The following is a 55,720-nucleotide window of genomic DNA, read 5'->3' as shown; positions in this document are numbered from 1 at the left end:
TTGCTCAGCACTCGCGCCATGCTGGCCCGTGGCTGGCAGCGCCTGTGGCTGACCGTGTTCGCCAGTATCACGCTGTTTCTGGGCCTGGCCGAGCTGGATTTCTACAAGGAATTCCACCAGCGCCTCAACAGCCTGGTGTTCCAGTACCTGCAGGAAGACCAGGCCACCGTGATGAGCATGCTCTGGAACGGTTTTCCGGTGGCGCGCTACCTGATCGCCTGGTTCGTCATCACCGCGCTGCTGTGGTGGATGTTCAGTCGCTTCGACCGCGCCAGTCGTGCCGAGGTAATTGCTGGCACTGGCGCGGCGCGCCCGAAGGTGGCCTGGTACTGGCGTGCATCGGTGTTCTTCCTGTGCCTGCTGATCGCGGTGATCGCGGCCCGCGGCCATTTGCGCCAGGGCCCGCCGCTGCGCTGGGGGGATGCCTATACCACCGAGTCGATGTTCGCCAACCAGCTGGGCCTGAACGGTACCCTGACCCTGTTTACCGCCGCCCAGGCCACCTTTGGCCCACACCGCGACAACACCTGGCAGTCGACCCTGGAGGACGAGCAGGCCCGGCAGATCACCCGCGACATGCTGCTGACCCCGGACGACCAGCTGGTCGATGCCGACAGCGCCGCCATCCGCCGCGTCTATACACCGCCAAGCGACAAGACCCTGCCGATCCGCAACGTGGTGGTGATCCTGATGGAGAGCTTCGCCGGGCATTCGGTTGGCGCCCTCGGCGCGCCCGGCAATATCACCCCGTATTTCGACAAGCTGAGCCAGGAAGGGCTGCTGTTCGACCGCTTCTTCTCCAACGGCACCCACACTCACCAGGGCATGTTCGCGACCATGGCGTGCTTTCCCAACCTGCCGGGCTTCGAGTACCTGATGCGCACGCCTGAAGGCGCGCACAAGTTCTCCGGCCTGCCGCAGCTGCTGGGCGCCCGTGGCTACGACAACCTGTACGTCTACAACGGCAATTTCCAGTGGGACAACCAGTCCGGCTTCTTCAGCAACCAGGGCATGACCAACTTCATTGGCCGTGAGGACTTCGTCGACCCGGTATTCATGGACCCGACCTGGGGTGTTTCCGATCAGGACATGTTCGACCGCGGCGCGCTGGAACTGAAGACCCATTACGGGCAGAAGTCGTTCTATGCGCTGCTGCAGAGCCTTTCCAACCACACCCCCTATGCGCTGCCGAAGGATCTGCCGGTGGAGCCGGTCATGATCAACGGCAAGGAAGACCTGCACCGCACCGCCATGCGTTACTCGGATTGGGCACTGGGGCAGTTCTTCGAGAAGGCGCGCAAGGAGCCGTATTTCAACCAGACGCTGTTCGTGGTCGTGGGCGACCATGGCTTTGGCGGTTTCGATCAGGTCACCGAGATGGACCTGCAGCGCTTCAACGTACCGCTGTTGCTGATCGCGCCGGGCATTCAGGACAAGTTCGGCAAGGTCAGCCATACCGTCGGCACCCAGGTGGACATCGTGCCGACCATCATGGGCCGCCTGGGTGGCGAGGTGCGTCATCAGTGCTGGGGGCGCGATCTGCTCAACCTGCCTGAGGGTGATGGTGGCATGGGCGTGATCAAGCCGTCAGGCGGCGACCAGACCGTGGCGATCGTCACTGCCGAGCACGTGCTGGTGCAACCCAAGGACTTCGAACCGCGGTTCTATCGTTATCGGCTAGGGGCGAAGCCGACTGCCACGCGGCTAGAAGGGCCCGTGGACGAGGCGCTGAAGAAGCGTATGGAAGGCTTCCTGCAAACCGCTACCAAGAGCTTGCTGGATAACACGGCAGGGGTAGTGGACGGCATGCCGGATAAACCGCAGCCCTGAAACGCAAAATAAAAAAACCGGCGCCAGGCGCCGGTTTTTTTATGGGTGGAGCGACTTAGCTGCAGCCTTCGACGTAGAACACCGCCGGCGGCACGCCAATGCGCCAGCGCGTTACCACGCCGTCGGGATCGGTTTCGAAGACCATCCGCGCTTCGCTATCGATATAGGGCGTGACGATAAAATCCGTGGCGCCTTCGACATACTTGTTGGGCTGTTCTTCGAAGCGGCCGGGGTAGGTGGCGCGAATCTGCTGGGCGCTGCTGCCCACCTGCAGGCCGCGCGGTGCCTTGCGCTCGCGGCTGTCGATGTCGTAACGCACGAACTGGCCGTTCTCGAGCATGAAGGAGATGCCGAAGCCCTTGGCCGGGCGTGGGTCCTGGAACAGCTGGCGGCAGCTGTCCGAGCCGCCGCCGTCACGCAACGAGCCCTTCCAGGCCGCGCGCACGGCTGTTTCGTCGCTGCCGAAGCGGGCACTGGCAAAGCCGGCGAAGGGGCTCAGATCCTCCTTTTCCTGCAGCTTGGGCGGGCTGCTCTGGGCGGCGGAGGCGGTTTTGGCGGGGGTATTGCTGGCGTCGCTGCAGGCGCTCAGCGCCAGAATACTGGTCATTACAACAGCGGAAATTGAAAGCGTACGGTTCGCCATGAAAATCCAACCTTCGTCTCGAATGGGAGCGGCCGCACCTGGGCGCGGCCGAATCGGTGAGGCATGAGACAGGTCGAATCAGGGCATTTGCATGCCGGGGTATCAGGCAAAAGTCCCGCTGCGTATGCAGGCCTTCTGTCGCAGTCTCATGCTGCGTGGCCTTTGGCCACATTTTCGCCAAAAAGATCCCGGCTTTTATCCAGATACTGATCGACCAGCCACTTGCCGTGGGCAATCGAGGCCTGCTGGGCCTTGGTCAGGTCATCGAGAAACGCGCTGTTGAGCGGCAGCGGCAGGCGCCGCGTGGTGCGCCCGTCCGCTGTGCTGATGCGGCAACCGCCTGCCCAGGGGGTCGGGATGCCCGGGTGTTCCATGACCTCGGCGCTGATGTAGTGATCGCGATAGGTGCATTGCAAGGTGCTCATGGGGGATACCTCGTATGTAGGGCCCGCGCAGGCAGCACGATGATCCTCGCGCCGCCGGCCGGGCGTGGCTGCATGTTTCGGTATAACACGGCGCGAACAGCTGGCGCGGCGGGCCGACGAGTTGCCAAATAAAGATAGTTTGATGACCTGGCGCGCGCGGCGGTCTATTCTCTGAGAGCGTGCTGCTGGAATCAGGCACGCTTCTTCATACCAGTTCCTGCTGGTGCCACAGTTGCTCGTACCAGGGCTCCGGCCCAAGCGTCATCACGGTGCGCCGTGTGTTGCATGTTGAGTCAGATAGCCGCTCGCGCGGCGTATCAATTTCCTCGTCCGATGGAGATCAACTATGAGCACGATTCTGCACGAAGATGTTGGTAGCGGCATTTTGCGTCGAATGAAGGAAGGCGGATTCGATTTCGCCAGCGTTCACCCCATCGAGTTCTATGCGATTTTCCCCGATCAGGCATGTGCCCTGAAGGCCACGCGCAATTTTCGCGGTGAAAGCCTGCACGCACTGGTTACCGAGCGTGATGAAGGTGACTGGTATCTGCAGGTCAGCAAGGTCATGCACGTCACGCCAGCCGGCATCGGCGATTTCTCGCAGGACCTGGAGTCGGTGGTGATCCCCCTGGGAGGTGAGCTCGACGGCTGGGGCGTTACCCAGCAGCTGAGCCGTGCCAGCCGCCAGGATTAGCCTGCGCGGGCGTTACAGGCCTTTCTCCCAAAGCGTCACCAGATCCCGAGGAGCCTGCTCCTCGGGAACGTTGAGCACCATCTCCTGGGTGCGCTGCGCACAGGTCTGCAGTTCGATGCGGTAGAAACGCTGGTCCCCTCGACCGGCCTGGTCACTGGCAATCGGCAGGCAGGCTTCGAGTAGCGAACAGACCTGGCCACGCTGCTGCGGGTCGCAGCGGGCGAAGTCGATTTCCCGTGGGCGGCTCAGCGCCGCAATCGCCGCAAAGCCGCCCTGGCGGGATATGCGAACCAGCGCCTCGTCAGTCAATGGCGGCAGCTTGTTCATGGCTGAACACCCTCTATCCCCACGTCGCGCCAGGCCTTGGCAACCGCATTGACCTCGGGCGAGCCCTGGCCGAAGCGCTGCGCGGCGCGGTCCACGCACAGGCGTGCAAAATCGACGAACTCGGCGTCGTTGGCCAGGCGTTCATCGCACAAGGTGTCATACCAGACAAGGCCGGCTTTCTCCCAGGCATTGCCGCCCAAGGCAATGGCGGCCAGATAGAAGGCGCGATTGGGAATGCCCGAGTTGATGTGCACGCCGCCGTTGTCCTCGCGGGTCTGCACGAAGTCGCGCATGTGCCCTGGTTGCGGGTCCTTGCCCAGCAGCGGGTCATCATAGGCGCTACCGGGCTCGGCCATGGAGCGCAGGCCCTTGCCATTGACGTAGTCGCTCAGCAGACCGGCGCCGATGATCCAGTCTGCCTGGGCGGCCGATTGCTGCAGCGCGTATTGCTTGGTGAGAATGCCGAAAACATCCGACAGCGACTCGTTCAGGGCACCGGCCTGGTTGGCGTAAACCAGCGCAGCCTCACTGTCGATGACGCCATGGGTCAGCTCGTGGGCGACCACGTCCAGGGCGATGGTGAAGCGGTTGAAGATCTCGCCATCACCGTCACCGAAGACCATCTGCTCGCCATTCCAGAAGGCATTCTCGTAGCGCTGGCCGTAATGCACGGTACCGATCAGCGGGATGCCGTTGCCGTCGATGGAATGGCGGCCGAGCACTTCCCAGAAGAACCGGTAGGTGGCGCCGAGTGCCTCATAGGCTTCGTCGACCGCTTCGTCGCCGGTAGCGGGCTGGCCCTCGGCGCGTACCAGCCGGCCGGGCAGCTGGGTCTGCTGCTCGGCATCATGGACGCTGCGTTCAGCTTGCCCGGGCGCCATAACCTGGCGAGCCTGCAGGCTGCTCAGACGCGGCTTGTCGTTGTTGCGCCGCAGCGTGCTGACGTGCTGCAGGGTATTGCGCGCGCAGTCGCGCTGGCGATCGGAGCCGTGGCCGATGATGCGGTCGAGGATGTAGGGCGGTATCAGGCTGCTGTTCATCGTGCGTTCCTTGTCCGGAGAAGCGTGGCGGCCAGGTCGATACCTGACCTCTCAAAGCTGGGAACGCAATGCGCCGGCAATGTTTCTGCCGCACGGAAATTTCTGGATAAAAGGGCACTGGCAGAAAAGTGCAATGCTTTGCCGCCTCGCCTGTCTGAGCTTTTACCGGGCATGCAGCCCTGCACGTTCGACTGCACCGAATGCAAGCAGATCGCGCAAGCGCCCTATGGGCGTCTGCCAATTGTGCTTCATGATGGTGCAATGCGGTTTCGTTAAAAAAATAAGTAATTGATATTAAAGGAATAATACCGATGGCTCGGCGCTTGCAGCGTACGGGCTGAACTGGGCTGCAAGGAGTAGAGCATGACCCGCACCTTTTACGACGAGATGCATCTGCCGGATGGCGCCTGCCGCCCCCATTACCAGGCCTTTTCTCGTTGGCTGCAGGGCACCCCCAAGGACCTGCTGGATCAGCGTCGCCGCGAGGCGGATCTTCTCTTTCACCGCGCCGGCATCACCTTCACCCTGTATGGCGACGCCCAGGGCACCGAGCGGCTGATTCCCTTCGACATCATCCCGCGCAGCATTCCGGCCAGTGAATGGCGCATGGTCGAGCGTGGCTGCATCCAGCGGGTGCAGGCGCTGAACCTGTTTCTTGCCGACCTCTATCATGACCAGCGCATCATCAAGGCCGGGCTGATACCTGCCGAGCAGGTGCTGGCCAACGAAGGCTACCAGCTCGCCATGCAGGGCCTCGATCTGCACCGCGACCTGTATGCACACATCGCCGGCGTCGATCTGGTGCGCGATGGCGACGGCACCTATTACGTACTCGAGGACAACCTGCGCACGCCCAGCGGGGTGAGCTACATGCTCGAAGACCGCAAGATGATGATGCGCCTGTTTCCCGAGCTGTTCGCCAATCAGCGCATCGCGCCTATCGATCATTACCCCAACCTGCTGCTCGATACCCTGAAGACCTCCAGCCCGCTCGACAACCCGACGGTGGTGGTGCTGACTCCCGGGCGCTTCAACAGCGCCTACTTCGAGCACGCGTTTCTGGCGCGAGAAATGGGCGTCGAACTGGTGGAGGGCGCCGATCTGTTCGTGCGTGACGACAAGCTGTTCATGCGCACCACCGCAGGCGCCAAGCAGGTCGACGTGGTGTATCGCCGGCTGGACGACGCCTTTCTCGACCCGCTGGCGTTCAACCCTGATTCCATGCTCGGCGTACCCGGGCTGCTGTCCACCTACCGTTCCGGCAACGTGGTGCTGGCCAACGCCATTGGCACCGGGGTGGCGGACGACAAGTCGATCTACCCCTACGTCGGCGAGATGATCCGCTTCTACCTGGCCGAAGAGCCGATTCTCAAGAACGTGCCGACCTGGCAATGCCGCAAGCCCAGCGAACTGTCCCACGTGCTGGCCAACCTCAAGGATCTGGTGGTCAAGGAAACCCAGGGTTCCGGTGGCTACGGCATGCTCGTCGGGCCGGCAGCCAGCAACGCCGAGATCGAGGCGTTCCGCCTGCGCCTGATTGCCAAGCCCGATGCCTACATCGCGCAGCCGACGCTGTGCCTGTCGACGTGCCCGACCTTCGTCGAGAACGGCATCGCGCCGCGGCATATCGACCTGCGGCCTTTCGTGCTGTCCGGCAAGGAAACTCGCATCGTGCCGGGCGGGCTGACCCGGGTGGCGCTGCGCGAGGGTTCGCTGGTGGTCAACTCGTCGCAGGGCGGCGGTACCAAGGACACCTGGGTGGTGGAGGACTGACTATGCTATCGAGAACTGCCTCCGATCTGTACTGGATGTCCCGCTATCTGGAGCGCGCGGAAAACCTGGCGCGCATGCTGGAGGTCAGCTATTCGCTGTCGCTGATGCCCCAGGACGGGCGCCGTGACGGCCTCGATGAACTGGCCATGCCGCTGCTGATTACCGGCACGCTGGAGGAGTACCAGCAGCGCCACGGTGCGTTGCATGCCGAGCGCATCCTGCATTTCTTCGCCCTGGACGCCCAGAACCCGGCGAGCATCTACAGCTGCCTGGGGGCTGCACGCAGTAACGCCCATGCCGTACGCGGGCGCATCACCGCGGACATGTGGGAGAACATCAACGCCACCTGGCTGGAAATCCGCAGCATCGCCGAGCAGGGGCTGGGCCGCTACGGCATCAGCCGCTTCTGTGAATGGGTCAAGGAGCGCTCCCACCTGTTTCGCGGCGCGACCTTCGGCACCATCGTGCGTGGCGAGGCCTACCGGTTCATCCGCCTGGGCACCTTTCTCGAGCGTGCCGACAACACCTTGCGCCTGCTCGACGCACGCTACGAGCTGCTCGGCGAGGATGTCGACGATCTCGACGGTCGACCGGCCCACAGCTACTACCAGTGGAGCGCCTTGCTACGGGCGCTGTCCTCGTTCGAGGCGTTCGCCGAGGTTTACCGTGGCTCGCCTGGCGCCCGCAAGGTCTCCGAGTTGTTGCTGCTGCGCCGCGAGGTGCCGCGTTCGTTGAGTGCCTGCATGGATGAGCTCTACCAGATGCTCGATGGCCTGCCTGGCGACAGTGGTCGCCCGGCCCAGCGCCTGGCTGCCGAGCTCAATGCGCGGCTACGTTACACCCATATCGATGAGGTGCTGGAAGAGGGGTTGCACGCCTGGCTGACCGATTTCATCGAGCAGATCCACCTACTTGGCGGCGCCATCCACACGTCCTATCTGGAGGTCGCATGAGACTGTCCATCCGTCACAACACCACCTATCACTACGATGATCAGGTGCGTGCCAGCATCCAGTACCTGCGCCTCACACCGCATGACAGCCCGCACCAGCAGATCCTCAGCTGGCAGTTGGATCTGCCACGCCCGGTTCGCGCGCAGCTCGACCCTTACGGCAATATTCTGCACGTGCTGACGCTGGACGAACCCCATGAATCGATCATCATCGGCGCCGAGGGGCAGGTCGAGATCGATGAATTCAGCGATGCCGAGCACGACAGCCTGTCGGCGCTGCCATTCCTGCGGTTCACCCGCCTGACCGAGGCGGATGCGGCGCTGCGCGACTTCGCCTGGAAACAATGCGCCCAGCGCCGAGATCGCACTGCGCTGATCGATCTGATGCACGGCCTCAACGATCACATTCGCTACCAGCCCGGTATCACCGCGGTGGAAACCAGCGCGGCGGAAGCCTTCGCCGGGCGCCAGGGGGTTTGTCAGGATCATGCCCACGCCTTCCTCGCCTGCGCGCGCAGCCTGGGTATCCCGGCGCGCTACGTGTCTGGCTATCTGGTTACCGACAGTCGGGATCACCTGGCCAGCCACGCCTGGGCCGAGGCCTGGCTGGATGACGGCTGGTACAGCTTTGACGTGACCAACTGCCTGTCCAGGCCCGAGCGCCATCTCAAATTGGCCATCGGCCTGGATTATCTGGACGCCTGCCCGGTACGCGGCATGCGCCGTGGCGGCGGCTGTGAGCGGCTGATGGCGAGGGTCGATGTCGAACCCTTGATCCAGGTGCAGGCGCAGTGAGGAGCGAGGGCGGTGGATGGTCCTTGCCTGATCGAGACGCCCATTCATCCCGGCATGGCTTGCGATCAGCGGGTGATCGCCCCTAGCATGGCCGTTTCGTCTGAAGGAAGAGGCCATGCTGGCCGAGTTGTTTGCTGTACTGGCGCCGGTGATCATCGTCTCCGGCATCGGCTATGCGTGGGCCCGTAGCGGCCAGCATTACCCCACCGAATTCATCGCTCGGCTGGTATTGACCATCGGTACGCCGAGCCTGGTGCTGGCGACCCTCAGCCGTGCCGATATCGATCCGCAGGCATTTACCAGCATGGCACTGGGCTGCGTACTGGTGACGGCCTGCATGGGGTTGTTCGGCGTGCTGTTCAGCCGCCTGTTCCGCCAGCAGTGGAAGGTGCTGGTGCCGGCGTTCCTGTTCCCCAATACCGGCAACATGGGCCTGCCCATCAGTCTGTATGCCTTTGGCGAGCATGGCCTGGCGCTGGCCGTGGCATTCTTCCTGACGCTGTCGATCATGCAGTTCAGCGTTGGTATCGCCTTGTCGGGCAATGCAGCGTCGATCAGGGATTTGTTACGCAATCCGATTCTGATCAGCCTGTTGCTGGCGTTGCCGATGATCTTCATGGATCTGCAACTGCCGCGCTGGCTGGCCAATACCGTCGGTTTGCTGGGTGGCATGACCATTCCGTTGATGCTGCTGACCCTGGGTGTTTCGCTGGCCAGCATTCGCCTGCATCACCTGGGGTCCGGGCTGGTGCTGGGCGCGCTGCGGATATTCTTGGGCGCGGCCGTTGGCTGGGGCATTGGTGCGGCGATGGGGCTGGAACCGCTGACCCACGCTGTGCTGGTGGTGCAGTCGGCCATGCCGGTGGCGGTGTTCAATTATCTGTTCGCGGTGCGTGCCAATCGCTCACCCGAACAGGTCGCGAGCCTGGTGATGTGCTCGACGCTGCTGGCGATCGTTTGGTTGCCGCTGATCCTGGCGTGGTGGATGCCACGGGTCAACTGATCGGCCTCAACCGACCATTCGGCTCAGATTGGGGAGAATCAGCAAGACGGCGGTGGCAAAGAGAATCAGCCCCGCCTGGCGGAATTTCGGTTTCTTGAACATGGCCGTTCGCCTTTTTGATTGTTGTGATGGGCCGTGCTTACCGCTTCGTCCCCAGTGCCTCGGCAAAACCCGACGGCATATGTATTGACTGTAGAGGGCGCGGCATAGTTTTTTAGATCGCTTGTTTCTAAAGGGGTGCAAAACAGTACCTGCAAGGATATGGAACCCTTTGCCACTTCTGCATAACCCCGGCGCCAGACGCTACACGGCCTGCGACGCATTACCGTTGACCAATGACCGCTCATCCGAACTTTTTTACGGCTCAAAAAAACCGGCCGCTTGGGCCGGTTTCGAGGGCTGCCGAGGTTTCGCACGCGGTTCGCGTTGAAACGCCAACAGACCCTGGGCTGGATCGATCAGTTGTCCAGCTGCTCGCGAATGACCTTGCCGCTCTTGCCATCCACGCGGAATTCGTAGAGGCGATTGTCCTGTTTGGTGCCTTCGCCTTCCCAGTAACCGGCGTCGTCTGCCTCGATCTTGTGGATCTGGGTGAAGCCAGCCTGCTTGGCGCTGCTCAGCGCTTGCTCGATGCTGATCCAGTCGGCGCCCGGGCGATCGGCCATGGCGAGGCCAGCGCTCATGGCGGCAGCGGCGGTAAGGGCAGTCAGGGTCTTCTTGAGCATCGTGGAACTCCTTTACTGTTTAGGAAGATCGCGCCCGTATTCAGGCACTTCCTGTTGGAGTCCGGCGCTTCGCTTCAGGTTCAGCTAAAACTGCCCCGGCCCGGTGCAACCGGCGCCGCGTCGCTCACCGTTGGCGCAGGCTGGGAGGTGTGCTGCATGCTCACCGCCAGCAAGGGCAGGGCAATCGCCAGGTAAAGGGCGATGGCGCCGAGCGCGCCGTTGCGTGCGTAGCGAATGGTTTGGCTGTGCATGAGGCTGCGCTCGTCAGTAGCCGGGAGGCCGATGACGCCATCATCGATGGGCTGGCGCGAGCGCTGAAGTAAATGTTGCGTATGACGGCTATCGAAACGGCTGATGACGAACAGCGGCATGCCTCTTGCGTTGCCGCAACAGCCAAGGCACGCTTTGACGGCTTCGTTATTTTTCAGGTACCGCCATGTTGCTGCAGATCTGCATTCTGGAAACCGACATCCTGCGCCCCGAGCTGGTCGACCAGTACCAGGGCTACGGCAAGATGTTCGAACGTCTCTTCGCTGGCCAGGCGATCGCTGCCAGCTTCCAGGTATTCAACGTGATGCAGGGCGATTATCCGCCCGCCGATGCCCGTTTCGATGCGTACCTGGTCACCGGCAGCAAGGCCGATTCGTTCGCCAATGATCCCTGGATCGAGACGCTCAAGGCCTACCTGCTGGAACGTTACCAGGCGGGCGACAAGCTGCTGGGCATCTGCTTTGGTCATCAATTGCTGGCGCTGCTGCTCGGCGGCAGGGCCGAGCGCGCCAGTGGCGGGTGGGGCGTGGGCATTCATCGCTATCAGCTGACCGAACAGCCTGACTGGATGACCCCGGCACTGGATGAACTGACGCTGTTGATCAGCCACCAGGATCAGGTTACCCGGCTGCCGGAAAATGCCACGCTGCTGGCCACCAGTCCGTTTTGTGCCCATGCGGCCTATCGCATCGGTGATCAGGTGCTGTGCTTCCAGGGCCACCCCGAGTTCGTGCCCGAGTATTCCCGGGCGTTGCTGGACATCCGCCAGCAGCACATTGGCGAGCCCACCTACCGGGCAGCGGTCGACACCCTGCATGAGGATCATCACGGCCGCACCGTGGGTGAGTGGATGCTGCGTTTCGTCGCCAATGGCAAGGCAGCTCAGCCGGCCTGACAGCCTTGAGAGCGGCACATAAAAAAACGGCCCCTGTGGGCCGTTTTTTCGTTTGCGCACGGCGCCCTGCGTGGGGGCGCCTGCTGATAGGCCTTACAGCGTTTCGGCTTGAGCCTCGGCCTGCGGGGCTGGCTCGCCCTGCGGCTGCTCCGGCTTGATCTCGACGAAGTTGAGCTGCAGACGCTCGCTGCTCCAGGCGCGGGTCTTGTTGGTCAGCTCCAGGTTGTTGTTCAGGGTCTGGCCGTAGGAGGGGATGATCTCCTTCAGCTTGGCCTGCCACTCTGGCGTGTTGATCTTGTCCTTGAAGGTGCGCTCCATCAGGTGGAGCATGATCGGCGCGGCAGTGGAGGCACCTGGCGAGGCGCCCAGCAGCGCGGCGATGGAACCATCTTCGGAGCTGACCACTTCGGTGCCGAACTGCAGGATGCCACCCTTCTCGGGATCCTTCTTGATGATCTGCACGCGCTGGCCGGCCTGGATCAGTTCCCAGTCCTTGTCCTGCGCTTCGGGGAAGTATTCACGCAGCGAGTGCATGCGGTCTTCCTGGCTGAGCATCAGCTGGCCGATCAGGTAGGTGCTGAGCGAGAAGTTGTCGATACCCGCATTGACCATCGGCGAGATGTTGTGGGTGGTGATGGTGCCGAACATGTCCAGCAGCGAGCCGTTCTTCAGGTACTTGGTGGAGAAGGTGGCGAATGGCCCGAACAGGATGACTTTTTCGCCATCGATCACGCGGGTATCCAGGTGCGGAACCGACATGGGTGGCGAGCCGACGGAAGCCATGCCGTAGACCTTGGCCTGGTGCCTGGCGGCGATTTCCGGGTTGCGGGTAACCAGGAACGAGCCACCAACCGGGAAGCCGGCGTAGCCTTCTGCTTCCGGAATGCCGGATTTCTGCAGCAGCTTGAGGGCGCCGCCGCCAGCACCGATGAACACGAACTTGGCATTCACGGTGCTCAGCTTGTCGCCATTGGCCAGGTCGGCCACGGTGACGTTCCAGGTGCCGTCGTCGGCACGGGTGATATCACGCACTTCGTGCTGTACATGGACGTTGAACACGTCCTTTTTCTGCGACAGGTTGTTCAGCAGCTGGTTGGTGATTTCACCGAAGTTGACATCGGTGCCGGTCTGCACCCGAGTCGCGGCGATTTTCTGGCCGGGCTCGCGGCCTTCCATCACCAGGGGAACCCACTCCTTGATCTGCTCAGGGTCGTTGGAGAACTCCATGTTGCGGAACAGCGAGCTGTGCTGCAGGGCGTCGTAGCGTTTCTTGAGGAATTCGGTGTTCTTGTCGCCCCACACGAAACTCATGTGTGATACGTCGTTGATGAACGACTTCGGATTGCTCAGCACGCCCTGTTCGACCTGATAGGCCCAGAACTGCTTGGAGATCTCGAACGACTCGTTGATCGCCACGGCCTTGCTGATGTCGATGGTGCCGTCAGCCTTTTCCGGGGTGTAGTTCAGTTCGGCAAGTGCCGAATGACCGGTGCCCGCGTTGTTCCAGGCGTTGGAGCTTTCGCTGGCGACCTGAGGCAGGCGCTCGTAGAGGTCGATTTTCCAGCTCGGCTCCAGCTCGTTGAGGTAGGTGCCGAGGCTCGCACTCATGATGCCCCCGCCGATCAGCAGGACGTCCACGGATTTTTCCGGTTCGGGTTGCTTGGCGCAGCCGAGCGCGCTCAAGCACAGTAGGGACAGCAGGAGTTTCTTCATTAGACAGACCATTCCAGTAATGTAATTGCGTGACCGCAAGACCGGCCTCGGTACCGCCCTGGGTGATAGAGCGGCAGCGCCTGTTGCATGCGGGCAGGTTTCGTTCTGCGAAACCGATCAGTCCCGGTGATTTTTTGAAACGCCGGGTATTTACCTTGATGTGCGTGGTTTCGTCGCAGGCTGCCTCGAAAGGCAAGATCCATGCCTACGCAACTATTAGCCGGCTAACTAGTGCGCTGCGTCAATATCACGCACGGCATCGTGCCTGCCGGTTGGCGAAATTCCGCCTTCCATACGCTGTCGGGGGAGGTTAAGTGGCGGATTCTCGCCTTAGCGGCTGATGGCGCCGCCTACGCCCTGACTACCACCCCCGGTTCCTGGCGTGGCAGGTGCTGTTGAGCCACCCTGCGTGCCGGGAGCGGGCTGGCTGCCATTTGCAGGCGTGCTACCCGAGGGTTGGCGCCTGGTGCCTGTGCCTGACTCGCCATTCTGCCGGGCAGGCGAGTTGAGGGTGCTGCGCGGCGTCTGCTGTTGCTGCTGTTGATCGGGGCTCGATTGGCCGGTGCCATTGCTGTCAGCCGGTGGCGTGCCGGTGCGCTCGCGAACCATCTCCTCGCCGATTCTGTCGCGTTGCTGCTGCAAGGTCATCCCGTCGTCATCCGCCTGTGCCCCAGCGCTGCAAAGGACGGCGAGCAGCAGCGCCGATTTGCCGAATATGTGCATGTCCGTCTCCTTGTCGTTGCCCTGTGATCAGGTGACTGCCCAGGGGCTGGCAACGTTCAGGGAATCTTCCCGTAGGGGGCTGGTGATCAGCTTGCAACCCTGGCTTACAAGCCCAGCGGCGAAAAACAGCGAAGGCGTCTACCCTGATAGCAGCTCGGCAGCCACCGGCTCTGCCACGCCGCGTGACGACGACGAGGAGGCGGCTGCCGACATTGCAGAATCGAACCCTGGGCTGTCTCTCGCCTCAGAGAGAGGGCTCCCACAATAAAGAGGTCGTTCCCATGATCTATGCCAAACCCGGTAGCGCAGGCGCCGTCGTTACCTTGAAAGCGCGCTACGGCAACTACATCGGCGGCGAGTTCGTCGCGCCGGTGGGTGGCCAGTACTTCACCAACACCAGCCCGGTGGATGCCTCGACCATCGGCGAATTCCCGCGCTCCGACGCCAAGGACATCGACAAGGCCCTGGATGCTGCCCACGCCGCCGCCGAGGCCTGGGGCAAGACGTCGGTGCAGGATCGCGCGCTGATCCTGTTGAAGATCGCCGACCGTATCGAAGCCAACCTCGAACTGCTCGCCGTGGCGGAAACCTGGGACAACGGCAAGGCTGTGCGCGAGACGCTCAACGCCGACGTGCCGCTGGCCGCCGACCACTTCCGTTACTTCGCCGGCTGCATCCGCGCCCAGGAAGGCACTGCCGCGGAGATCAACGAACACACCGCCTCCTATCACTTCCACGAGCCGCTGGGCGTGGTCGGGCAGATCATCCCGTGGAACTTCCCGCTGCTGATGGCCGCCTGGAAGCTGGCGCCGGCCCTGGCGGCCGGCAACTGCGTGGTGCTCAAACCCGCCGAGCAGACGCCGCTGTCGATCAGCGTATTCGCCGAACTGGTCGGCGACCTGCTGCCGCCGGGCGTGCTGAATATCGTCCAGGGCTTTGGCCGCGAAGCCGGCGAGGCCCTGGCCACCAGCACGCGCATCGCCAAGATCGCCTTCACCGGCTCCACCCCGGTCGGCTCGCACATCATGAAATGCGCCGCCGCCAACATCATCCCGAGCACCGTGGAGCTGGGCGGCAAGAGCCCGAACCTGTTCTTCGAAGACATCATGCAGGCCGAGCCGGCGTTTATCGAGAAGGCCGCCGAAGGCCTGGTGCTGGCCTTCTTCAACCAGGGCGAGGTGTGCACCTGCCCATCGCGGGCGTTGGTGCAGGAGTCGATCTTCGAGCCGTTCATGGTCGAGGTGATGAAGAAGGTCAAGTCGATCAAGCGCGGCAACCCGCTGGATACCGAGACCATGGTCGGCGCCCAGGCCTCGCAGCAGCAGTACGACAAGATCCTCAGCTACCTGGAAATCGCCCAGCAGGAAGGTGCCGAGCTGCTCGCCGGCGGCGCCACCGAGAAACTCGAAGGCGATCTGGCCGGCGGCTATTACATCCAGCCGACCCTGCTCAAGGGCACCAACAAGATGCGCGTGTTCCAGGAGGAGATCTTCGGCCCGGTGGTGGGCGTGACCACCTTCAAGGACGAAGCCGAAGCCCTGGCGATCGCCAACGACACCGAGTTCGGCCTGGGCGCCGGCGTGTGGACGCGCGACATCAACCGCGCCTACCGCATGGGCCGTGGCATCAAGGCCGGCCGCGTATGGACCAACTGCTACCACCTGTACCCGGCGCATGCTGCCTTTGGCGGCTACAAGAAGTCCGGGGTCGGGCGCGAAACCCACAAGATGATGCTCGACCACTATCAGCAGACCAAGAACCTGCTGATCAGCTACGACATCAATCCGCTGGGCTTCTTCTGACCGCGCTATGAGCCAATGAAAAACGCGGCTTCGGCCGCGTTTTTCATTTGTGCTCGGTCAGTTGCCGGCGCCGCGCTGCAGGGCGCTTTGCAGCGGCAGATCCCAGGGCGGTATCGGGCCGAAGCGATTCTTCAGGAATTCCAGCAGCAGGCGGCTGCGTGAATCGGTATCGCGCTGCAGGCGCAGCGCGTAGATGCCGCTGGGCTCCGGCGCCGGCAGGCCGTTGTCGCAGAACAGCGCCACCAGCTCGCTGCGCACCAGGTATTCGCTGACCAGCCAGGTCGGCAGGTGAGCCACGCCCAGGCCCGCCAGCACGCTGAACACCAGGGTTTCGGCATTGTTGGCGGTCATCCGCAGGCGGCGAGGGCGGTACACCGCGAGCTTGCCCTGGCTCTCGAAGCGCCAGGCATAGGCGGGTGCCAGGCCATCCCAATCCAGGCCGTCATGCTCCAGCAGCTCGGCAGGCGTGCGCGGCACGCCATGGCGCTCCAAGTAGGCAGGGCTGGCACACACCACGCGAATCATCGGTGACAGTGGCGTGGCCACCAGGCGCGTGTCGGCCAGGGGGCCAATGCGCAGCACCAGGTCCACTTCACCCAGGTGCGCGCCATGCAGGTCGATAAAACTGTCGATCAGCCGCAGTTGTACGTCCAGCCCCGGGTAGGCGGTGAGAAAGTCGGCAATCGCCGGCGCCAGGTGACGACGGCCGAACGGAGCGGGGGCGTCGATACGGATCAGTCCCTCCGGGGCGCTGCTCAACGACACCGCCTCGGCGCGTGCCAGGTGCAGTTCGGCGAGAATTCGCCTGGCCCGCTCGGCGAAGGCCAGCCCGGCCGGGGTGGCCCGCACCGCATGGGTACTGCGGCTGAACAGGCTGCAGTCGAGGGAGCGTTCCAGGGCGTCGATGCGCCGCGAAACAGCCGATGGCGTGAGCGGATGCAGGCGCGCAGCGGCGGAAAAGCTGCCGCTCTCCAGTACATCGAGAAACAGGCTGAGTTGATCGGTCAGGGCATCGGGGTTCATGCAGGGCTCGCTATGCGTTCGTCGCACAGCCATTATGCCGGGCTGTGCGTTACCCATCCAGCCAGCGACAGGTAGCATGCGCTCACCCTGTTTGCACGAGATGCACCATGGATCTGCTCGCGTTTGCCCTGAATATCCTGCTCGGCCTGGCCCTCGGTACCCTTGGTGGGCTGTTCGGAATTGGCGGCGGGCTGATCGCGATTCCGGCCCTGGGCGTGCTGTTCGGGCTGGATCAGCAGCTCGCCCAGGGCACTGCGCTGGTGATGGTGGTGCCCAACGTGCTGCTGGCGCTGTGGCGCTATCACCAGCGCAACCGCATCGATCTGCGCTACGCGCTGGCGCTGGCGCTCAGCAGCTTTGTGTTCGCGCTGCTTGGCGCGGGTTGGGCGGTCAACCTCGATCCGGAGGCGATGCGCCTGGCGTTCGTCGCGTTTCTGGTTGCCCTGGCCTTCTATAACTTGCTGCGCATGTGGCTGCGACCACCCACCGCGAGCGGCGAACTGCGCCACCCCTGGCCCTGGCTGGCGGTGCTGGGCAGTGGCGCAGGGATGCTCGGTGGTCTGTTCGGCGTGGGTGGCGCAGTGATCGCCACGCCCATCCTGACCAGCGTATTCGGCACCTCGCAGGTGGTGGCACAAGGCCTGTCACTGGCCTTGGCGGCGCCCAGTACCGGCGTGACCCTGGTGACCTATGCCATGCACGGCCACGTCAACTGGGCGCTGGCCTTGCCGCTGGCGATAGGTGGTTTGCTCAGCATCAGCTGGGGTGTGCGCCTGGCTCACGCGCTGCCCGAGCGCCTGTTACGCATGCTGTTCACCGCCTTTTTGCTGGCCTGTGCGGTAGCGCTCGGCCTCAAAGCCTGAAGCCTTCGATAATCTGCTCGGCCAGCACCTCGCTGGCCGGCGAACGGGTGCGCTCGTTGCGCAGCAGCATCACGCTGGCCATGGGCAGTTCCGGCATGCCCTCGGCGTCGCCGAGAATGCGCAGGTCGGCGGTGATCAGGCTGCGCAGCTGGGCGGTGATCGCCAGCCCGGCGCTGACCGCCGCCATGATCGCCGACAGGCTCGGGCTACTGTAGGCAATACGGTAGCTACGCGACTGCGCATCCAGTGCATTGCAGGCCCAGGTGCGGCAAAAACACTGGTTGTTGAACATCGCCAACGGCAGCGGATCGGCCTCATGCAGCTTGGCCGCCGACGCCTGGGCCCAGACCAGATGCTCCTGGCGCAGCAACTCGCCGATCTCCGAGCCGGGCTCGCGCGTGACGATGGTCAGATCCAGATCGCGGCGCTGCAGCAGAGCGAACGACGGTTCGCAGTGCAGTTCCACCTGCACCAGCGGGTAGGCCTGGGCGAAACGGATCAGGATGCCCTGCATGAAACGCATCACATAGTCATCCGGCGTGCCGATGCGCAGGGTGCCGACCATGTCGGGTTGGCACAGGATGTTCAGCGCCTCGGTGTGGAGTTGAAGAATGCGTCTGGCATAGCCCAGCAGTATTTCGCCCTCGGCGGTCAGGGTGAGCTGGCGGCCCTCGCGCTGAAACAGTGGCCGGCCGACCACATCTTCCTCGAGGCGCTTCATCTGCATGCTCACCGCCGACTGGGTGCGGTTGACCGCATCGGCGGCCCGGGTGAAGCCACCGTAATCGGCTATCGCGACAAAGGTGCGCAGCAGTTCGCTGTCGATGTTGGGGTACTGCGCCATTCATCAATCTCCGAGATGCATCGCATAAGAAACATTCGTTGGATTGATCTTATCCCCGGTCCGACACTGAATCCATCCCTTCAGGAGGAAGAAAAGATGGATCATCAGGTAGGTGTCGAACTGGCCGTGCAGCGGCAGCCCCGGCGTTTCATCGGTTGGTTCAAAAAGTGTGTGGCGCGGGTGCGCCGTTGGCGGCAGCTGGCGCATGAGCGTCAACTGCTGGCATCACTCAACGACGCCGCTTTGAAAGACCTGGGGCTGAATCGCAGTGAGGTGTTCAGCGAGGTCCAGCGGCCGTTCTGGGATGACCCGCTGCGCAAATAGGCGGCCCACGGTGGTTGGTCGATTCAGCGCGATGGGTTAGCGTATTTTCCCCCCCATCGTTGGTGCCGCCATGTCGACCATCATCAGCTTGTCTGCCGCCCAGGCACGACGTGCGGTACTTGCCGCTCAAGGGTTCGCGCAGCGCCCGCGATCAGGGGCGCCTGGCAGCCGTGCGGTCAATGGGGTGATCGAGCGGCTCGGCCTGCTGCAGATCGACTCGGTGAACGCGGTGGTGCGCGCCCATTACCTGCCGCTGTATTCCCGCCTCGGTCACTACGATCCGCAGTTGTTGCAGCAGGCCGCCTGGAGCCAGGGGCGGCAGCGCACGCTGTTCGAATACTGGGGCCACGAGGCCTCTCTGCTGCCGTTCGACTACTACCCGTTACTGCGCTGGCGCATGCAGCGAGCCAAGCAGGGGCGTGGCATCTACAAGGGGCTGGCAGCATTCGGGTGCGAGCAGCAGCCGCTGATTCGCGAGGTGCTGCAGGCGGTCACTGAGCGCGGTGCACTGGGCGCCGGCAGCCTGGCCGAGGAACGCCCGCGCAGCAGCCCCTGGTGGGGATGGACTGCGCAAAAGCAGGCGCTGGAATGGTTGTTCGCGGCTGGCGAAGTGACGGTCGCCGGGCGCCGCGGCTTTGAACGCTTGTACGATCTGCCGGAGCGGGTGCTACCGGCCTCCCTGCTGGCGCAGCAGCCTGACGAGGCCGATGCGCAGCGCTCGCTGGTGCTGCAGGCGGCCAGGGCGCTGGGGGTGGCGACCGAGCGAGACCTGCGCGATTACTTTCGTCTGCAGCCGGGCGACTGCCGCGCACGGTTGCAGGAGCTGCTCGAGGAGGGCGCGCTGAGCCCTGCCCACGTGCAGGGCTGGGCGCAGCCGGCGTATTGTGTTGCGCCCCTGAGGGTGCCGCGCCGGGTTGCTGCCTGCACGCTGCTGTCGCCATTCGACTCGCTGATCTGGGAGCGCTCACGCACCGAGCGGTTGTTCGATTTTCGCTATCGGCTGGAGATCTACACGCCACAGCACAAGCGGGTGTATGGCTATTACGTGCTGCCGTTTTTGTTCGGCGAGCGGATCGTCGCGCGGCTGGACGTACGCGCCGAGCGCAGCCAGGGATGCCTGGCGATCCATGCGGTGCACGAGGAATCCCCCGGATTGAACGAGGACGGCATCACGGCACTGGCCGGCGCGGTAAGGCGCCTGGCCGACTGGCTGGGCTTGAGTGCCATCCGCATCGCCTGTCAGCGTGGCGAAGGCGTACGGCTGGCGGCGCAGCTTGCGCACCGGTGTTAACAGGCCCTGGCCCAGCCGTCGTTGCAACCCCCATCGGCAATCGCTTGCGCTACAATGCGCGCCGAATTTTCTGCTCGAGAGTTGCTCATGTCCGCGTGTCAGACCCCAATCATCGTTGCCCTGGATTTCCCGACCCGGGAGGCGGCGCTTGCCCTGGCCGACCAGCTCGATCCCAGGTTGTGCCGAGTCAAGGTCGGCAAGGAGCTGTTCACCAGCTGTGCTTCTGACATCGTCGCCACCTTGCGTGACCGTGGCTTCGAGGTGTTTCTCGACCTGAAATTCCACGACATCCCCAATACCACGGCCATGGCCGTCAAGGCTGCTGCGGAGATGGGCGTGTGGATGGTCAACGTGCACTGCTCCGGCGGGCTGCGCATGATGAGCGCCTGCCGCGAGGTGCTGGATACCTTCAACGGCCAGGTACCGCTGCTGATCGGGGTGACCGTGCTGACCAGCATGGAACGCGAGGATCTGGCCGGTATCGGCCTGGATATCGAGCCCCAGGAGCAGGTATTGCGCCTGGCCGCCCTGGCGCAAAAGGCCGGCATGGACGGCCTGGTCTGTTCGGCACTCGAAGCGCCGGCCCTCAAGGCTGCGCAACCGGCGCTGCAACTGGTGACGCCAGGTATTCGCCCGGCCGGCAGCGCGCAGGATGATCAGCGGCGTATTCTCACCCCACGGCAGGCACTGGATGCCGGTTCCGATTACCTGGTGATCGGCCGGCCGATCAGCCAGGCCGCCGACCCGGCTGCTGCGCTGGCCCAGCTGGTCGCCGAGCTGGGCTGATCAGCCCGCCATTTTTCCGTGCGGCAGCCATGCTGCCGCACCCGTTGGATCGCAGGTAACGCCTCATGAATTCCGTGGAACATTCGCCGTTGGGCAAAAGCAGCGAGTACATCGCCACTTATTCGCCCGAACTGCTGTTTCCCATCCCCCGGGCCACCAAGTGGGCCGAGCTGGGCCTGAGCGCCGAGACGCTGCCCTATGGGGGGGTGGATTACTGGAACTGCTTCGAGCTGTCCTGGTTGCTACCGTCGGGCAAACCGGTGGTGGCCATCGGCGAGTTCGCGATTCCGGCCGACTCGCCGAATATCATCGAGTCCAAGTCGTTCAAGCTGTACCTGAACTCGCTTAACCAGTCGGTGTTCGCCACTGCGCAGGCGTTGCGCGAGGTGCTGGAGAAAGACCTCTCGGCTACCGCCGGCAAGCCGGTGACGGTGCGGGTGCGCAGCCTGGACGAAGCCGTTCGGGAGGGGCTGACGGCGTTGCCGGGGCGCTGCATAGATGACCTGGATATCAGCATCAGCAACTACGCCGCGCCCCAACCGGAGCTGCTGGCCTGCGACCCGACGCAAATCGTCGAGCAGTGCCTGCACAGCCATCTGCTCAAGTCCAACTGCCCGGTCACCGGCCAGCCGGATTGGGGCAGTGTGGTGGTCGAGTACCGCGGTGCGGCGCTGGATCCGGCGAGCCTGCTGGCCTATCTGGTGAGCTTCCGCCAGCACGCGGATTTCCACGAGCAGTGCGTGGAGCGCATCTTCCTGGATCTGCAAAAGCGCCTGCAGCCCGAGTACCTGACCGTGTACGCGCGCTATGTGCGCCGCGGCGGCCTGGATATCAATCCGTACCGCACCACGCTGGCCGAGGTGCCGGCGAACCGGCGTCTGGTTCGGCAATAAGCGTTTGCCACAGGTCATCTGCCAGGGTGGCGGTGCATAAAAAAACCAGCCGGATGGCTGGTTTTTTGTTTGTGGCGCCGGAATCAGATTCCCATGTTGGCCAGGCTCTGCATGATGTTGCGCAGGCTGCCGGCAAGGGTCGGGTGGCTCACCTCGAAGCGCTCCACCGCCAGGTTGACCCCATCGACCAGCGAGGCATCAGGGGTGGTCACCGGTTGCGCCGCCAGTTGCAGCTCGATGTCGCGGGCGAGCAGTTCGAGCGACTCGCGATCTTCTTCGTTTTCCGGCGGGTGTTCGACCAGTTGCTTGCGCAGCTCTTCCAGTTGCTGCTGCAGATGGTTCGCAGGCATGGGACTCTCCCTCTCTTGATAGGCAAGACAATTGACCGTGCGGCGCGACGAAAGGTCAGTACTTCGATTCAGCCTAGGCTCTGTACGAAAAGTACCTGCGCTCGATGATGCTTCGTTAAAAATCGGTTCGGCCTGCTCATTTACAGCTCGTAAACTCCGCGGCCTCACCGATTTTTGCCTCGCCTGACCTTCGCTCGGAGACTTTTCGTACAGAGCCTAGCTCAACAGGGAGGTCAGGGTTTCTCGCCTTTACTGCGACGAATCTGCAGGTGCTCGAGGCAGGCGGGCAGGTCGGTGAGCTGGTCGATCACCGAATGAGCGCCGAGCCGGTAGAGCGAAAGGGTGGCGTCAGCGCGCAAGCGCTCGCGTTGCCGCTCGTCGAGCAGCTGCCAGTCAGCCAGCGCGTGGCCGGCCAGTGAGCCGCAGGCGGCCAGACCCACGGTCCACAGGCCTGCATTGAGGCCTGCCTGCAAAAGGCGCGGCTCGCCGCTGACCAGCACGCAGCCCTCCAGGCGTTCGATCTGCAGCGCCGCCAGGGCCTGCCAGCAGGCATCCGGTGCCGGCCAGCTGCGCTGGGTGCAGGCCGGGGAGGCTGCCAGCCAGTCGGGCAGGTGGCTGGTCAGCTTGTCGGTCAGGCTTGGCGGCAATTCATCCAGCCAGGCGCAGGGCACCCCCTGCTCATGCAGGGTGCGCAAGGTACTCAGTGCACCCGGAGTCGGTTCGGCGCAGCTGTCCAGCTCCAGGCTGCCGATTGGCTGGCGCGCTGCGCTGCCGCCTTCACGCACCAGCGCCAGGTGCCGCTGACCGCTCAGGGAAGCGCTGCGGGCGCCGAAGTCCACCAGGCAGCCGGACAGGCCGAAGAGGATGGCCGTGAAGGGAGAGGTGGCGGCGCAGAACGCGGGCTGAGGCATGGGTGTCGTTCCCTGGCGATGATCGCGCCCACGATGGCAAGCCAATGTGACGATGGCGTGACACGCGTCCTTCCCCAGACATGCGGTAGCGTGAAGCGCGTCCCAGGCGCCACGGCGCGCTGCCTATTGCCGGCAGACGGCTTTATACTACGGCGCTGCCGCCGGACAGGCTGCGCCCATAGCCTAGGAGATAGACAATGCGTTTGATTGGACCCGATTGGATCGCGAGCCTTGGTCGGATGCTGGCCTGTGCCGGTCTGATGGCCCTGCCGCTGGCAGGCCAGGCGGCAACGGAAGACCCCTGGGAGTCATTCAACCGTCCCGTCTTTCGTTTCAACGATGCCGTCGATACCTACGCCCTCAAGCCAGTGGCCCAGGGGTATCGCAAGGTGACCCCGCAATTCGTCGAAACCGGCGTGCACAACGTATTCCGCAACATGTGGGAGGTCGGCAACCTGGTCAATAACCTGCTGCAGGGCAAGGTGCACGATGCGGGTGTGGATACCAGCCGGCTGCTGTTCAACACCACCCTGGGTGGCCTGGGTTTCTTCGACGTGGCCACCCGCATGGGCCTGCAGCGCAGCGACGAAGACTTCGGCCAGACCCTGGGCGCGTGGGGCGTGCAAAGCGGCCCGTACCTGGTGTTGCCGCTGCTTGGCCCGAGCTCGCTGCGTGACGCGCCGGCCAAGATCCCGGACAGCTTCCTGACCCCGTATCCCCATATCGATCATGTGCCGACGCGCAACGTCACCCGCGGCGTCAATATCGTCGATACCCGCGCCAGCCTGCTGGATGCCGAACGCATGGTCAGCGGCGACAAGTACATCTTCATCCGTAACGCCTACCTGCAGAACCGCGAGTTCCGCGTGCGCGATGGTGATGTGGAAGACGACTTCTAGAAAGGCAATAGGCCGCAGCCGCAAGGCCGCTGGCTTGAGACGGGCGTGATGGAGGCGGGCTCCATCACGTTACTGCTTGTTTCAGCTCATCGAGGTGACGGCAAGGCCTAGAACCTGCCGGCCATCGTCCAGGTCCGTGACCCTGACCACTTCCGCTTCGGTTTCCAGCCCCTTGAGCGAATCATGGCTCGACGGGATCAGCACGCTCACCCTGTCGCCGACCTTCGCCTGGCACTGCGCCTCGATCTGCATGCCGGTGCTCGACAGGTCCCGACACAGTGCTGGCACCGACTGGCCGCCGTGATTAAGCGTTACCTGGGTTTCCAGGCGCATGCGAATGTAATCGCGCTTTTCCGTGTAATCACGATCATTCTGGCTCATCAGGCTATCCTCATTGAAGGTCGGGGCTTTGTTGCGGTTCTTATAACCCTCGTCCATTTAAGGTGTAAAGCCGCTCGGCGGCAACGTCGCCTGTTGAATCACGTTGAGGATGGGAGTACCGTCTGCGCCTTGACGCGAACCGTGTACCCGCGCAGGTCGTTGGCTGCGTTTACGCTAACCATCCCCGGCGCAGTTTGCCTGGACACCCCATGCACAAAACCAGTGCCACATTGCTGCTGATCGATGACGACGAAGTCGTCCGCGCCAGCATTGCAGCCTACTTGGAAGACAGCGGCTTCAACATCCTGCTGGCCGGCAACGGCCTGCAAGGTCTCGAAGTGTTCGAGCGCGAACGACCTGACCTGGTCATTTGCGATCTGCGCATGCCGCAGGTCGACGGCCTCGAGCTGATCCGCCGCATCAATGCGCTGGAAGTCTCCGCGCCAATCATCGTGGTCTCCGGCGCCGGGGTGATGACCGATGTGGTCGAGGCGTTGCGCCTGGGGGCTGCCGACTACCTGATCAAGCCCCTCGAAGACCTGGCCGTGCTCGAGCATTCGGTGCATCGGGCGCTGGATCGTGTGCACCTGCGCCAGGAGAACGAGCGCTACCGCGAGAAGCTGGAAACCGCCAACCGCGAGCTGCAGGCCAGCCTGCATCTGTTGCAGGAGGACCAGAACGCCGGGCGCCAGGTGCAGATGAACATGCTGCCGGTCACCCCGTGGGAAGACGAGGGCCTGTCGTTCGCCCACCAGATCATCCCGTCGCTTTACCTCTCTGGTGACTTCGTCGACTACTTCCGGGTCGACGAACGCCGCGTGGCCTTCTACCTGGCGGACGTGTCCGGCCATGGCGCCTCGTCGGCCTTCGTCACCGTGCTGCTCAAGTTCATGACCACGCGCCTGCTCTACGAGTCGCGGCGCAACGGCATGCTGCCCGAATTCAAGCCCTCGGACGTGCTCAGCCATATCAACCGTGGCCTGATCAACTGCAAGCTGGGCAAGCACGTGACCATGCTCGGCGGGGTGATCGACGAAGAATCCAATCGGCTGACCTACAGCATCGGCGGCCACCTGCCGCTGCCGGTGATGTACACCGGTGGCCAGGCCTATTACCTGGAAGGCCGTGGCCTGCCGGTCGGCCTGTTCAAGGAGGCCGACTACAACAACCAGGAAATCGACCTGCCCGAATCGTTCAGCCTGACGCTGTTGTCCGACGGCATCCTCGACTTGCTGGATGGTGAAAACCTGCAGGAAAAAGAAGCCTTGCTGCCCAAGCTGGTCAGCCAGGCAGGTGGAACCCTGGATGGGTTGCGTAGCGTGTTTGGACTGGCCAATCTGGCGGAGATGCCGGATGATATCGCCTTGCTGGTGTTAAGCAGGAACCTTGCATGAATCCTGGGATAAGCCCCGGTAGAATCCAGTTTGCCGAACAGGATGGCACCTTCGTCCTGAAGTTCATCGGTGAAGTACGCCTGACCCTGTGTTCGGCGCTGGATTCCACGATCGAGAAAATTTTCACCGCGCTGAATTTCTCCGCCATCGTCATCGACCTGACGGAAACGCGCAGCATCGACAGCACCACCCTGGGGCTGCTGGCCAAGCTGTCGATTCTGTCGCGGCAGAAGGTTGGCCTGCTGCCGACCGTGGTGACCACCCACGCCGACATCACGCGACTGCTGCAGTCGATGGGCTTCGATCAGGTGTTCAACATCATCGATCAGCCCTACGAGTGCCCGAATTGCCTGGCCGACCTGCCGTCGCAGGATCAATCGGAAGAGGTGGTGCGTGCCCACGTGCTGGAGGCGCATCGCATCCTCATGGGCCTGAACGAGTCGAACCGCGCGGCCTTCCATGACCTGGTGAGCGCGCTCGAACAGCACCCCTGATCGATAGGCAAAAAAACGGGGCGCCGACAGCATCGGCGCCCCGTTTTGCGTTTCAGGTTCAGCTGTTGGCGGTTAGCAGCTTTTCCAGCTTCTCCTGATCACGGGCGAACTGGCGGATGCCTTCGGCGAGCTTTTCGGTGGCCATGGCGTCTTCGTTCATGTCCCAGCGGAACTGGCTTTCGCTGATGCGCGCTTCACTCTGCCCGGAAACCTCGGTGTTGAGCTTGCGCTCCAAGGTGCCGTTGTCGTCGGCCAGTTGCTGCAGCAGCTCGGGGCTGATGGTCAGGCGATCACAGCCGGCCAGCTGCTCGATCTGGCTGATATTGCGGAAGCTCGCGCCCATGACCACGGTCTTGTGGCCCTGGGCCTTGTAGTAGTCGTAGATGCGCGCTACTGACTGCACGCCGGGGTCTTCTGCGCCAACGTAGTCACGGCCTTCGGCCTTCTTGTACCAGTCGTAGATGCGCCCCACGAACGGCGAGATCAGGAAGGCGCCGGCATCGGCGCAGGCGCGCGCCTGGGCGAAGGAGAAGAGCAGGGTGAGGTTGGTCTGTACGCCGGATTTTTCCAGCTGCTCGGCGGCGCGGATGCCTTCCCAGGTCGAGGCGATCTTGATCAGGATGCGTTCGCGGCTGACGCCAGCTTCTTCATACAGTTCGACCAGGCGCTTGGCACGGCTCAGGGTGGCCTGGGTGTCGAAGGACAGACGGGCGTCCACTTCGGTGGAGATGCGCCCGGGAATTACCTGTAGGATTTCCCGCCCAACGGTCACGCCAAAACGGTCACTGGCCAGGTCGACATCGCCCTTGCTCGCCGTCACCGCCTGCTTGAGCAGTTCGGCGTAGCGGGGCAGCGCGGCGGCCTTGAGCAGCAGCGACGGGTTGGTGGTGGCATCGACCGGCTTGAGACGGGCGATGGCGTCGATGTCGCCGGTGTCGGCAACCACGGTGGTGAACTGCTTGAGTTGATCCAGCTTGGAGGTCATGGCACGGCCTTGTCGATTCGAGTGCCACGACCTTACCTGAGCCTCAGTTGCCGCTCAACTGGTGGCACGGCAGTTGATCCGCCGTGCTCGAATCAACGGCCCTGCAGGAGTTCGGCGGCCTGGTCGAAAATGGCCAGCGGCTGGTCGCTCTTGTGGATGTCTGCCGACAGCAGCTGACGGAAGCGGCGGGCTCCGGGGAAGCCCTGGGCCAGGCCGAGCATGTGCCGCGTGACGTGGTGCATCAGGCCGCCAGCGGCCATATGGCGCTTGATGTAAGGGCGCATGGCGAGCATCGCCTCCAGGCGGCTGATCGGCGCGCGTTCGCTGCCGAACAACTGCCTGTCGACCTCGGCCAGCAGGTACGGGTTGTGGTAGGCCTCACGGCCGAGCATCACGCCGTCGAAGGTCTGCAGGTGCTGCTGGCAGGCCTCCAGCGTCTTGATGCCGCCGTTGAGGATCAGTTCGAGATCAGGAAAGTCCTGCTTGAGCTGGGCAGCAACATCGTAGCGCAGCGGCGGAACCTCGCGGTTTTCCTTGGGCGACAGGCCGGACAGAATGGCGATGCGCGCGTGCACGGTGAAGCTGCGGCAGCCGGCATCGCGCACCTGGCCGACGAAATCGCAGAGTTCTGCGTAGCTGTCGCGCCCGTCGATACCGATACGGTGCTTGACGGTGACGGGAATGCTCACCGCATCGCCCATCGCCTTGACGCACTCGGCGACCAGCGCTGGGTGGGCCATCAAGCAGGCGCCGATCATGTTGTTCTGCACCCGGTCACTGGGACAACCGACGTTGAGGTTCACCTCGTCATAGCCCGCCTGCTCGGCAAGCCGCGCGCAGGCAGCCAGATCCGCCGGGTTGCTACCGCCCAGCTGCAGCGCCAGGGGATGCTCGCTCTGGTCATGGTGCAGAAACCGCTGGGTATCGCCATGCAGCAACGCGCCGGTGGTGACCATCTCGGTATACAGCAGTGCGTGTTGCGACAATTGGCGCAGGAAGTACCGGCAGTGGTGGTCCGTCCAATCCATCATCGGTGCCACGGAGAATCTTCGAGAGAGCACAGGGCCCGTATTCTCTGGCTTTGACGTCTCTATCATGGGGGCTCCGGGATGTGTGTCGCCAACGTGTTTTCGGGTGTTTACGAGGCTTTTTTAGGCTCTGGTGGTACGGCGTACCACTTGATATCTTCCTTGTACCAACGGGAAAAAGGAGGTACCACCTTGGCAACGATCAGAGGGCGCAAGCGTGCTGACGGCACGATGAGCTACACCGCTCAGATACGAATCAAGAAGAATGGCGCGCAAGTTTACACGGAGAGCCAAACGTTCGCCCGCAAGAAGGCCGCAGAGGCTTGGGCGAAACGGCGAGAAACGGAGCTCAGCGAGCCAGGTGCAGTGGTGCTAGCTAAAACGCCGAAGGTGCAGCTCAAGGATGTGATAGCGCAGTACCTCGCGGAGGTTGGCAAGGCACAGCCGCTAGGGATTACGAAAGAGAAGACCTTGGAGCGTATCGCTAACTCGTATCTCGGCCAGATGGCCCCTGTCGAGTTAACTAGCCAGGTGCTGGTGGACTTCGCCTTGTGGCGTATGAGCAAAGATGGCAGAAAGCAAATCAGCTTTTTGGGAGAGTGGGTGCGAAGGGCAGGGCTAAGCATCGGGGGCATCGGCTGACCCGATGCCCATGAGAACTCATTGCTCAACGGTTCCAAAAAACATGTACCTGCTCGAAGCTGGTCTCTAAGGTGAATACGTCCCCGGTGTACTCCATGTCGCGTGCCATGGATCGATAGTCGATATACATCGCCAAATGCTGCGGGATATTGGTCGTCTGCTCGGTCAGCTCCTGAGCGTATTCGGCCAGGGAGCTGTAGCAGCCACAGTAATCGTTCTCGGCTGCCTTGCGCGCCTGCGCTATGTCATTGAAATGAACAAGCAGGGCGCCTCCGAACTCGGGGTGCTCGTCGATGAAACAGGCAGTCTCATGAGCGTTTTCAAGGCTATCGTGCTCACTAATTCGGTAGCCGCCGAAGCCCTCGAGGTCGTGGATAGCGTATTCCTCTGCTCCTTTGACTGGCGAGGCTGCGAGCATGGCACTGACCCGTGCCTGGATCTCGTCTAGTTCAAGGGTGGCGTCTATCCAGATGCCATGCAGGTGGCCTGCGTTGTAGGCGGCAAGGTCGGCAACGTAGATCCTGATTTCTTCGCTCATGGCTTTCGCTCCTTCGTCTTCAGGGTTCTGCGCTCGCGCTGCGCATGAACCCCTGCCGACTAGGGCGACTAAGGATGTCGTGAAAAAATCAGGAAAAATCGCGGAGGCTCCACCTAGCGCAGCGGCCAGGTGGAAACCGTCTATTTTTCTTGATTTTGAGGGGCGAGAACCCCTGCTTTTAGCTGAGCGAAAGGCGTGAATTAATCTGCTGCCAAGTGATTGATTTGCCATGGCAGCTGTTCTCAAGCGAATGACGGAGAGAGTGTTACCACCCAGCCAGTCAATCCTGCCAGACGCTCCGACTGAGCGATAACGGCGCAATTATCCCACAGCCTCAGGACAGCAGAGTGGCCAATCGACTTAAGAGAATGAGCAGACGATCACCTCGTTGTCGAACAGGGGCTGTAAATCTCCAGCACATCGACTTCTTCCGTGATGACGCTAGTGGCAAGTCCAGTCCGTAACAAAGTTGTCTGCTTGACCTTCTCGCCGGTAGGTCGCTGGAAGTTAATGTCCTGGCCAGTAAAGCTGCGCTGCCCATTGCTGTGAAGGTAGTCGAATAGTCGCGCTTTGAAGCGAGTGTTGATCTCATCCCGGTCAGCTTCTAAAGGCCCCAACATGTAGGCTTCATCTTGGGTGAAAGTGAAGAATATGCCGTCTGCAGCGCCGCCGCCTGGGACGGTTGAACAGAGCACATCCCCAGACTTGAGCGTGCGCGCTGCTACGTAGTGATCATCGACAACATGGGCCATTACCAGCCCGTATGGAGTCAGGATTCCTACGCCTTTTTCGGGCTTGCAGCCAGGCGCACTGCCGTAGGGATGCACACACCAATTCATCCTCGAGGAGTCGAGGACTTCAGTTAGCTTAAGATCTTGCCTGATTTGCTGCTGCGCCTCGGGCGTATCGTAGCGAACGCTCGTGCACGCACTCAGCAGGGCGACTGTCACCGCCAATATCGGCATTCGCATCACTTCTTGCTCCCAGGGCACGGGGTGAAAATCTCCTCGATCTCAGTACCGACCACAATGGGAATTGGCCCGCTGGGCATCGATATATTGTGGACGCTGTAGTCCTTGTTACCGGTCTCGCGCGTAAAGGTCGCTGCTTCCCCTGTCAGGTATGGCTGCCCATTGGCTAGCAGCGTCTTGATGACCTTTGCACGATATTCAGGGTTATTCACTGACGGCGACCTGTGCACTTCGGTGTAAGGGATCACCGAGACGGCCAGCTTATCCTTGAAGATGTAGAAATTCTGCCCGTCATGATCACTGATGCACTTCACGTCGCCAGTCTTGATGATGTCCTTTTTTACGTAGGCACCTTTCTCGTAATCAACCAGCAGAAGGCTGTCAGGCGTCAGGACGCTTATAGCGGAGGTGTACTTACAGCTAGCCCGTCCACCGATCAGCAGCCAACAGTAGCTCGTTTGAGCGGTGTCGCTAATTTCGGTGAGCTTCAGGTCGTGCTTGATCTGCTGTCGAGCCTCGGGCGTTTTATGCTGAATGTTGGTGCAGGCGGCGAGAAGGAGGGCGGTCGAAGTGATGGCTGCATAGCGGAGCATGATCAGTCCTTTGATTGAGGGGGATGCGTGACAACTCGGTAGCTGACTCGGCGGGGTGGCCAAAGAGAGCTAGATACCTTTGTCCATAGAATTCGGCTCCGGTTCGGCACTTTATGCATTCGCAGCAAAAGGGGGCTAAGCCCCCTTAGGCTCAAAGCAAACCTTCTTCAGCGAACGACACGGTGCGCTCACCAGCTACGATGATGTGATCCAGGGATCGAACCTCGACGAGCGCCAGGGCCTCTTTCAGCCTTTGTGTTAGCGTCCGATCTGCCTGACTTGGTTCGGGGTTACCGCTGGGGTGGTTGTGCGCGTAAATCACTGCAGCAGCATTCACGCGCAGTGCCTCCTTGACCACTTCCCGCGGGTATACCGAGGCGCTATCGATGGTGCCTCGGAACATCTCGACGTACTGGATCAGGCGGTGCTTGGCATCCAGGAACAGTGCCGCAAAGATCTCGTGTTCGAAGCCCGCCAGCTTGGTGACCAAGTACTCCTTGACCAGTTCTGGCGAAGTAAACGCAGCACCACGCTGTACCTTCTGATCAATGACCTGACGAGCCGCTGCCAGGATCTGCTCGGCAGTGGCTGGCGCATAGCGACCTCGCTCGTCGCGAATCAGCAGGGAAGAGTCAAAGGCGAGAGAAAGCTGAGACATGATCATGCTCCAGTTGCGGGCGGAATTGCCCGGAACCGGCACAAGCACGACGCAGCGCAGCTGTCAGGGGGCGATAGCCGGCCTTGCCGCAAGCACGCGAAGCGTGAGCAGCCCTTGACGGCGAGAACGCCGTGATAGGGTCAGAGGAAACAGCAAGACCGTCATTCCACCGATCTCACAGGCGCCACCAGCAAGCGAAGCGCGCAGGCTTCAACAAGGGGTAGAGCGGCGGCTGTAGCCGCCAACAGCCAACTGCATTCCAGTCAGGTCGTGAGGGTCTTTCGTAGTGGCCGGAGCGATTCAAACTCCGATAACCGGACAACAAGCCCCCGGCGCTCCGGCGTACAAGCCGTAGGCCCAACCTGGTAAGTACTCGCGACTGGGAAAGGAACCAACCGCAGAAGTGGCCAGAAACTTCCATCGCGGGACGCCTGAATACGCATCGCACCATTCGAAAGGGTGACGCGGATGTAAAAGTCTTCTAGCTCCTTGAAGGGCTGTGAGATTGACCAATCTGATTTCCCATCGGTAACGACAGTGCTCAGAAATGCTTCCCATCGGTGAACTCGACGCCCGTCTTGACCCAGCGTTTCTCGTCGATACGATCCATCAGGCCGGCCTGGTCGTATAAAGAGCGGAATTCGTCCTGTGAGGCGACGGAAGTATTCAGCCATTGCCCACTTCTAAAATCGACATTCATTCCAAGGCTCCATTAGCCAAGAGATTGGGGGCTTCGCTGGCTCAATATTCGAAGGTGGTGTAAATACGAATTGTGACTTTTCTGACAGGAATGTCAGGGAGCGGTCAGCTTGCCGACACTCAGGGTTGGGTATGCTGATGTGTGATATGGGCAGTAGGCCGTCAGGCGACCTGCGCCTAATGAGAGGGAGGAACCGTATGCGTCTGCTCATCGTCGAGGATGAAGAAAAGACCTCCTCCTATGTGGATCGGGGTTTGACCGAGCTGGGATATATCGTCGATGTCGCCAGTAATGGCATCGACGGTCTGCATTGCGCGCTCGAACTGGACTACGACGTGGTGGTTCTCGATGTGATGCTGCCGGGCAAGGACGGCTACGGTGTGTTGCAGGGGCTGCGTCTGCAGAAGAAGACCCCGGTCATCATGTTGTCGGCCCGGGGCACGGTAGAGGATCGCGTGCGCGGATTGCGCGAAGGTGCCGACGACTACCTAGGCAAACCCTTTTCGTTCGTCGAACTGGTCGCGCGGATCCAGGCGCTGATCCGTCGCCGCGCCAGCGATAGCGCCGACCTCACGCACCTGTGCATCGACGACCTGGAGATGGACCTGCAAGCGCGCAAGGTCACCCGAGCCGGGTTGCGCCTGGATCTCACGGCCAAGGAGTTCTCCCTGCTCAGCCTGCTGGCGCGGCACCAGGGGGAAATTCTCTCCAAGTTGATGATCGCCGAACAGGTCTGGGACATGAATTTCGACAGTGACGCCAACGTGGTCGAGGTGGCGATCAAGCGTGTCCGGGCCAAGGTAGACGCCCCCTATGCGCGCAAGCTGCTGCACACCGTGCGCGGCATGGGCTATGTGCTGGAAAGCCGCGAAGAAAGTGGCCGGCAAGGCGACAGCCTGGTATGAAGGGATCAATCGCCAGGCGGCTGGCCCTGATGTTCGCGTTGGCAGCCATCGTGATCACCTCGACCAGCGCCGTGCTGTTGCGCTGCTCGTTGAAGCAGTCGCTGGAAACCCAGATGCACAACGAGCTGGCCCTGCGCCATTCGGTGCTTGACCCGGTGCTCTCGAAGTATGGATCGCCGGCGATGTGGGCGGTGATGCGCGACAAGTTGGACGGCCTAACGCCCGCTGACCAGCGGGTGCGATACTGGGTATTGAGCGATGACCCGGTTTACCACTATGGCGGCGCAATGCCGGATGGCGTGGATCGCTCCAGGCATGCCGACGGCTTCGCGATCATGGAAATACCCGGCCAACACTGCCCGATGACGCTGCTGAGCAAGACCATACCCGCGCAGGGGAGCCGTCCGCAGCTGCGCTTCATCGTCGGTCTGGATTCGACGCCGTTCATGGCGACCCTGGGCAATTTCACCAAGACCCTGATCCTCACCTCGGCACTGGGCATCGCCCTGGCGGTGCTGCTCGGTTACTGGGTGTCGCGCTTTGGCCTGGAGCCGGTGCGGCGCCTGAGCAACCAGGCCAACAGCTTGCCGCCCGGCGACTCGAAGCAGCGCCTGGAAACCGAGGCGCTACCGGCCGAGTTGCAGGAACTGGCGGTGTCGTTCAACGGCGCGCTGGCGCGCCAGGAAGCGGCCTGGTGTCAGCTCGAAGGCTTCAACGCCAACGTCGCCCATGAGCTGCGTACCCCGCTGACCAATCTGATCGGCCAGACCCAGGTGGCACTGGTCCACGAGCGTGATGCCAACGAGCTTCAGGACCTGCTGCAGTCCAACCTGGAAGAGCTCGAGCGCATGGGCAATATCGTCAACGACATGCTGTTCCTGGCCGGGGCGGAAAGCGGGCAGCGAGCCACTGAGCTAAGCGATGTTTCGCTGTACGAGGAGGCGTCCAAGACCGTGGAGTATCTTGAGCCCGCCCTGCTCGACAAGCAGTTGAACGTGGTCATCCAGGGCGACATGCGGGTGCGCATCGACCGGCGCCTGTTTCATCGCTCCCTGGCCAATCTGCTGCACAATGCCGCGCGCTATGCCGCGCCGGCAAGCACCATCACGGTCAGCCTGGTGGGCGACGGCCTGCAGGCAGAGGTGAGCGTTTCCAACGCCGGTGAGCCTATCGACAGCGCGCATCTGGAGCACTTGTTCGAGCGCTTCTATCGTGCCGACGCCGCCAGGGCGCGCAGCGACGCGCACCATGGCCTGGGCCTGTCCATCGTGCGGGCAGTGGCGTCTATGCATGGCGGTCGTGTATTTGCCCGCAGTGAACAAGGGCTCAATACCTTCGGCTTCTCCCTGACCAGCGACACGCTTCGCTGATTGTCGCGCTCCGCTTCGGCGGCCTGGCTCTTACGAGCGCCTGACATCTTCCTGTCAGTAAGCGGTCACCTTGACGTCAGTCTCTGCGCCCTAGAGTGCGACCACTATCTAGGGGAGGGGAATGTCGTGGCTATGCCCAATGCGTTCAGGAAATGGCTTGGTTCGGCTCTGTTCACGGGCTGCGCGGCAGTTGCCGGCGGTCTCTACTTCTGGCCTTCATCATCGGTGGCGACGGCTAGCGCAGCGGCGCCGGCGGCGCCGGCGGCGGTGCCTGTACGGGTCAGCACGGTGGCGCAGCGTTCGGTGCCGGTAATGGTCAGAGCACTGGGCACCGTGCGTTCCCAGCGCAGCGTGGAGATTCGGCCGCAGGTCGATGGTCTGCTGGTCGAGCTGCCGGTCAAGGAAGGGCAGTTCGTCAAGCGTGGCGATCTGCTCGCACGCATCGATGATCGCAGCATTGTGGCTGCCCTGGATCAGGCCAAGGCACAACTGGCCGTGGCCCAGGCCCAATTGGCGTCCGCCAGCCTGGACCTGGGCCGTTATGAGTCGCTGGCCAAGAGCCAGGCCGTTTCAACCCAGACCCTGGATCAGCAGCGTGCCCTGGTGGCCCAGTTACGGGCCGCCGTACGCACCGAGCAAGCCAGCATGGCGGCGCGCCAGGTGCAGCTTTCCCATACCCGCATCCTTGCGCCGAACGATGGTCGGGTCGGTATTCATAACGTGCATGAAGGCGCCTTTGTAAGGATCGGAGAGGCGCAGGGACTGTTCTCCGTTACGCAACTGGACCCCATCAGTGTCGAGGTGGCGCTGCCCCAGGGGATGTTGCCGCAATTGCAGGCGCTGCTCGAGCGCGAGAACGATCCGGCGCCGCTGCAGGCGTACGCGGGGCACGGCGGCGAGCTGCTCGGCGAGGGGCGTTTGGCATTGCTCGACAACCGGGTGCTGAGCCAGAGCGGGACGATCCGGGTCAAGGCCGACTTCGCCAATGTCGAGGGTCGCCTGTGGCCGGATCAATCGGTCACGGTGAACCTGCAGGTACAGACCTTGCCTGACGCCTTGGTGGTGCCACAGCGGGCACTGCGCCAGGGGAGCGATCAGGTGCTGGTCTGGCGGGTGGTGGACGGCAGTGTCGCGCCGCAACCGGTACAGGTGCGCCACAGCGATGACCAGTTCGCCGTGGTCAGTGGCCTGAGCGCTGGCGATACCGTGGTGATCGATGGGCACTCGAGGCTGCGTCCGGGAACTGCCGTGCGCATTCTCGACGAGGCCCAGGCGGCTGCAGTGACCGAGCGGAGGGTGTTCTGATGACCGGTCGCAGCCTGTATGCCTGGTTCATGGATCATCCGGTTGGCACCATTCTGCTGACGCTCGCCCTGGTACTGCTGGGTATTCTGGCCTTTCCACGGCTCTCGATCGCGCCCCTGCCCGAGGCGGATTTCCCGACCATCCAGATTACCGCCAGCCTGCCGGGGGCCAGCGCCGAGACCATGGCCTCGTCGGTGGCGACACCGCTGGAGGTACAGCTCAGCACCATCTCCGGGATCACCGAGATGACCTCGTCCAGCTCCCTCGGCCAGCTTACCCTGAACCTGCAGTTCAGCCTGGAAAAAGACATCGACAGCGCGGCCCAGGAGGTCCAGGCAGCGATCAACACCGCCGCGGCGCGGCTGCCTGAAGACATGCCAAGCCTGCCGACCTGGCGCAAGGTCAACCCGGCGGACAGTCCGATCCTGATCCTCAGCGCCAACTCCGACAGCCTGTCGATGACCGAACTCAGCGACCAGGCCGAAACCGTCCTGGCGCGGCAGCTGAGTCAGGTCCAGGGCGTCGGCCTGATCGAAGTCGTTGGCCAGCAACGGCCTGCCATCCGCATCCAGGCGCGCCCGGAAGTCCTGGCCGGCGCCGGAGTGACATTGGCCGATATCCGCGAGGCCGTGCAGCGCTCCAGCGTCAACCTGCCCAAGGGTGCGCTGTTCGGCGACAACCGTATCTCCACCCTGGCGGTCAACGACCAGCTGTTCGAGGCGCACGAGTACGCCGACATCATCGTCACCTATCGCAATGGCTCGGCGGTGCGGATCAAGGACCTCGCCACGGTCCAGCTGGGCGCGGAAAACGACTACAGCCAGTACTGGCCGAATGGCCGACCGGGTGTGGCCCTGGTGATCCGGCGCCAGCCGGGGGCCAATATCGTGGCCACCGCCGAGCGTATCCAGGCCGCCCTGCCGGGCTTGCACGCGGCGCTGCCGGCGGCCATGGAGGTCGAGGTGCTCAATGACCGTACCCGCACCATTCGCTCCTCGCTGCATGAAGTGATGCTGACCCTGGTAATCGCCATTGTGCTGGTCGTCGGGGTGATGGCGCTGTTTCTGCGCCAGTGGTCGGCGACCCTGATCGTTTCAACCGTACTGGCGGTTTCCCTGATAGCGACCTGTGCGGTGATGTACCTGGCGGGCTTCAGCCTGAACAACCTGACACTGGTTGCCATCGTGATCGCCGTGGGCTTCATCGTCGACGATGCCATCGTCGTGGTCGAGAACATCCACCGCCACCTGGAGGCAGGTGAAAGCCGCTATGGCGCAGCGCTCAAGGGTGTGCGCGAGATCGGCTTCACCGTAGTCTCGATCAGCGTTTCGCTGGTGGCGGCGTTCATTCCGCTGCTGTTCATGGGCGGCGTGATCGGCCGCCTGTTTCGTGAGTTTGCGTTGACGGCGACAGCGGCCATCCTGATCTCCGTGGTGGTCTGCCTGACGTTGGTGCCAACGCTGGCGGCGCTGTTCATGCAGGCACCCAAACACCGCGAGGGCAACGCGGCGGGCTTCACCAGCAGGCTGGTCAGTGGTTACGACCGCGCGCTCTGTTGGGCGCTCGACCACCAACGCAGCATGCTCGGTATCTTCATGCTCAGCGTGGTCTTGAGCGTGACCAGCTTCGTGATGATTCCCAAGGGGTTCTTCCCGCTGCAGGACACCGCCTTCGTCATCGGCTTCACCCAGGCCGCGCCGGATATCGCCTATGACGAGATGGTCGCCAAGCATAAGCAACTGGAGGCGATCTTCAGCCAGGATCCGGCGATCATCAGCTACAACCATGGGGTCGGTGGCGCCACCAGCGACTCCATTGGCAATGGGCGCATCTGGCTGGTGTTGAATGACCCTGGCCAGCGTGACGAAAATGTCAGTCAGGTCATCGACCGCCTGCGCCCGCAACTGGCCCAGGTGCCCGGGATTCAGGTGTTCCTGCGGGCCGCTCAGGACATCAACATCGGCGTTGGGGTGCCACGTGCCCAGTACCAGTATGTGCTGCGCGCGCAGAGCAGTGCCGAGTTGGCACAATGGACCCGGACGCTCACCGAGCGTCTGCGGCAGCTGCCAGCGTTCCAGGATGTTTCCCATGACCTGCAGCTGGACGCCAACATCACCCGCCTGACCATTGACCGGGACGAGGCGGCCCGTTACGGGTTCTCGGCCGCGGATGTCGACAACGCCCTGTATGACGCCTTCGGCCAGCGGCAGATCAACGAGTACCAGACCGAGACCAACCAGTATCAGGTGGTGCTCGAATTGAGCACGGCGCAACGCGGTGACGCCGAGAGCCTGGCGTTCTTCCACCTGCGCTCGCCGACAACCGGCGAGATGGTGCCGCTGCGTGCCTTCGCGCGCCTCGAGGCGCAGGAGAGCGGTCCCCAGGTCATCGCCCACAACGGTATGCTGCCTGCGGCCAATATCTCCTTCAACCTGAGTGCGGGTGTGGCCTTGGGGGATGCGGTGGCGCAGCTCGACGCGCTGCAGCTGGAGGTCGGTATGCCGGCCTCGGTCACCGGTACTTTCCAGGGCGCGGCCCAGGCGTTCCAGGCGTCGCTGGCCAGCCAGCCGTTGCTGATCCTTACCGCGATGCTTGCGGTTTACATCATCCTCGGTGTGCTCTACGAGAGCTTCGTCCACCCGCTGACCATCCTGTCGACGCTGCCTTCGGCGGGCATCGGCGCCATTCTGCTGCTGTGGGCCTGGCAACTGGACTTCTCGATCATGGCCTTGATCGGGCTCATCCTGCTGATCGGCATCGTCAAGAAGAACGGCATCCTGTTGATCGATTTTGCTTTGCATGCCCAGCGCCTCGAGGGCTTATCGCCACGGGAGGCGATCCACCAGGCCTGCCTGACCCGCTTTCGGCCGATTCTGATGACCACCCTGGCCGCATTGCTCGGCGCGGTGCCCCTGATGCTGGCGTTCGGCACCGGGGCCGAGCTGCGTGAGCCGCTGGGCGTAGCCATCGTCGGCGGGCTGATGCTCAGCCAGGTGCTGACGATGTTGACGACGCCGGTGGTCTACCTTGCGCTGGACCGCCTGTCGCGGCGCCGCAGCCAGGCCCTGGCTGCACAGCCCGCGGGAGGTGCGCTATGAAGCGGCCCCTGTACAGGCGAGCCTCGCTCGCGCTGATGGCGGTGCTCGGCCTGGCCGGTTGTGCGAGCCAGGAGCCCGCCCAGCGAGCGCTGGTGACGGCGTCAGCCACAACGCCCTCGACGTTGGCCACCCTGTCGCCACGCTGGTGGGAGAGCTTCGAGGATCAGTCGTTCGAGCGCCTTATCGGTCTGGCATTGCGTGACAACCTGAACCTGCTGAGTGCCACCGAGCGGGTCCGCGAGCGGCGTGCCCAGCGCAGTCAGGCGGCTGCCGCGCTGCTGCCCGACATCGCCATCGGCGCTGATTACGGGGCTTCCCGCAACGCCCTGGACGGCCGTGCGACCGCGCATTTCTACGGCCTGGACCTGGCCTGGGAGCTGGATGTATCCGGGCGGCTGCGGGCCTTGCGCAATGCCGGCGATGCCGAGCTGCGGGCTGCCGCCGAGGACTATCGCAGCTTGCGCATCGGGCTGATGGCGGAAGTCGCCAACACCTACCTGAGCTATCGCCTGGCGCAGCAGCAACTGGCGATCGCCACCCGTGCCAGCGCGACACAGCGGGAAACCGCCCGGGTGACTCGTGAACGTTTCGCCCAAGGTACCGTGAATCGCCTCGATGTCGAGCGCATCGAAGCCCAGGTGCAGGTGACCGAGGCGCAAATTCCGCTTGCCCGGCAGCAACAGGTCGATGCGCGTTATGCGCTGGCCTATTTGCTGGCGGCCGAGCAGCAGGCGGTCGACGCGATCCTGGCGCAGGGCGCCGAGACGCTCCGCCAGCCGCGCCAGGATGCCCTGACGAGCCTGCTCGAGGTGCCCGTGGAGATCCTGCGGGAACGGCCGGACGTCCGCGCCGCCGGTGAGCGCCTGCAGGCAGCGGGTGAGGCGCTGGCTGCCAACCGGGCGGCGCGTTACCCACAACTGACGCTGGGCGCCCTGGGCGGGTTCGAGCGTGGGGCCAGCGCGCCTGCCTGGTCATTGACCGCTGGGCTGCTGCAGCCGCTGTTCGACTTTGGGCGCATCCGCGCTGGTATCGAAGCCAGTGATGCACGTCGGGCTCAGGCGCTCCTAGCTTACGAGACGTCGCTGCGCCAGGCACTGCGGGAAACCCAGAGCGCCATTCACGCCTATGGCCAGGACTGGCAACGCCAACAGCGTCTGGACCAGGCCGTGGCTGCCGCCACGCGCGCCGTCGAGCTGGCGCGTAACCAGTACGAGGTGGGCACCGTGTCACTGCTGGAGGTACTGGACGCCGAGCGCAGTCTGTTCGACATCCAGCGCAGCCAGGCGCAGGCCAGCAGCGATGTATCACGGTGCTGGGTCGAGCTGCACCGGACCATGGGCATTGCCCCGCAGGCTGCTGCCGACGCACTCGCCGCGCGCAAGTGATCAGGCTCAGCCAGCAGGTGCCTGGCGCGGGCATGCCAGGCGGTAGTCGCTATTCACCGGCTCGGGTGCGCTAAGCCACCTGGGCCTTATGCAGGACCGTTCAGGCTGCGGATCATCAGCCTTGTGGAGTTCAGATGAAACGTCAAACCGGGTTGATCGCAGGCCTGCTGGGCCTCTGGGTTTTAAACAGCTCGCCACTGCAGGCTGAAGAGCGTGGCGAAACCACGGCCTATACCTATGGCATGAAGCTGGATATCGCCAAGGTCATTCGCATCGAAGAGCCGCAGTCGCCGACCTGTGAGGTGGTGCAGGTGAAAATGACTTACCTGGATTCACAAGGAAGCACGCAGACGCTTAGTTACCTGAAGCTGGCTGATGTCTGTGTCAGTAATGGCTAGTAACTTCCGGTAGGCCATAGCCCCAGGGGTTGCCGTCGATATGCCAACACAGCGATAGATGGGCAGCATCTTCTGCAGAATAGTTGTTGAAGTTGGGGCGGAATTATCCTAGGGCTTGCTGACGGGATTTATGCTTGCCTGAAACGGCCGGGCGGTGGTCGAGCAGATCGATGCAGATATGGATGCGCGGCTAAAAGCTATTTCCGGCAGCACCGAAAATGCCTGGGTAGGTTTCGGCGTCGCTGCCAGGGGCATTTGGAAATGGCTCTGGAGCCAGAAATCCATCGCCTGATGCTGCGAGATGCCAGGGCCGTCCTGGGCGGCACATCGCCAGAGCCGCAGCGTCATTGCATCGAGTCCATGCAGCGTCTGATCGACGACCTTATCGAGCAGGGCGTGGTTGTCGAAACGGCTTCCGAGGCGTTGGCATCGTTGATCTACGGCAGTTTGTCCGAAGCCGCGTTCTGGATTGCCGAGCAAGAGGGCTCCGTGCGGTTGGCACGTGGGGTCAGTGCTTTGAATTTGCTGCTGCGGGGGTTGTTGATAGAGCCCCCTAAGTAGCATCAGGTCGCCTCAAACTTTAAGGCTGCTGTTGGGCGCGGTGCGCTTCATCTCCGGCCTTGAAGCACTACGCAAGTTGTAGCAATCGACGTTTTGGTAGGTTGCTGAGGGGGCTAAAGCTCCTTCGCGTATCGCTATCTGGAGTGCATGAGATTGTCACAGACTGGTTCGAACAGGCTTATCCAGCCCTGGCAGGGTGAGCTCTGGATGGAACCCGATTACGCGTTGTTCAAAGGGCTGTCGGGGCACGCCACCCAGCACCGTCATTACGCTCACCAATGCATCAGTGTGCTGCAAGTCGACCAGGCTGGCTCGTGGCGCTGGATCGAGTCGATGCAGGCGCATGAGGCCGATATGCCAGGTGCTGTCGTGCTTGCCGTCTATGCCGAACCGCTGTCGTTCAGCCTCTGCAGTTTGCATGCCCTCGCCGAAGTGGCCTCGGCATTGTTACCTGGGCTGGCAAAGGCAATGCAGGCAATTGCTCGGCAACCGATCCCAGAGCGTCTGCAGGCCGCGTTGCTGCGGATGGACGAGCAACTGCAGGGCAAAGTCAGTGCTGCCGATCTCGCCTGCAATGTGCACACCTCGCAGAGTCACCTACAGCGTCTCTTCGATAGCCGTCTCGGTCTTTCGATAAGACGCATGGTGTTGTGGCGGCGACTGCGTCTGGCCCTGCGCCTCGCTATCCAGGGGCATTCGCTGACCGAGGCGGCACACGCTTCAGGCTTTGCAGACTCCGCACATCTGTCGCGAACATTGAGGGGCATGTTTGGCATCAGCGGGCGACAGAATCTGCGTCATTTATCTCTTCGCCTGCTTCCGCTAGCCCACCCAGATGGCGTGGCAGAGGTGGATCCGCTGGCTTGAGTGCCACGGGCACGAATGGCTGCAGCAATTGCGCCATATACCCCTGGGGGTAGTCCGGTTGTGAGCCGATACCAAGGTCGTTTGCGTGCAACTCCAAACCCTTCAGTGAAAGCAGTGCCCATCAGCCGATCCCAAAAACTGAGGAGCAGCGCGAAGTTCACATCACCGGCACGGCCGTATTTGATGCGGTGATAGCGGTGTACCGGAGCCCAGACGAAAAGCCGATCAAGATAGCCGACTCGAATATCGACATTGCTGTGCTGCAGCAGCAATTGGATGGCGATCGCAAAAGCCAGTAGCGCTGCGATATTTTCCGGTAAGCCCAAGAGCAACAGCGGGGCGATGCCGGCGATGGCCTCGAGAAATTGGTGCGCAGGGTGCTTCATCAACCCATTGAAATCATACAAGCGTTTCGGGCTCTGGTGAACGGCATGCAAGCGCCACAGCCATTTGTTCTGGTGGCTGGCCCAGTGCATGAGCGTGATGCCGAGGTCCGCAGCGAGTATGGCAATTACCAGCTGCAGGCCAATCGGCCATTGATCAGGCCACAGGCCCAAGTCGGGAAATAACAGGGCAAACCATGGGAGAGCCATGATGCTCAGGCAGTTGAGGCTCTCGTTGGTGACGGCATGCAGGCTGTCCCTCAAGCCGTCTCCCAGGTTCTTACTCCATTCGCCCTTGAAAGGCAGCTTCCATTCAGTGATGAATGAAATGGCGATGGCAATGGCAATGGCGAGCATCAGCAGCGCTATCAATGCCCAAAGCGGCGCACCTTGCCGCTCAGTCAGCCAGCACGCCGAAGCAATGAATCCGAAGAAGAACAGGGGCGCATAAAGGGCCCGACCCAAGTTGGCCATGAGAAAGCTTCATGTCAGGGAGCCTCATGATCAGCTGACGATGGCCATTGATACTTGAACAAAGCGATCAACATCCCTGCCTTGGAGCTACTGGCTACTGTTGCAAAGCGAAGAAGGGGAGGTGAAAAGACCAGGGTGTTTCGTCAGTGTACGCAACGTGGTCTCTAGGTCAGCAAATATCAGCGCTTTGAGCAGCACCCGGCCACCGCCCGGGAGCTCGAGCGTAACGCGCGCATTTCCAAGATCGTTGGCTACCCGAACAAATTCGTGACCGGAGAGCGAACTTGGATGCCTGGGTATAAGCCGAAAGGTAAGGGCGTTGTTACCCTAGACGCTTGCAAGTCAGCATCTCGACAGGTTGCCAAAGCACAGGGGCCTTCAAAAAACGCTCAGGCGGTGGTAACCGGTGGAGAGGTGATTGGTAACCGTCGAAGTGGGGTCTATCATCTGCCTGCCGGCTGCCCAAGCTACGGCCAGGTTTCTGAAAAAATCAGGTGATCTTTGGCTCTGAGTCCGACGCGGTGGATGCGGGTTTACGCAAGGTGGGTAACTGCAGATGAGTGAATCTCAGCAGGTCGGGATCGATGCCCTAGCTCACGACTCCGGGCTGGATGAGCGTACCGACCGGCAAATCGGCGTCAGAGAACTGGAAAGTCCAGTCGATAGAAGCCCCTGGCTGAGTTGAACGCTAAAAATGTAGCTAAATCCGCCGAGGTTGAAACGAAGCGGTTGCTATAAAGTCCGTTCAGCCAAAAGGCTGAACGTTGGAAAATGACCTTGCTCAGAGTTAGCATTGCAGCGAGGTTTATCATGGCCAGACCGTCTTAGAATCGTCAAAAGCAGGGAACTCTGGATCGCAATGGCGTCATCCATGTGTCGGCGGAGGGTCTAGCAATCACTTGCTATGACAAAGAAGGGCATACGCTAGTAAATACTAGGTTATCTAACCTTCAGCTCCGTAATGAAACGCTCATTTCAGCCGCGATCCACCATCTGTATGGAAAAGTTCGGGATGCCGAGCCATCTGAATGAGCGTGGCTGAGCCTGTTGGCACCGTGGCCAGTGCCGTATCAGCGCTTCTAAAACTGACAAAGAGTCGGGGGCGCATTTGCCCAGTACTGGAGTGATTGCACGTCCGACTGAATCAGGAAGGCCTGATTGATCTTGATACCTAGATTATCGACTATGTGCCGGTCGAGGACGGGCCAACAGACTACTCCAGAGTCACCGATGAGATGGAGGAACAACTGTGAAAGCAGCGGTTTACGATGCGCAAGGCGCTCCCAGCGTTTTAAAGTATGTCGATATCCCCACCCCGGCCATAGGGGCCGACGACGTCCTGGTTCGCGTCGAGGCGATCTCGATTGAAGGAGGCGATCTGATCAATCGCCGTTCGACACCGCCACCACGCCCATCCTGGGTCGTTGGTTACGCGGCCTCGGGCATAATCGCAGCAGTCGGATCGAACGTCTGCGGGCGTAAGGTTGGCGATAGAGTTGCAGCTTTCGACATGCAGGGATCGCATGCCGAATTCTGGGCGGTGCCGGCACGGCGGACATGGCGTATACCCAAAGGGGTGGATGCGGCAGACGCGGCAGTGCTGCCGATCTCGTTCGGCACCGCACACCACTGCCTTTTCACGCGAGGCGCACTGCAGAAGGGAGAAACCGTTCTAATCCAGGCTGCTGCTGGCGGTGTGGGTCTGGCTGCCATCCAGCTTGCCGCGCAAGCGGGCGCCACGGTCATCGCCGTGGCAAGCGGGTCCGAACGAAGCAGCCGATTGATCGAGCTCGGTGCCGATCATGTCGTGGACCGCGCTGCCGGGGACGTCGTAGACACCGTTCGGCAGATCACAGATGGCGTCGGTGTTAGCCTCGTCATCGACCCGGTAGGCACGACGCTTTCGGCTTCTCTTTCGGCCCTCGCAGCTGAGGGGCGTCTGGTCTTCGTCGGCAACGCGGGCGGCGGGGACCTAGCCGTCGACTTATGGACGGCGATGCAGTCCAACCAGACACTGATGGGCGTGTTCATGGGATCGCTTTTCGAGAGACCCGCTGTTCGCTCAAGTGTGGATGACCTGTTTCAAGCGGTCGCTACGGGGCGCATCCGGGCCGTCATAGACCGAACGTTCCCCTTGGCAGCCGCCGCAGCAGCCCACGAATTTGCAGAGACGGCGAAGCCGCTTGGCCGCATTATTATGAAACCGTGAAGCATGTTCGGATAGAGTAAGCACTGTAAGCAGACTGCAACCTGGTCAATTAAAGCGCCCAGATTCCACACTTGCGAAGGTTTTTCGTCGAAAGTACAACGTGTGGGCATACTGTTCCAATGCCTGCCACCATATGTCTTATCCGGGGTCACACTCGAATCTGCGCCCAGACGAAGGATTTTGCCCGCTCGCAGTGGTTGGTATTGTAAGAAGGAGAGCGGGTTGTTGAGGAAGGCGATTGAATCAAATCGAGAACTTTCGATATCAGCTAGGTAATGGATGAAAGGTAAGTCAAACAGCTATTGATGAAGTAATAAAGTTTTGACTCCGCTCAGTTGCAGCATTTATCCGATAACCGACATCAGCTTATCCATTCAAGATCAACATGTACCCGATCCGTGGGGGCGCTTTTACCGCCGATAGCTGCCAGTCGTTTCTGAGCGTTGCCTATGAGTTCTCGGGGGCAGGCTCCCAATCCGCATATCAACGGGTCTAAGGGCTTTGAGGCAGTAGTGCGTTCCAGCTGCTGGGCGGCGGTTTGTCCGTGAGCCTTGCACGGGACGAGCGGTAGCGGCGAGTTGCTGAATTTGTGATTGGCTTCCGCCAAGGGGGCTTTGATGGCCATGTGCCGCATGTTTTAATTCGCGCCCTCAAAACGACGTTCTTCTTTCAGGGATGATCCTATGTTCTTCCGCAATGGATCTGCGGCGGTATACCTTTGCCTGTCCAACTGGTCGCTGGCCGTGTCGGCGCAGACGCCACCGCTCCGGTAAGGAGCGCAAAAGGTTTCTACCGATATCACCGGCGCCTGCGCATTATCCCAGGAAGTGCCTTTTCGGCCACCCAGCCTATGTAGGCAACTCGGTCCGTGCCCGCTTCAGAGCCGAGTCGCCTGGCTAAAAATCGTTGTGCCCGCTCGCCTGGCGCTGGAACTCTCCCGCCTCTTTTGGCCACTCACTGGCATTCGGGCTATCTATCTCAGCTTATCATTTCAGGAATAGGCTAATCAGCAATGAATCCTACTCAAACAGGTTCCGGCGTATCGCATCACACCGTGTCGTCCTCTCCCAGTGAGCATTTAAGGCTAGAAACCCCACACACGGGTACTTCAGCGCAGACCCTAATCGCAGCCTTACCCGCTTCTGTTCTGGGCGGCGAGTAGGGTGTTGACGCCATGTCTGTCGTGCACCCATGGGGCTGTGTCGGTTAGCAGGTGTGGATTGGGCTTCGCCGTGAGGGCAGTTTATCAAGAAAGCCAACCCTGCGATCGAATGGCCTGCTGCACTCAAGATCAGCAGCCCGGAGCGATGGCGTCACGGTGTCGGGGCCAATAGCATTGCTTGCCGTTTGTCGAACGGGGGGCACTTCGCTCTGCCGGTTTTTACCAACCTAGTAAGCGCAGACGCTCTGCGCCGACTTGGGAGATAGCTATGACAGTCGAAGACAAGAATGGCCCGGCAGCACCCTATCAAGGTCCCTCCGTTAACAGCTCTACGCAGGGGCATGGATCGAAGCAGGAGCAGGACGCCGTCAAATCCGAGGCGCAGCGCGATGGCGACTTGGCGTCGCCTGCCGATGATGAGGACGCATTGAACGACGGCGGGCAGGGTGGTTCGAAAACCGACTGATCGCGCTGCGAGCGAACGCGTTGAACCCGGTCCTGCACCGGGTTTTTCGTTTTGGTATCTCGTTTCGAGGCTTTTTCAGTTGGCATGGTTGTTCTCCACAGACCGGCTCTGCCCAGGCAGAGCCGGTCGGGCCGTCACCAGAACTTCATGGTGTACGCGACGATCAGGCGATTCTCATCGAGGTCCTGGGTCAGGCCGTTGCCCGAGCGGAAGGTGACATTGCGCCAGCGCACGTTGACGCCCTTCAACGCGCCACTCTGCACGATGTAGCCGATGTCGGTGTCGCGCTCCCATTCGCGGCCATTGCGGATCGCGCCGCTGTGGATGTCGCTGCCGGCGACGTAGCGGGTCATGAAGGACAGGCCGGGAATGCCCATGCCGGCGAAGTCGTACTCATAGCGCAGCTGCCAGGATTTTTCGTTGATCTTGGTGAAGGGGTTGAAGGTCACCAGGTTGGCCACGTAAGGCGTGCCGGTGTCGATGACCGGGAACGCACTGTCGCCAGACAGGCGCTGGAACGCAGCTGAAAAACGTTGGAAGCCGACACTCAGCGTGAACATGCCGTTGAGGTTGCGGTTATCGATTTCGCCGGCCTTGCCCGCGCCGATGTCGCGGCTGTCGAAGTAGCGCAGATCGGTTCTCAAGCTGACCTCGTCGCTGAGTGGCCAGGTATGAACGACGCCTGCGAACTGCTGACGATAGATGTCGTCGAGTTCGCCGTGGTGGTAGCGCAGCGTCAGGTTCCGATTGACCTGGTAGTCGCCACCGAACATATCCAGGTGCGCGCTGCTTTGCCCTGCATAGCTGATGTCATCGTTTCCCGAGGAATCACGGCCATTGGCGTGGGTCAGGCGGCCAGCCGTGAAGGTCAGGTTGTCGATCTCGTTGGACGTCAGGATGGCGCCGCTGAAGGTCGATGGCAGCAGGCGTGTGTCGCTGTAGTAGGCCAGTGGCAATATCGGCATCAGCGTACCGACGCGCAGTTCGGTTTCCGACAGGCGCATCTTGCCGGTCAGCCCCAGCTCGCTGTAATCGTCCACCGGCTCCTGGCTGGTTGGGCCGAAGGGCAGAAGCCCAGTGCCGCGCCGATCACGACTCGAATCGAGCTTGATGCCCAGCTCGGCCAGTGCATCCACACCGAAGCCGATGCGCCCTTCGCTGTAACCGGAGTTGAATTGCGCGATGAAGCCCTGCGTCCACTCTTCGGCTTTCGCCTGGGCGGCGCCGCTTTGTCGGAAGTCACGGTTCAGATAGAAGTTGCGGGTGGTCAGGCTGGCGCTGCTGTCTTCGATGAAGTCAGCGTTGGCCGGCAGCGCCGCGGTCAGCAGGGTGCCGATGACAAGGGTCACGGCAGAGCGGGAAGTCATCATGGTCCTGAGCATTGTTGTTGGTCTCCAGGAGCTGGTATTGGATAAAACTCGGGCGTAAGCGCTCCCTGCCGCGCTGTAGGGGCGCGACGAGGGGGCCAGGTTGGGGCGCCGGGCGATACCGGCGAGAGGTCAGGTTTGCGACGCGGCCGGGAGCGGCTGGACAGGGGCAGCCTTGTCGACGATGCGTCCGACAATGAAGGCGCATAGCGCCAGGATCGCAGGGCAGATAGCCAGGATCAGAAAGCTCTTGACCACGGGAAGGCCGCTGTTGAGTACGTAGGCACCCAGCAATGGCCCGAGGATCGAACCGATCTTGGCGATCGAGGTAGCCCAGCCCGCACCGTTCGCACGGATGGCGCTGGGATAGAAGATGCCGGCGATGCTGAGAATCCCGTAATGGCTACCTTTGACGAACACGGCACCGACCATGCTGAGGATCAGGAACGCGCTGCCCTGCATGCCGGTAATGCCGAGTATCAGCAGGAAGGGCAGGGCAAGCAGCGGGTAGATCATGACGGCGTAGGGGCCACGAGTATCCACGAAACGCATCATGGCCAGGCCGGCCATGGCGCCAGTGAACGAGGCGATCGAACTGACCCAGGAGGCGGTCGCCCGGTCGAAGCCGGCGTAGGTATAGACCAGCGGGCTCCACGAGGCGAGGAAGTACATGGCCATGGAGCTGGCCGAATAGCCGATCCAGATCATCGGCGTAATCCATTTCAGCTTGCCGAGGAACAATTGGCTGACGCGGAAGTTCTTGGTTCCCACGTCGATTTCGTCGAGTAGCACGAAGCGATCATCGGGGCGAACGTCGATGTCAGGATCGAGACGCTTGAGGATCCGCGCGATTTTCTCTGGTTCGCGGCGCTTGGTAGTCAGGAAACGCACCGACTCGGGGAGGGTGAAGAGCAGCAGGCCGCTGGCCAGGAGAGTCAGGATACCGCCGACGATGAACACACCCTGCCAGCCGATGTGGGGGGCCAGCCAGACGGTAAGCGGCCCGGCCATGGCACTGCCAAGGCTGAAGCCGACCATGATGATGGTCACCACCGTGGAGCGATAGCGCTTGGGAACGAACTCGATATTCAACGCCCAGCACAGTGGCAGCATCGCGCCCAATGCGAAGCCGTTGCAGAAGCGCAGCACCATCAGCGATTCGTAGCTGTTGGCCAGCGCAAACAGCAGGGTCAGCACGCCAAAGGAAACGGTCGAGAAGATGATGGTGGGACGGCGGCCGATGCGGTCCCCCAGATAACCGAAGAAGAACCCACCGAGCATCATGCCGAACAGGCCTACCGAGAAGATCTCACCCAGCTGGATCTTGTTCAGACCGACTTCGTCGGCAATGTACGAGGCAGTATGCGACAGCACCAGAAGATCGAAGCCGTCCAGGAAGGTGATCAGCACTGATACGGCGATCACCAGGTAGTTGAAGCGCGTCAGCTTGCGACCCTCGATAAGGGCGGCAACATCGATTGTGCGTGGTTGTGACATTGTTATTCTCCACAGCGCTGCGATTTTTTGTTGTAGGCCCCGTATTGCTGCGGGGCATCAGCCTTTACTGCAGGTTGAAACTCAGGCGCTCTTGTAACGCCGACGTCGGTACATCGCTGACCTTGCCCTGCGGCCCTGCCAGATCCAGGGCGTGTGCAGCAGCGGCGCCCATGGCGATGCAGGGCCCCATGACGCGTATGCTCGACAGCGCGGCGGCATCGGCGTCTACGCAGCGTCCGGCTACCACCAGGTTTTCACTGCCTTCCGGCAGCAGGCTGCGCAGTGGCACGCTATGCACATGCTCATCGCCGAAGGGCTCCCACTGATAGCCTTTGGCATCGCCATGCAGCTCCACTGGCCAGGACGTCAGCGCAACCGCATCGGGGAAACGCGTTGCCGCTCGCACTTCATCGGTAGTCAGATGATGCTGGCCGACGATCCAGCGGGTCTGGCGGATGCCCGGCAGGGCATAGGCACGAACCCGCGCCTGGCCGTAGACCTCGGGGTACTCGGCTTTGAGGAAGGCAATCACCTTGTCCACCTGCTGGCGCCCCTCGATGGCGACATGCGAGGCGAACACCGGATCCAGCGGCGTTTCGATATGGGTCATGTTGAAGGCGGCCGTGCCACGCCCGGGAAACTGGAAGAACAAGCCGTCGTCGCGCTCGATGCCATAGTCCCTGGCGCGGGCCTTGACCCGCTCGGTGAATGCCTCGCGGCTTGGCAGGTGAGTTTCGTCGATATGCTCCATGACAAACATCTGCGTGCCGTATATCGGCGTGTCGGGCTCGCGGCAGGCGAAGCCCGCATTCCAGGTCAGGGCGGCATCGCCGCTGGCATCGACGAAGCCGTCGGCATCCACCTGGACATCACCATAGCGCGTGGCCAGCTGGACCTGGCAGACGCGATTGCCCTCGCGCACCACGTCGCGCAGTACCGCCCCAAGCACAACGGTGATGCCGGCATCGAGGATCTGCTGGCCGATCCAGCGCCCCAATGCCACCTCGTCGTAGTACACGACGGTGGTCAGCGGGCCGACCTTGTGATGCAGGTCACCGCTGGCCCCAAGGTCGCGCAAAATACCATCGGCGATGCCATGGGTCAGTTGGCGACGATTCGGGCCGTTGGAAAATAGCCCGCAGAAGGTGCCGATGATCGAGCCGACAGCTTGGCCACCCAGCATGGGTAGAGCGTCGAACAGCACCACGCGCTTGCCCAGGCTCGCTGCTTCGAGGGCGGCAGAAATACCGGAAATCCCCGCACCCGCGATACAAATATCGGCCTTGAGGCGTTGCGCCTGTGGGGCATGGTCACGACGAACGGTGCGAATGATATGAGCCATGAATACCTGCCTTGTGCTGAAAAAAGTGCAGCCGAACCCGCCACCTGGACAATGCCGGTGAAAAGCCTCGACAAGGGTTGGGAGAGAGCCTTCAGGGCTCCGCGTTAGCGCGTTGAGTTGCTTGATTTTCCTTTCGGCTGTCGAGGTGTCGCGGGGTGACCTCGACGGTGCCTGCGTCGGCGTCGACGCGTACCCAGTCGCCGGTACGAATACGCCACAGAGGATCGTCATCGAACGCCGTCAACGCGGGTGCATGAACCACAACGGCGCCGAGGGCCATCTTGGCGGTCATTTCATTGAACAGCATGGCGCCGGGCGCAACGCCGGCGAGGCGGGCGATATGAAACTGCGAGGACCACCCGGAAGAGCCCTTCGCACCGGGAAACACCAGGACCTTGCCCGCAAAGCTGATGCCTTTCAGTTCATGGCGAGTCTCGATCACCGTACCGCTGCGTGGGTCGATACCACCCCAGCCGGAAATACGGTCACGTGTCACCAGTGCTTCGCCTTCGAAGACGCCACCGACCACCTTGCGACCTTTGAGCGTGAACGAATCGGTCATTTCAATGCTCCCGTCCAGTGTCCTTCGATGGCAGCCTGTATGCAGTCGGCAGTGGTCCCGAACCAGGTTTCGATCCCCATGATGGCGGGCAGGTAATGGGCCTGTTTCGCCGAATCTACCGCAGCCACCTGGGTACCCTTGGGAACCACCCTGCCGATGGCCGAGCAGGTATCGGTCATCAGGTGGCCGCCGGCCGCCTCGATGATGCGCGTGTAGCCGGCCTGATCAGCGAGCTGTTTGATGGAGGCCGCGGTGAAGATCCATAGCTCGGTGTTTACGCTCAAGCGCTGGCCCTCGAGCAACTGGCAGACTTCCCAGATTTGCTCCAGGCTGTAGTGCGGGCAGCCGAGCATGACAAAGTCCACCTGTGCGTTTCGCGCGGTGATATTGACCTGTTCGTAGGCCCAGCGGCGTTCGGCTTCACCGAAGCGCAGCACCGACTCGATCTGCCGCCTGCCAAACGCTTCTTCGCGGGTGCGTGCTTCAGGTGTGACGCCAACCAGGTGATACATCTCCACGCCGCCACTGGAGGCGGCGGCCGCGCCGAAGTGCTTGAGGCGGGCCAGGTTGGGCTGGTGGCGGATGCCTTCGATCACCGGGATGCGATCCTGCACCTGCTCGCCCAGCCAGTAGCCGAGCAACCCCCAGTCCGCGGTGCTGCTGACATCAATGTCCAGTTGAACCAGGTGCGTACCGCGACGGTTATCGTCAATGTGCAGGCCCCAGTAGGGAATCTTGCCGGTCAGCATGGCCGCACCGGTGCTTTCCCGGCCCTCGGCATTGGTCCGGGCGCCAAGCACCGAATTGACGTAGATCACCGCCGAGGATTCCATCCAGGCGCAATGCTCGCCTTTGACCGGCACGTTGCCGACCTGATAGGGCGTGCAGGTATTGAGCGGCTGCACGCCCAAGGCGCTGCTGTAGCTTTGCCCCCGCTCGTAGATGCGTACCACGTCCTCGCTGACCCCTTGTCGCGCGGCGTTCTTAGGGTCGATGCCCTGCTGCAGATGACTGCTGAAGACCTTGACCTTGGGGATCGGCACGACCTCGGCGCTATCCAGGTTGAACTCGCTGAATACCGCATCCATGCCGCCATTACGGTCGCCGTACTGGCGCAGAAAAGGGGTGGTAGCGCCAATGGTGCCGGCAACGTTGTGGGTATCGACCAGGCATTCGGCCCCCAGGGCCTCGCCATAGCGCACCAGCAGGTCCATGGCCTTGCTGACGGCCGGGCCCTGGGCACCATCGAGCATGGCCTTTTCATCGTCACGCAGTTTCATCGGCCGGCCTCCTGCTCGTCGCTGATGTCCAGCGGCTTGATCAGCACGGCGCCGTGCTCCATGCCCTTGACCGCGCCCCGGTAGATGTCCAGCCAACCGCCTCCGAACTGGGCCGGTTGGGGCTGCCAGCGCTCTGCGCGTACCTGGAACTCTGCGGCATCTATACGTGCATCGAGACGATTGTCGTCCAGGTCGATGTCGATGATGTCGCCATCTTCCACCAGCGCCAGCGGGCCGCCGACGGCTGCTTCCGGGGCGACCTCCGCCACCACCAGGCCTTTGCATACCAGGCCGGAAAGGTGACCGTCGGTGAGCATGGCCACCTTGTCTCCGAGACCGGCGCCGTCAATCGCGAACACCACGCGCGATGCGCCGCCGCCCATGGCCGGGCCACCACGTACACCGGCACCGCGCATCACCACCACATGACCCGGTTTGATACGCCCGTCCTGCAGTGCATCAATGGCATCGGCAGAGCGTTCGAAACAGATCGCCGGCCCGCTGAAACGGCGCATCTTGCTGGGGTCTATGCCATATTTGACGATCCCTGCCTGGGGCGCGATGTTGCCACGCAGCATGACGATCGCCGGTTGTGTCGCGAACGGACGCTGTAGAGGCCGGATGACCTGCTCATCGCCAACGACCACCCCCTGCAGATTGTCGGCGAGGGTCTTGCCGGTAACGGTCAAGGCGTCACCGTGCAACAGCGGCTCCAGGCGCTTGAGCAGGGCGCGGCCGCCACCCGCGGCCTCCATCTGCTCGATACTGTGCTCGCCCATGGGCCGCACGCCAACCAGTACCGGTATGCGATTGCCCAGTTCGCGGAAAAGCGCGTAGACATCGACATCGATGCCACCTTCCGCGGCTACGGCCTGCATGTGCTTGATGCAGTTCACCGAGCCACCCGCGGCGAGTACAACACTGACTGCATTGGCAAACGCGCCGGGGCTGAGGATGTCGCGTGGCTTCAGGTCTTCTTCGATCATGGCCACGATGCGTTGCCCGGCCAGGCGCACGAAGTCGAACATCTGCGGGCTGTTGGCGGCAATCGGCGAGCTACCCGGCAATGCCATCCCCAGCGCTTCGCAGACCAGATGCATGGAATTGGCCGTACCCATACCGGAACACACGCCTGGCCCCTTGATGGCATTGCGCGCCATGCCTACCAACTCTTCGATCGGCAGCTTGCCTGTGACGGCGTGCATGGAACCGATGAATACGTCTTCGATATCGACATGCTGGCCGTTGTATTCACCGCTGGGCTGGTAACCACAGACCACCACCAGGGTCGGAATATTCAGGCGAGCGGCGGCCATCAGCTGACCGGGGACCGTCTTGTCACAGGAGGCCAGGCAGATCATGCCGTCGAGCTGAGCCCCCTCGACCGCTACCTCGATGTCATTGGTAATCAGGTCGCGAGCGGCCAGCATGTAGGCGCCGCCGGCTCCCGCGCCGGTGATGAAATCGCTTGGCGCTGCGGTACGAATCTCGAAGGGCAGGGCGCCAGCATCGCGGATCGATTGCTTGAGCTCGGCGGCGATTCCATCCAGGTGACTGAAGCAAATGGCCAGGTTGGAGGAGGAATTGACGATGGCGATCTTGGGTTTTTCCAGTTCGCTTTCGTCGATCCCCAATGCTCGCCATTGGGCAGCGCGCACGGCCCACAGATAGGAGCCATAGGGGAAATTGCTTCGCAGCTTCTTGGGCATTGTGTGCTCCATTGTTGTTATTTTTCAGCCAAGCCGGGTTTCACGGATGTCTTGTGGCGAGTCTAGGGTGACGTCTAGAATTCGAAAACCTAATTTCCCTTATATGTGAAATCCAAAATATGGATATCAGGGATGTCGACCTCAATTTGCTGAAAGTCTTCGACGCGTTGCGCCGCAAGCAAAGCGTGACCCAGGCAGGTGATTTGATGGGGCTTAGCCAGCCGGCCATGAGCTTCGCACTGTCCAAACTGCGCACGCTGTTCGATGACCCACTGTTCGTACGCACGTCGCGAGGCATGCAGCCGACAGCCAGGGCTTTGCAGATTGCCGAGCCGGTGCAGCGCATTCTCGAACTGGTCAGCAGTGAGGTTCTGCCATCTTCCGGATTTGTGCCTGAGCATTCAGAGCGCCAGTTTGTGCTCTGCATGTCCGATATCGGTGAGATGGTTTTCTTGCCGAAATTGATGCGTGTGCTGGACGAGCGCGCTCCGGGATTGCGTATCCGTACGCTGGCGCTATCTTCCGAGCAGCTGGAAGAGGGGCTGGATGCCGGTGACGTGGACGCGGCCATCGGCTACTTCCCGCGCTTGCTCAACTCGTCGATCCGCAACCGTGCCCTGTACAGCCACACCTTTGTCTGCATCGTTCGCGAGGATCACCCCCACATTGGCGAGCGCTTGACCATGGAGCAGTATCAAGCCGCCGAGCATGTTGCCGTTCAGGCCGATGGCCGTGGGATGAGCATTCTGGATCGCGAGCTCGCCAAGCGTGGAGTCACCCGCCGAATACGGTTCAGCCTACCGCGTTTCATGGGGGTTCCCTTTCTGGTGGCTGAGTCCACCATGATCGCGACCGTACCCCTGGCGGTAGGGCGCCGCTTTGCTGAAATCGCCCGGGTTCGCCTTGTGCCACTTCCCTGGGAGATCACGGGTTACGACATCCATCTGCATTGGCACACCCGCTTTCATCATGATCCGGCCAATCGATGGCTTCGCGAAACCCTGGTAGAGCTGTTGGCCGACTTCCCATCGCTGGAGCCTATAGAGGACTAGCACGCTTTGCGTCGTAAGCCTGCATGCCGTGAACAACTGGCCAATCAAGGTGGAGGGAACAGTTACAGCCAAGGCCACTAGCCTGAAGGATGTCAGATTGCTATATCTGTGATTTCCATACGCCGTCGTACAAGGGGCAGCAGCATGAGC

General features: G+C 62.0%; 55 protein-coding genes and 2 pseudogenes (2 of these 57 running past the window's edge). 30 read left to right on the top strand and 27 right to left on the bottom strand.

Annotation, left to right across the window (positions count from 1 at the left end; translation table 11 throughout):
- Positions 1-1,830, top strand: partial view of an LTA synthase family protein gene (locus tag QYS36_RS20985; RefSeq protein WP_308841289.1) — the 3' portion only. It extends 258 nt beyond the left edge of the window; 1,830 of the gene's 2,088 nt are visible here — the last part of the coding sequence; its start codon lies beyond the left edge, outside the window; its stop codon occupies positions 1,828-1,830.
- Between the two features lie 55 nt (positions 1,831-1,885).
- Here the strand turns inward: QYS36_RS20985 and QYS36_RS20980 are convergent, their stop codons facing one another.
- Complete coding sequence (locus QYS36_RS20980; protein WP_308841288.1) at positions 1,886-2,437, bottom strand: hypothetical protein; 552 nt, start codon at positions 2,435-2,437, stop codon at positions 1,886-1,888.
- A 182-nt stretch (positions 2,438-2,619) separates the two neighbouring features.
- Positions 2,620-2,898, bottom strand: a complete 279-nt coding sequence (locus QYS36_RS20975) for a hypothetical protein (RefSeq protein WP_308841287.1) — start codon at positions 2,896-2,898, stop codon at positions 2,620-2,622.
- Between the two features lie 346 nt (positions 2,899-3,244).
- Between QYS36_RS20975 and QYS36_RS20970 the strand changes: the two genes are divergently transcribed.
- Positions 3,245-3,592, top strand: a complete 348-nt coding sequence (locus tag QYS36_RS20970) for a ribonuclease E inhibitor RraB (RefSeq protein WP_308841286.1) — start codon at positions 3,245-3,247, stop codon at positions 3,590-3,592.
- Between the two features lie 12 nt (positions 3,593-3,604).
- Here the strand turns inward: QYS36_RS20970 and QYS36_RS20965 are convergent, their stop codons facing one another.
- Together QYS36_RS20965 and QYS36_RS20960 are read right to left on the bottom strand one after the other, a co-directional pair.
- Entirely contained in the window at positions 3,605-3,919 is a 315-nt protein-coding gene (locus QYS36_RS20965; protein ID WP_308841285.1) for a protealysin inhibitor emfourin, read from the bottom strand.
- Positions 3,916-4,959, bottom strand: coding sequence for a M4 family metallopeptidase (locus QYS36_RS20960; RefSeq protein ID WP_308841284.1), 1,044 nt, complete (start codon positions 4,957-4,959; stop codon positions 3,916-3,918). The genes QYS36_RS20965 and QYS36_RS20960 overlap by 4 nt, the downstream gene beginning before the upstream one ends.
- A 363-nt stretch (positions 4,960-5,322) precedes the next feature.
- Between QYS36_RS20960 and QYS36_RS20955 the strand changes: the two genes are divergently transcribed.
- From QYS36_RS20955 to QYS36_RS20940, 4 genes are all read left to right on the top strand, one after another.
- Entirely contained in the window at positions 5,323-6,732 is a 1,410-nt protein-coding gene (locus tag QYS36_RS20955) for a circularly permuted type 2 ATP-grasp protein (RefSeq protein WP_308841283.1), read from the top strand.
- 2 nt (positions 6,733-6,734) lie between these two features.
- The gene (locus QYS36_RS20950) at positions 6,735-7,685 is read left to right on the top strand and encodes an alpha-E domain-containing protein (protein WP_308841282.1); all 951 of its coding nucleotides are present in this window, start codon (positions 6,735-6,737) and stop codon (positions 7,683-7,685) included.
- Positions 7,682-8,479 (top strand): transglutaminase family protein, encoded by a 798-nt coding sequence (locus tag QYS36_RS20945; protein WP_192425887.1) that lies wholly within the window; start codon positions 7,682-7,684, stop codon positions 8,477-8,479. The genes QYS36_RS20950 and QYS36_RS20945 overlap by 4 nt, the downstream gene beginning before the upstream one ends.
- 115 nt (positions 8,480-8,594) lie before the next feature.
- Positions 8,595-9,482, top strand: a complete 888-nt coding sequence (locus QYS36_RS20940; protein WP_308841281.1) for an AEC family transporter — start codon at positions 8,595-8,597, stop codon at positions 9,480-9,482.
- A gap of 458 nt (positions 9,483-9,940) precedes the next feature.
- Here the strand turns inward: QYS36_RS20940 and QYS36_RS20935 are convergent, their stop codons facing one another.
- A complete protein-coding gene (locus tag QYS36_RS20935; protein ID WP_070886212.1) occupies positions 9,941-10,207 on the bottom strand; it encodes a PepSY domain-containing protein in 267 nt (88 codons plus the stop codon).
- 80 nt (positions 10,208-10,287) lie between these two features.
- Positions 10,288-10,578 carry a hypothetical protein gene (locus QYS36_RS20930; RefSeq protein ID WP_308841280.1) on the bottom strand — a complete coding sequence of 97 codons (291 nt, stop codon included), beginning with the start codon at positions 10,576-10,578 and terminating at the stop codon, positions 10,288-10,290.
- 65 nt (positions 10,579-10,643) lie between these two features.
- Here QYS36_RS20930 and QYS36_RS20925 point away from each other — a divergent pair, with 65 nt between their 5' ends.
- Positions 10,644-11,372 (top strand): amidotransferase, encoded by a 729-nt coding sequence (locus QYS36_RS20925; protein ID WP_308841279.1) that lies wholly within the window; start codon positions 10,644-10,646, stop codon positions 11,370-11,372.
- A gap of 93 nt (positions 11,373-11,465) precedes the next feature.
- Here the strand turns inward: QYS36_RS20925 and mqo are convergent, their stop codons facing one another.
- Entirely contained in the window at positions 11,466-13,085 is a 1,620-nt protein-coding gene (gene mqo / locus QYS36_RS20920; RefSeq protein ID WP_308841278.1) for a malate dehydrogenase (quinone), read from the bottom strand.
- Between the two features lie 531 nt (positions 13,086-13,616).
- Here mqo and QYS36_RS20915 point away from each other — a divergent pair.
- The gene (locus tag QYS36_RS20915) at positions 13,617-13,835 is read left to right on the top strand and encodes a hypothetical protein (protein WP_308841277.1); all 219 of its coding nucleotides are present in this window, start codon (positions 13,617-13,619) and stop codon (positions 13,833-13,835) included.
- Positions 13,836-14,089: 254 nt separating this feature from the next.
- Positions 14,090-15,610 (top strand): aldehyde dehydrogenase family protein, encoded by a 1,521-nt coding sequence (locus QYS36_RS20910; protein ID WP_308841276.1) that lies wholly within the window; start codon positions 14,090-14,092, stop codon positions 15,608-15,610.
- A 57-nt stretch (positions 15,611-15,667) separates the two neighbouring features.
- Here QYS36_RS20910 and QYS36_RS20905 read toward each other — a convergent pair whose 3' ends face one another.
- Entirely contained in the window at positions 15,668-16,633 is a 966-nt protein-coding gene (locus tag QYS36_RS20905) for a LysR family transcriptional regulator (RefSeq protein ID WP_308841275.1), read from the bottom strand.
- 107 nt (positions 16,634-16,740) lie between these two features.
- Here QYS36_RS20905 and QYS36_RS20900 point away from each other — a divergent pair, with 107 nt between their 5' ends.
- Positions 16,741-17,496: a sulfite exporter TauE/SafE family protein gene (locus tag QYS36_RS20900; protein ID WP_308841274.1), complete on the top strand. Its 756-nt coding sequence runs from the start codon at positions 16,741-16,743 to the stop codon at positions 17,494-17,496.
- Here QYS36_RS20900 and QYS36_RS20895 read toward each other — a convergent pair.
- Positions 17,486-18,340, bottom strand: coding sequence for a LysR substrate-binding domain-containing protein (locus tag QYS36_RS20895; RefSeq protein ID WP_308841273.1), 855 nt, complete (start codon positions 18,338-18,340; stop codon positions 17,486-17,488). The two genes, QYS36_RS20900 and QYS36_RS20895, sit on opposite strands and share 11 nt — an antisense overlap.
- Positions 18,341-18,436: 96 nt before the next feature.
- On the opposite strand from QYS36_RS20895, the gene QYS36_RS20890 reads away from it, so the two are divergent.
- The 4 genes from QYS36_RS20890 to queF all read left to right on the top strand — a co-directional run bounded on the left by QYS36_RS20890 (position 18,437) and on the right by queF (position 21,634).
- Positions 18,437-18,664, top strand: a complete 228-nt coding sequence (locus QYS36_RS20890; protein WP_308841272.1) for a DUF1127 domain-containing protein — start codon at positions 18,437-18,439, stop codon at positions 18,662-18,664.
- Between the two features lie 70 nt (positions 18,665-18,734).
- On the top strand, positions 18,735-19,955 hold the full coding sequence (locus tag QYS36_RS20885) for a DNA glycosylase AlkZ-like family protein (protein ID WP_308841271.1): 1,221 nt from the start codon (positions 18,735-18,737) through the stop codon (positions 19,953-19,955).
- Positions 19,956-20,042: 87 nt separating this feature from the next.
- Positions 20,043-20,741: an orotidine-5'-phosphate decarboxylase gene (gene pyrF, locus QYS36_RS20880; RefSeq protein WP_308841270.1), complete on the top strand. Its 699-nt coding sequence runs from the start codon at positions 20,043-20,045 to the stop codon at positions 20,739-20,741.
- A gap of 65 nt (positions 20,742-20,806) precedes the next feature.
- Positions 20,807-21,634 carry an NADPH-dependent 7-cyano-7-deazaguanine reductase QueF gene (gene queF / locus QYS36_RS20875; RefSeq protein ID WP_308841269.1) on the top strand — a complete coding sequence of 276 codons (828 nt, stop codon included), beginning with the start codon at positions 20,807-20,809 and terminating at the stop codon, positions 21,632-21,634.
- Positions 21,635-21,717: 83 nt separating this feature from the next.
- Here queF and QYS36_RS20870 read toward each other — a convergent pair whose 3' ends face one another.
- Both QYS36_RS20870 and QYS36_RS20865 read right to left on the bottom strand, forming a co-directional pair.
- Positions 21,718-21,984, bottom strand: coding sequence for a DUF4404 family protein (locus tag QYS36_RS20870; protein WP_308841268.1), 267 nt, complete (start codon positions 21,982-21,984; stop codon positions 21,718-21,720).
- A gap of 233 nt (positions 21,985-22,217) precedes the next feature.
- Positions 22,218-22,895 (bottom strand): HAD family phosphatase, encoded by a 678-nt coding sequence (locus QYS36_RS20865; RefSeq protein WP_308841267.1) that lies wholly within the window; start codon positions 22,893-22,895, stop codon positions 22,218-22,220.
- A gap of 197 nt (positions 22,896-23,092) precedes the next feature.
- Here QYS36_RS20865 and QYS36_RS20860 point away from each other — a divergent pair, with 197 nt between their 5' ends.
- The gene (locus tag QYS36_RS20860) at positions 23,093-23,794 is read left to right on the top strand and encodes a VacJ family lipoprotein (protein WP_308841266.1); all 702 of its coding nucleotides are present in this window, start codon (positions 23,093-23,095) and stop codon (positions 23,792-23,794) included.
- A gap of 81 nt (positions 23,795-23,875) precedes the next feature.
- Here the strand turns inward: QYS36_RS20860 and QYS36_RS20855 are convergent, their stop codons facing one another.
- Positions 23,876-24,175: a PilZ domain-containing protein gene (locus tag QYS36_RS20855; protein ID WP_308841265.1), complete on the bottom strand. Its 300-nt coding sequence runs from the start codon at positions 24,173-24,175 to the stop codon at positions 23,876-23,878.
- Positions 24,176-24,384: 209 nt separating this feature from the next.
- On the opposite strand from QYS36_RS20855, the gene rssB reads away from it, so the two are divergent.
- Positions 24,385-25,569 (top strand): two-component system response regulator RssB, encoded by a 1,185-nt coding sequence (gene rssB / locus QYS36_RS20850; protein ID WP_308841264.1) that lies wholly within the window; start codon positions 24,385-24,387, stop codon positions 25,567-25,569.
- Positions 25,570-25,577: 8 nt separating this feature from the next.
- On the top strand, positions 25,578-26,063 hold the full coding sequence (gene rssC / locus QYS36_RS20845; RefSeq protein WP_073267832.1) for an anti-sigma factor antagonist RssC: 486 nt from the start codon (positions 25,578-25,580) through the stop codon (positions 26,061-26,063).
- A 58-nt stretch (positions 26,064-26,121) separates the two neighbouring features.
- Here rssC and tal read toward each other — a convergent pair whose 3' ends face one another.
- Both tal and dusA read right to left on the bottom strand, forming a co-directional pair.
- The gene (gene tal / locus QYS36_RS20840; RefSeq protein WP_308841263.1) at positions 26,122-27,048 is read right to left on the bottom strand and encodes a transaldolase; all 927 of its coding nucleotides are present in this window, start codon (positions 27,046-27,048) and stop codon (positions 26,122-26,124) included.
- Positions 27,049-27,140: 92 nt separating this feature from the next.
- Positions 27,141-28,145, bottom strand: coding sequence for a tRNA dihydrouridine(20/20a) synthase DusA (dusA, locus tag QYS36_RS20835; protein ID WP_308841262.1), 1,005 nt, complete (start codon positions 28,143-28,145; stop codon positions 27,141-27,143).
- A 123-nt stretch (positions 28,146-28,268) separates the two neighbouring features.
- Between dusA and QYS36_RS20830 the strand changes: the two are divergent.
- Positions 28,269-28,649 (top strand): annotated as a pseudogene (locus tag QYS36_RS20830) (site-specific integrase); the annotation flags it as partial.
- 94 nt (positions 28,650-28,743) lie between these two features.
- On the opposite strand, the gene QYS36_RS20825 reads toward QYS36_RS20830, so the two are convergent.
- From QYS36_RS20825 to QYS36_RS24085, 5 genes and pseudogenes are all read right to left on the bottom strand, one after another.
- On the bottom strand, positions 28,744-29,256 hold the full coding sequence (locus tag QYS36_RS20825; protein WP_308841261.1) for an antirestriction protein ArdA: 513 nt from the start codon (positions 29,254-29,256) through the stop codon (positions 28,744-28,746).
- Between the two features lie 380 nt (positions 29,257-29,636).
- Positions 29,637-30,248 carry a hypothetical protein gene (locus QYS36_RS20820; RefSeq protein WP_308841260.1) on the bottom strand — a complete coding sequence of 204 codons (612 nt, stop codon included), beginning with the start codon at positions 30,246-30,248 and terminating at the stop codon, positions 29,637-29,639.
- Positions 30,227-30,820: a hypothetical protein gene (locus tag QYS36_RS20815; protein WP_308841259.1), complete on the bottom strand. Its 594-nt coding sequence runs from the start codon at positions 30,818-30,820 to the stop codon at positions 30,227-30,229. The genes QYS36_RS20820 and QYS36_RS20815 overlap by 22 nt, the downstream gene beginning before the upstream one ends.
- Positions 30,821-30,971: 151 nt before the next feature.
- Complete coding sequence (radC, locus tag QYS36_RS20810) at positions 30,972-31,478, bottom strand: DNA repair protein RadC (RefSeq protein WP_308841258.1); 507 nt, start codon at positions 31,476-31,478, stop codon at positions 30,972-30,974.
- A gap of 263 nt (positions 31,479-31,741) precedes the next feature.
- A pseudogene (locus tag QYS36_RS24085) lies at positions 31,742-32,088 on the bottom strand (DUF1349 domain-containing protein).
- A 287-nt stretch (positions 32,089-32,375) separates the two neighbouring features.
- On the opposite strand from QYS36_RS24085, the gene QYS36_RS20800 reads away from it, so the two are divergent.
- Positions 32,376-33,083 (top strand): heavy metal response regulator transcription factor, encoded by a 708-nt coding sequence (locus QYS36_RS20800; protein ID WP_308841256.1) that lies wholly within the window; start codon positions 32,376-32,378, stop codon positions 33,081-33,083.
- Positions 33,080-34,453 (top strand): heavy metal sensor histidine kinase, encoded by a 1,374-nt coding sequence (locus QYS36_RS20795; RefSeq protein ID WP_308841255.1) that lies wholly within the window; start codon positions 33,080-33,082, stop codon positions 34,451-34,453. The genes QYS36_RS20800 and QYS36_RS20795 overlap by 4 nt, the downstream gene beginning before the upstream one ends.
- 203 nt (positions 34,454-34,656) lie before the next feature.
- Here QYS36_RS20795 and QYS36_RS20790 read toward each other — a convergent pair whose 3' ends face one another.
- The gene (locus QYS36_RS20790) at positions 34,657-34,785 is read right to left on the bottom strand and encodes a hypothetical protein (RefSeq protein WP_308841254.1); all 129 of its coding nucleotides are present in this window, start codon (positions 34,783-34,785) and stop codon (positions 34,657-34,659) included.
- Here QYS36_RS20790 and QYS36_RS20785 point away from each other — a divergent pair.
- From QYS36_RS20785 to QYS36_RS20760, 6 genes are all read left to right on the top strand, one after another.
- Entirely contained in the window at positions 34,766-35,758 is a 993-nt protein-coding gene (locus QYS36_RS20785; RefSeq protein WP_308841253.1) for an efflux RND transporter periplasmic adaptor subunit, read from the top strand. The two genes, QYS36_RS20790 and QYS36_RS20785, sit on opposite strands and share 20 nt — an antisense overlap.
- A complete protein-coding gene (locus QYS36_RS20780) occupies positions 35,758-38,856 on the top strand; it encodes an efflux RND transporter permease subunit (protein ID WP_308841252.1) in 3,099 nt (1,032 codons plus the stop codon). The genes QYS36_RS20785 and QYS36_RS20780 overlap by 1 nt, the downstream gene beginning before the upstream one ends.
- The gene (locus QYS36_RS20775) at positions 38,853-40,241 is read left to right on the top strand and encodes an efflux transporter outer membrane subunit (RefSeq protein WP_308841251.1); all 1,389 of its coding nucleotides are present in this window, start codon (positions 38,853-38,855) and stop codon (positions 40,239-40,241) included. Before QYS36_RS20780 ends, QYS36_RS20775 begins: the two co-directional genes overlap by 4 nt.
- A 134-nt stretch (positions 40,242-40,375) precedes the next feature.
- Positions 40,376-40,639: a DUF2790 domain-containing protein gene (locus QYS36_RS20770; protein WP_308841250.1), complete on the top strand. Its 264-nt coding sequence runs from the start codon at positions 40,376-40,378 to the stop codon at positions 40,637-40,639.
- Between the two features lie 261 nt (positions 40,640-40,900).
- Complete coding sequence (locus tag QYS36_RS24080; protein ID WP_374990480.1) at positions 40,901-41,200, top strand: hypothetical protein; 300 nt, start codon at positions 40,901-40,903, stop codon at positions 41,198-41,200.
- A gap of 207 nt (positions 41,201-41,407) precedes the next feature.
- Positions 41,408-42,067: an AraC family transcriptional regulator gene (locus QYS36_RS20760; RefSeq protein ID WP_308841248.1), complete on the top strand. Its 660-nt coding sequence runs from the start codon at positions 41,408-41,410 to the stop codon at positions 42,065-42,067.
- On the opposite strand, the gene QYS36_RS20755 is transcribed toward QYS36_RS20760, so the two are convergent.
- A complete protein-coding gene (locus QYS36_RS20755) occupies positions 41,998-42,924 on the bottom strand; it encodes a sterol desaturase family protein (RefSeq protein ID WP_308841247.1) in 927 nt (308 codons plus the stop codon). The genes QYS36_RS20760 and QYS36_RS20755 overlap by 70 nt on opposite strands.
- Positions 42,925-44,173: 1,249 nt before the next feature.
- Between QYS36_RS20755 and QYS36_RS20750 the strand changes: the two genes are divergently transcribed.
- A complete protein-coding gene (locus QYS36_RS20750; RefSeq protein ID WP_308841246.1) occupies positions 44,174-45,133 on the top strand; it encodes a zinc-binding alcohol dehydrogenase family protein in 960 nt (319 codons plus the stop codon).
- Positions 45,134-46,563: 1,430 nt separating this feature from the next.
- The gene (locus QYS36_RS20745; protein ID WP_308841245.1) at positions 46,564-46,761 is read left to right on the top strand and encodes a hypothetical protein; all 198 of its coding nucleotides are present in this window, start codon (positions 46,564-46,566) and stop codon (positions 46,759-46,761) included.
- A 134-nt stretch (positions 46,762-46,895) separates the two neighbouring features.
- Here the strand turns inward: QYS36_RS20745 and QYS36_RS20740 are convergent, their stop codons facing one another.
- From QYS36_RS20740 to QYS36_RS20715, 6 genes are all read right to left on the bottom strand, one after another.
- On the bottom strand, positions 46,896-48,128 hold the full coding sequence (locus QYS36_RS20740) for an OprD family porin (protein WP_374990484.1): 1,233 nt from the start codon (positions 48,126-48,128) through the stop codon (positions 46,896-46,898).
- A gap of 132 nt (positions 48,129-48,260) precedes the next feature.
- A complete protein-coding gene (locus QYS36_RS20735; RefSeq protein ID WP_308841243.1) occupies positions 48,261-49,625 on the bottom strand; it encodes an MFS transporter in 1,365 nt (454 codons plus the stop codon).
- A gap of 64 nt (positions 49,626-49,689) precedes the next feature.
- Positions 49,690-50,967, bottom strand: a complete 1,278-nt coding sequence (locus tag QYS36_RS20730) for an FAD-dependent oxidoreductase (protein ID WP_308841242.1) — start codon at positions 50,965-50,967, stop codon at positions 49,690-49,692.
- Positions 50,968-51,058: 91 nt separating this feature from the next.
- On the bottom strand, positions 51,059-51,529 hold the full coding sequence (locus QYS36_RS20725; protein WP_308841241.1) for an aconitase X swivel domain-containing protein: 471 nt from the start codon (positions 51,527-51,529) through the stop codon (positions 51,059-51,061).
- Complete coding sequence (locus QYS36_RS20720; protein WP_308841240.1) at positions 51,526-52,809, bottom strand: aconitase X catalytic domain-containing protein; 1,284 nt, start codon at positions 52,807-52,809, stop codon at positions 51,526-51,528. The genes QYS36_RS20725 and QYS36_RS20720 overlap by 4 nt, the downstream gene beginning before the upstream one ends.
- A complete protein-coding gene (locus QYS36_RS20715) occupies positions 52,806-54,518 on the bottom strand; it encodes a dihydroxy-acid dehydratase (RefSeq protein WP_308841239.1) in 1,713 nt (570 codons plus the stop codon). The genes QYS36_RS20720 and QYS36_RS20715 overlap by 4 nt, the downstream gene beginning before the upstream one ends.
- A 119-nt stretch (positions 54,519-54,637) precedes the next feature.
- On the opposite strand from QYS36_RS20715, the gene QYS36_RS20710 reads away from it, so the two are divergent.
- Both QYS36_RS20710 and QYS36_RS20705 read left to right on the top strand, forming a co-directional pair.
- Positions 54,638-55,570 carry a LysR family transcriptional regulator gene (locus tag QYS36_RS20710; RefSeq protein WP_308841238.1) on the top strand — a complete coding sequence of 311 codons (933 nt, stop codon included), beginning with the start codon at positions 54,638-54,640 and terminating at the stop codon, positions 55,568-55,570.
- 144 nt (positions 55,571-55,714) lie between these two features.
- On the top strand, positions 55,715-55,720 hold the 5' end (the start) of the coding sequence (locus QYS36_RS20705) for a YeeE/YedE family protein (protein ID WP_308841237.1). The gene runs 429 nt beyond the window's last position; only the first 6 of its 435 coding nucleotides appear in the window; the start codon lies at positions 55,715-55,717; its stop codon lies beyond the right edge, outside the window.

Source organism: Pseudomonas sp. G34 (genome assembly GCF_031119625.1).
In the GTDB taxonomy this organism is placed as follows: Bacteria; Pseudomonadota; Gammaproteobacteria; order Pseudomonadales; family Pseudomonadaceae; genus Aquipseudomonas.
This window is presented reverse-complemented; position numbering and strand designations above follow the sequence as displayed.

Bases quoted from the DNA above. Each gene is read 5' to 3' on its own strand.
- QYS36_RS20980 (WP_308841288.1), bottom strand. From the start codon at position 2,437: ATGACCAGTATTCTGGCGCTGAGCGCCTGCAGCGACGCCAGCAATACC.
- QYS36_RS20975 (WP_308841287.1), bottom strand. From the start codon at position 2,898: ATGAGCACCTTGCAATGCACCTATCGCGATCACTACATCAGCGCCGAG.
- QYS36_RS20970 (WP_308841286.1), top strand. From the start codon at position 3,245: ATGAGCACGATTCTGCACGAAGATGTTGGTAGCGGCATTTTGCGTCGA.
- QYS36_RS20965 (WP_308841285.1), bottom strand. From the start codon at position 3,919: ATGAACAAGCTGCCGCCATTGACTGACGAGGCGCTGGTTCGCATATCC.
- QYS36_RS20960 (WP_308841284.1), bottom strand. From the start codon at position 4,959: ATGAACAGCAGCCTGATACCGCCCTACATCCTCGACCGCATCATCGGC.
- QYS36_RS20955 (WP_308841283.1), top strand. From the start codon at position 5,323: ATGACCCGCACCTTTTACGACGAGATGCATCTGCCGGATGGCGCCTGC.
- QYS36_RS20950 (WP_308841282.1), top strand. From the start codon at position 6,735: ATGCTATCGAGAACTGCCTCCGATCTGTACTGGATGTCCCGCTATCTG.
- QYS36_RS20945 (WP_192425887.1), top strand. From the start codon at position 7,682: ATGAGACTGTCCATCCGTCACAACACCACCTATCACTACGATGATCAG.
- QYS36_RS20940 (WP_308841281.1), top strand. From the start codon at position 8,595: ATGCTGGCCGAGTTGTTTGCTGTACTGGCGCCGGTGATCATCGTCTCC.
- QYS36_RS20935 (WP_070886212.1), bottom strand. From the start codon at position 10,207: ATGCTCAAGAAGACCCTGACTGCCCTTACCGCCGCTGCCGCCATGAGC.
- QYS36_RS20930 (WP_308841280.1), bottom strand. From the start codon at position 10,578: ATGCCGCTGTTCGTCATCAGCCGTTTCGATAGCCGTCATACGCAACAT.
- QYS36_RS20925 (WP_308841279.1), top strand. From the start codon at position 10,644: ATGTTGCTGCAGATCTGCATTCTGGAAACCGACATCCTGCGCCCCGAG.
- mqo (WP_308841278.1), bottom strand. From the start codon at position 13,085: ATGAAGAAACTCCTGCTGTCCCTACTGTGCTTGAGCGCGCTCGGCTGC.
- QYS36_RS20910 (WP_308841276.1), top strand. From the start codon at position 14,090: ATGATCTATGCCAAACCCGGTAGCGCAGGCGCCGTCGTTACCTTGAAA.
- QYS36_RS20905 (WP_308841275.1), bottom strand. From the start codon at position 16,633: ATGAACCCCGATGCCCTGACCGATCAACTCAGCCTGTTTCTCGATGTA.
- QYS36_RS20900 (WP_308841274.1), top strand. From the start codon at position 16,741: ATGGATCTGCTCGCGTTTGCCCTGAATATCCTGCTCGGCCTGGCCCTC.
- QYS36_RS20895 (WP_308841273.1), bottom strand. From the start codon at position 18,340: ATGGCGCAGTACCCCAACATCGACAGCGAACTGCTGCGCACCTTTGTC.
- QYS36_RS20890 (WP_308841272.1), top strand. From the start codon at position 18,437: ATGGATCATCAGGTAGGTGTCGAACTGGCCGTGCAGCGGCAGCCCCGG.
- QYS36_RS20885 (WP_308841271.1), top strand. From the start codon at position 18,735: ATGTCGACCATCATCAGCTTGTCTGCCGCCCAGGCACGACGTGCGGTA.
- pyrF (WP_308841270.1), top strand. From the start codon at position 20,043: ATGTCCGCGTGTCAGACCCCAATCATCGTTGCCCTGGATTTCCCGACC.
- queF (WP_308841269.1), top strand. From the start codon at position 20,807: ATGAATTCCGTGGAACATTCGCCGTTGGGCAAAAGCAGCGAGTACATC.
- QYS36_RS20870 (WP_308841268.1), bottom strand. From the start codon at position 21,984: ATGCCTGCGAACCATCTGCAGCAGCAACTGGAAGAGCTGCGCAAGCAA.
- QYS36_RS20865 (WP_308841267.1), bottom strand. From the start codon at position 22,895: ATGCCTCAGCCCGCGTTCTGCGCCGCCACCTCTCCCTTCACGGCCATC.
- QYS36_RS20860 (WP_308841266.1), top strand. From the start codon at position 23,093: ATGCGTTTGATTGGACCCGATTGGATCGCGAGCCTTGGTCGGATGCTG.
- QYS36_RS20855 (WP_308841265.1), bottom strand. From the start codon at position 24,175: ATGAGCCAGAATGATCGTGATTACACGGAAAAGCGCGATTACATTCGC.
- rssB (WP_308841264.1), top strand. From the start codon at position 24,385: ATGCACAAAACCAGTGCCACATTGCTGCTGATCGATGACGACGAAGTC.
- tal (WP_308841263.1), bottom strand. From the start codon at position 27,048: ATGACCTCCAAGCTGGATCAACTCAAGCAGTTCACCACCGTGGTTGCC.
- dusA (WP_308841262.1), bottom strand. From the start codon at position 28,145: ATGATAGAGACGTCAAAGCCAGAGAATACGGGCCCTGTGCTCTCTCGA.
- QYS36_RS20825 (WP_308841261.1), bottom strand. From the start codon at position 29,256: ATGAGCGAAGAAATCAGGATCTACGTTGCCGACCTTGCCGCCTACAAC.
- QYS36_RS20815 (WP_308841259.1), bottom strand. From the start codon at position 30,820: ATGCTCCGCTATGCAGCCATCACTTCGACCGCCCTCCTTCTCGCCGCC.
- radC (WP_308841258.1), bottom strand. From the start codon at position 31,478: ATGTCTCAGCTTTCTCTCGCCTTTGACTCTTCCCTGCTGATTCGCGAC.
- QYS36_RS20800 (WP_308841256.1), top strand. From the start codon at position 32,376: ATGCGTCTGCTCATCGTCGAGGATGAAGAAAAGACCTCCTCCTATGTG.
- QYS36_RS20795 (WP_308841255.1), top strand. From the start codon at position 33,080: ATGAAGGGATCAATCGCCAGGCGGCTGGCCCTGATGTTCGCGTTGGCA.
- QYS36_RS20785 (WP_308841253.1), top strand. From the start codon at position 34,766: ATGGTCAGAGCACTGGGCACCGTGCGTTCCCAGCGCAGCGTGGAGATT.
- QYS36_RS20780 (WP_308841252.1), top strand. From the start codon at position 35,758: ATGACCGGTCGCAGCCTGTATGCCTGGTTCATGGATCATCCGGTTGGC.
- QYS36_RS20775 (WP_308841251.1), top strand. From the start codon at position 38,853: ATGAAGCGGCCCCTGTACAGGCGAGCCTCGCTCGCGCTGATGGCGGTG.
- QYS36_RS20770 (WP_308841250.1), top strand. From the start codon at position 40,376: ATGAAACGTCAAACCGGGTTGATCGCAGGCCTGCTGGGCCTCTGGGTT.
- QYS36_RS24080 (WP_374990480.1), top strand. From the start codon at position 40,901: ATGGCTCTGGAGCCAGAAATCCATCGCCTGATGCTGCGAGATGCCAGG.
- QYS36_RS20760 (WP_308841248.1), top strand. From the start codon at position 41,408: ATGGAACCCGATTACGCGTTGTTCAAAGGGCTGTCGGGGCACGCCACC.
- QYS36_RS20755 (WP_308841247.1), bottom strand. From the start codon at position 42,924: ATGGCCAACTTGGGTCGGGCCCTTTATGCGCCCCTGTTCTTCTTCGGA.
- QYS36_RS20745 (WP_308841245.1), top strand. From the start codon at position 46,564: ATGACAGTCGAAGACAAGAATGGCCCGGCAGCACCCTATCAAGGTCCC.
- QYS36_RS20740 (WP_374990484.1), bottom strand. From the start codon at position 48,128: ATGACTTCCCGCTCTGCCGTGACCCTTGTCATCGGCACCCTGCTGACC.
- QYS36_RS20735 (WP_308841243.1), bottom strand. From the start codon at position 49,625: ATGTCACAACCACGCACAATCGATGTTGCCGCCCTTATCGAGGGTCGC.
- QYS36_RS20730 (WP_308841242.1), bottom strand. From the start codon at position 50,967: ATGGCTCATATCATTCGCACCGTTCGTCGTGACCATGCCCCACAGGCG.
- QYS36_RS20725 (WP_308841241.1), bottom strand. From the start codon at position 51,529: ATGACCGATTCGTTCACGCTCAAAGGTCGCAAGGTGGTCGGTGGCGTC.
- QYS36_RS20720 (WP_308841240.1), bottom strand. From the start codon at position 52,809: ATGAAACTGCGTGACGATGAAAAGGCCATGCTCGATGGTGCCCAGGGC.
- QYS36_RS20715 (WP_308841239.1), bottom strand. From the start codon at position 54,518: ATGCCCAAGAAGCTGCGAAGCAATTTCCCCTATGGCTCCTATCTGTGG.
- QYS36_RS20710 (WP_308841238.1), top strand. From the start codon at position 54,638: ATGGATATCAGGGATGTCGACCTCAATTTGCTGAAAGTCTTCGACGCG.